52 protein-coding genes (1 of these 52 cut by a window edge) are annotated in these 57,466 nt (G+C 60.3%); 21 read left to right on the top strand and 31 right to left on the bottom strand.

Annotation, left to right across the window (positions count from 1 at the left end; translation table 11 throughout):
- On the bottom strand, positions 1 to 867 hold the 5' portion of the coding sequence (rluD, locus tag CAF63_RS24630) for a 23S rRNA pseudouridine(1911/1915/1917) synthase RluD (RefSeq protein ID WP_011335991.1). 96 nt of this gene lie to the left of the window's left edge; 867 of the gene's 963 nt are visible here — the first part of the coding sequence; it begins with the start codon at positions 865 to 867; the stop codon falls past the left edge of the window.
- Positions 868 to 1,019: 152 nt separating this feature from the next.
- Between rluD and CAF63_RS24625 the strand changes: the two genes are divergently transcribed.
- The 4 genes from CAF63_RS24625 (at position 1,020) to CAF63_RS24610 (ending at position 5,316) form a co-directional block, all read left to right on the top strand.
- Positions 1,020 to 2,036 carry an outer membrane protein assembly factor BamD gene (locus CAF63_RS24625; protein ID WP_039771681.1) on the top strand — a complete coding sequence of 339 codons (1,017 nt, stop codon included), beginning with the start codon at positions 1,020 to 1,022 and terminating at the stop codon, positions 2,034 to 2,036.
- A 124-nt stretch (positions 2,037 to 2,160) separates the two neighbouring features.
- A complete protein-coding gene (locus CAF63_RS24620; protein ID WP_085689755.1) occupies positions 2,161 to 2,394 on the top strand; it encodes a PP0621 family protein in 234 nt (77 codons plus the stop codon).
- Positions 2,384 to 3,973, top strand: coding sequence for a PAS domain-containing sensor histidine kinase (locus CAF63_RS24615; RefSeq protein WP_085689753.1), 1,590 nt, complete (start codon positions 2,384 to 2,386; stop codon positions 3,971 to 3,973). Before CAF63_RS24620 ends, CAF63_RS24615 begins: the two co-directional genes overlap by 11 nt.
- Positions 3,970 to 5,316, top strand: coding sequence for a sigma-54 dependent transcriptional regulator (locus tag CAF63_RS24610; RefSeq protein WP_085689751.1), 1,347 nt, complete (start codon positions 3,970 to 3,972; stop codon positions 5,314 to 5,316). Before CAF63_RS24615 ends, CAF63_RS24610 begins: the two co-directional genes overlap by 4 nt.
- A 157-nt stretch (positions 5,317 to 5,473) precedes the next feature.
- Here the strand turns inward: CAF63_RS24610 and thiO are convergent, their stop codons facing one another.
- The 7 genes from thiO to CAF63_RS24575 are packed head-to-tail and all read right to left on the bottom strand — an operon-like array spanning position 5,474 to position 12,246.
- On the bottom strand, positions 5,474 to 6,574 hold the full coding sequence (gene thiO, locus CAF63_RS24605; RefSeq protein WP_085689749.1) for a glycine oxidase ThiO: 1,101 nt from the start codon (positions 6,572 to 6,574) through the stop codon (positions 5,474 to 5,476).
- Positions 6,575 to 6,631: 57 nt separating this feature from the next.
- The gene (locus CAF63_RS24600; RefSeq protein WP_085612620.1) at positions 6,632 to 7,033 is read right to left on the bottom strand and encodes a type IV pilin protein; all 402 of its coding nucleotides are present in this window, start codon (positions 7,031 to 7,033) and stop codon (positions 6,632 to 6,634) included.
- Positions 7,034 to 7,048: 15 nt separating this feature from the next.
- On the bottom strand, positions 7,049 to 10,141 hold the full coding sequence (locus CAF63_RS24595; protein ID WP_085689747.1) for a pilus assembly protein: 3,093 nt from the start codon (positions 10,139 to 10,141) through the stop codon (positions 7,049 to 7,051).
- Complete coding sequence (locus CAF63_RS24590; protein ID WP_085689745.1) at positions 10,128 to 10,607, bottom strand: PilX N-terminal domain-containing pilus assembly protein; 480 nt, start codon at positions 10,605 to 10,607, stop codon at positions 10,128 to 10,130. Before CAF63_RS24590 ends, CAF63_RS24595 begins: the two co-directional genes overlap by 14 nt.
- Positions 10,608 to 10,616: 9 nt before the next feature.
- Entirely contained in the window at positions 10,617 to 11,330 is a 714-nt protein-coding gene (locus CAF63_RS24585) for a PilW family protein (protein WP_085689743.1), read from the bottom strand.
- Entirely contained in the window at positions 11,327 to 11,776 is a 450-nt protein-coding gene (gene pilV, locus CAF63_RS24580; protein WP_085689741.1) for a type IV pilus modification protein PilV, read from the bottom strand. The genes CAF63_RS24585 and pilV overlap by 4 nt, the downstream gene beginning before the upstream one ends.
- Positions 11,773 to 12,246, bottom strand: a complete 474-nt coding sequence (locus CAF63_RS24575) for a GspH/FimT family pseudopilin (protein ID WP_085689738.1) — start codon at positions 12,244 to 12,246, stop codon at positions 11,773 to 11,775. The genes pilV and CAF63_RS24575 overlap by 4 nt, the downstream gene beginning before the upstream one ends.
- 127 nt (positions 12,247 to 12,373) lie before the next feature.
- On the opposite strand from CAF63_RS24575, the gene CAF63_RS24570 reads away from it, so the two are divergent.
- Positions 12,374 to 12,928, top strand: coding sequence for a GspH/FimT family protein (locus CAF63_RS24570; protein ID WP_085689736.1), 555 nt, complete (start codon positions 12,374 to 12,376; stop codon positions 12,926 to 12,928).
- Here the strand turns inward: CAF63_RS24570 and ispH are convergent.
- The 6 genes from ispH to murJ all read right to left on the bottom strand — a co-directional run bounded on the left by ispH (position 12,900) and on the right by murJ (position 20,401).
- Positions 12,900 to 13,844, bottom strand: a complete 945-nt coding sequence (ispH, locus tag CAF63_RS24565; protein ID WP_038361699.1) for a 4-hydroxy-3-methylbut-2-enyl diphosphate reductase — start codon at positions 13,842 to 13,844, stop codon at positions 12,900 to 12,902. The genes CAF63_RS24570 and ispH overlap by 29 nt on opposite strands.
- Positions 13,845 to 13,999: 155 nt before the next feature.
- Positions 14,000 to 14,437 carry an FKBP-type peptidyl-prolyl cis-trans isomerase gene (gene fkpB / locus CAF63_RS24560; RefSeq protein ID WP_173861359.1) on the bottom strand — a complete coding sequence of 146 codons (438 nt, stop codon included), beginning with the start codon at positions 14,435 to 14,437 and terminating at the stop codon, positions 14,000 to 14,002.
- A 7-nt stretch (positions 14,438 to 14,444) separates the two neighbouring features.
- Positions 14,445 to 14,957, bottom strand: a complete 513-nt coding sequence (gene lspA, locus CAF63_RS24555; protein ID WP_007959539.1) for a signal peptidase II — start codon at positions 14,955 to 14,957, stop codon at positions 14,445 to 14,447.
- The gene (gene ileS / locus CAF63_RS24550) at positions 14,950 to 17,781 is read right to left on the bottom strand and encodes an isoleucine--tRNA ligase (protein WP_085689732.1); all 2,832 of its coding nucleotides are present in this window, start codon (positions 17,779 to 17,781) and stop codon (positions 14,950 to 14,952) included. The genes lspA and ileS overlap by 8 nt, the downstream gene beginning before the upstream one ends.
- Positions 17,782 to 17,794: 13 nt before the next feature.
- Positions 17,795 to 18,733: a bifunctional riboflavin kinase/FAD synthetase gene (gene ribF, locus CAF63_RS24545; protein WP_003228347.1), complete on the bottom strand. Its 939-nt coding sequence runs from the start codon at positions 18,731 to 18,733 to the stop codon at positions 17,795 to 17,797.
- Positions 18,734 to 18,862: 129 nt separating this feature from the next.
- Positions 18,863 to 20,401, bottom strand: a complete 1,539-nt coding sequence (gene murJ / locus CAF63_RS24540) for a murein biosynthesis integral membrane protein MurJ (protein ID WP_085689730.1) — start codon at positions 20,399 to 20,401, stop codon at positions 18,863 to 18,865.
- Positions 20,402 to 20,653: 252 nt separating this feature from the next.
- Here murJ and rpsT point away from each other — a divergent pair, with 252 nt between their 5' ends.
- Complete coding sequence (gene rpsT, locus CAF63_RS24530) at positions 20,654 to 20,926, top strand: 30S ribosomal protein S20 (RefSeq protein WP_011336008.1); 273 nt, start codon at positions 20,654 to 20,656, stop codon at positions 20,924 to 20,926.
- 116 nt (positions 20,927 to 21,042) lie between these two features.
- Here rpsT and CAF63_RS24525 read toward each other — a convergent pair whose 3' ends face one another.
- The 5 genes from CAF63_RS24525 to rplU all read right to left on the bottom strand — a co-directional run bounded on the left by CAF63_RS24525 (position 21,043) and on the right by rplU (position 24,796).
- Positions 21,043 to 21,507 carry a CreA family protein gene (locus CAF63_RS24525; protein WP_085689728.1) on the bottom strand — a complete coding sequence of 155 codons (465 nt, stop codon included), beginning with the start codon at positions 21,505 to 21,507 and terminating at the stop codon, positions 21,043 to 21,045.
- An 11-nt stretch (positions 21,508 to 21,518) separates the two neighbouring features.
- Positions 21,519 to 22,637 (bottom strand): glutamate 5-kinase, encoded by a 1,119-nt coding sequence (proB, locus tag CAF63_RS24520; RefSeq protein WP_085689726.1) that lies wholly within the window; start codon positions 22,635 to 22,637, stop codon positions 21,519 to 21,521.
- A 137-nt stretch (positions 22,638 to 22,774) separates the two neighbouring features.
- Positions 22,775 to 23,998: an Obg family GTPase CgtA gene (gene cgtA / locus CAF63_RS24515; RefSeq protein ID WP_011336011.1), complete on the bottom strand. Its 1,224-nt coding sequence runs from the start codon at positions 23,996 to 23,998 to the stop codon at positions 22,775 to 22,777.
- A gap of 193 nt (positions 23,999 to 24,191) precedes the next feature.
- Positions 24,192 to 24,449 (bottom strand): 50S ribosomal protein L27, encoded by a 258-nt coding sequence (rpmA, locus tag CAF63_RS24510; RefSeq protein WP_003228360.1) that lies wholly within the window; start codon positions 24,447 to 24,449, stop codon positions 24,192 to 24,194.
- A gap of 35 nt (positions 24,450 to 24,484) precedes the next feature.
- On the bottom strand, positions 24,485 to 24,796 hold the full coding sequence (gene rplU, locus CAF63_RS24505; RefSeq protein ID WP_003228361.1) for a 50S ribosomal protein L21: 312 nt from the start codon (positions 24,794 to 24,796) through the stop codon (positions 24,485 to 24,487).
- 241 nt (positions 24,797 to 25,037) lie between these two features.
- Between rplU and CAF63_RS24500 the strand changes: the two genes are divergently transcribed.
- The 3 genes from CAF63_RS24500 to CAF63_RS24490 all read left to right on the top strand — a co-directional run bounded on the left by CAF63_RS24500 (position 25,038) and on the right by CAF63_RS24490 (position 26,938).
- Positions 25,038 to 26,006, top strand: a complete 969-nt coding sequence (locus CAF63_RS24500) for a polyprenyl synthetase family protein (protein WP_007950962.1) — start codon at positions 25,038 to 25,040, stop codon at positions 26,004 to 26,006.
- Between the two features lie 125 nt (positions 26,007 to 26,131).
- Positions 26,132 to 26,473 carry a zinc ribbon domain-containing protein YjdM gene (locus CAF63_RS24495; protein WP_007950963.1) on the top strand — a complete coding sequence of 114 codons (342 nt, stop codon included), beginning with the start codon at positions 26,132 to 26,134 and terminating at the stop codon, positions 26,471 to 26,473.
- Positions 26,474 to 26,680: 207 nt separating this feature from the next.
- Positions 26,681 to 26,938, top strand: a complete 258-nt coding sequence (locus tag CAF63_RS24490) for a hypothetical protein (RefSeq protein WP_007950964.1) — start codon at positions 26,681 to 26,683, stop codon at positions 26,936 to 26,938.
- Positions 26,939 to 26,987: 49 nt separating this feature from the next.
- On the opposite strand, the gene CAF63_RS24485 is transcribed toward CAF63_RS24490, so the two are convergent.
- The 3 genes from CAF63_RS24485 to CAF63_RS24475 form a co-directional block, all read right to left on the bottom strand.
- A complete protein-coding gene (locus tag CAF63_RS24485) occupies positions 26,988 to 27,605 on the bottom strand; it encodes an FKBP-type peptidyl-prolyl cis-trans isomerase (protein WP_085689724.1) in 618 nt (205 codons plus the stop codon).
- A gap of 126 nt (positions 27,606 to 27,731) precedes the next feature.
- Positions 27,732 to 28,037, bottom strand: a complete 306-nt coding sequence (locus CAF63_RS24480) for a DUF6482 family protein (RefSeq protein WP_085689722.1) — start codon at positions 28,035 to 28,037, stop codon at positions 27,732 to 27,734.
- A gap of 135 nt (positions 28,038 to 28,172) precedes the next feature.
- Positions 28,173 to 28,661 (bottom strand): TIGR00645 family protein, encoded by a 489-nt coding sequence (locus CAF63_RS24475; RefSeq protein ID WP_085689720.1) that lies wholly within the window; start codon positions 28,659 to 28,661, stop codon positions 28,173 to 28,175.
- Between the two features lie 162 nt (positions 28,662 to 28,823).
- On the opposite strand from CAF63_RS24475, the gene CAF63_RS24470 reads away from it, so the two are divergent.
- Positions 28,824 to 30,653 (top strand): hypothetical protein, encoded by a 1,830-nt coding sequence (locus CAF63_RS24470; protein ID WP_085689718.1) that lies wholly within the window; start codon positions 28,824 to 28,826, stop codon positions 30,651 to 30,653.
- Between the two features lie 25 nt (positions 30,654 to 30,678).
- On the opposite strand, the gene CAF63_RS24465 is transcribed toward CAF63_RS24470, so the two are convergent.
- Both CAF63_RS24465 and CAF63_RS24460 read right to left on the bottom strand, forming a co-directional pair.
- Complete coding sequence (locus CAF63_RS24465) at positions 30,679 to 31,008, bottom strand: hypothetical protein (protein WP_007950969.1); 330 nt, start codon at positions 31,006 to 31,008, stop codon at positions 30,679 to 30,681.
- Between the two features lie 311 nt (positions 31,009 to 31,319).
- The gene (locus CAF63_RS24460; RefSeq protein ID WP_085689716.1) at positions 31,320 to 33,758 is read right to left on the bottom strand and encodes a Lon protease family protein; all 2,439 of its coding nucleotides are present in this window, start codon (positions 33,756 to 33,758) and stop codon (positions 31,320 to 31,322) included.
- A gap of 300 nt (positions 33,759 to 34,058) precedes the next feature.
- On the opposite strand from CAF63_RS24460, the gene CAF63_RS24455 reads away from it, so the two are divergent.
- The 4 genes from CAF63_RS24455 to CAF63_RS24440 all read left to right on the top strand — a co-directional run bounded on the left by CAF63_RS24455 (position 34,059) and on the right by CAF63_RS24440 (position 37,631).
- Complete coding sequence (locus CAF63_RS24455) at positions 34,059 to 34,547, top strand: DUF3015 domain-containing protein (protein WP_007950971.1); 489 nt, start codon at positions 34,059 to 34,061, stop codon at positions 34,545 to 34,547.
- Positions 34,548 to 34,639: 92 nt separating this feature from the next.
- Positions 34,640 to 36,493 carry a DUF4105 domain-containing protein gene (locus CAF63_RS24450; protein WP_085689714.1) on the top strand — a complete coding sequence of 618 codons (1,854 nt, stop codon included), beginning with the start codon at positions 34,640 to 34,642 and terminating at the stop codon, positions 36,491 to 36,493.
- A 216-nt stretch (positions 36,494 to 36,709) separates the two neighbouring features.
- Entirely contained in the window at positions 36,710 to 37,066 is a 357-nt protein-coding gene (locus CAF63_RS24445) for a hypothetical protein (protein ID WP_085689712.1), read from the top strand.
- A gap of 70 nt (positions 37,067 to 37,136) precedes the next feature.
- Entirely contained in the window at positions 37,137 to 37,631 is a 495-nt protein-coding gene (locus CAF63_RS24440; protein WP_085689710.1) for a GreA/GreB family elongation factor, read from the top strand.
- A 10-nt stretch (positions 37,632 to 37,641) separates the two neighbouring features.
- Here the strand turns inward: CAF63_RS24440 and gdhA are convergent, their stop codons facing one another.
- Both gdhA and ettA read right to left on the bottom strand, forming a co-directional pair.
- Positions 37,642 to 38,979, bottom strand: a complete 1,338-nt coding sequence (gene gdhA, locus CAF63_RS24435; RefSeq protein WP_085689708.1) for an NADP-specific glutamate dehydrogenase — start codon at positions 38,977 to 38,979, stop codon at positions 37,642 to 37,644.
- A 193-nt stretch (positions 38,980 to 39,172) separates the two neighbouring features.
- Complete coding sequence (ettA, locus tag CAF63_RS24430; protein ID WP_085689706.1) at positions 39,173 to 40,837, bottom strand: energy-dependent translational throttle protein EttA; 1,665 nt, start codon at positions 40,835 to 40,837, stop codon at positions 39,173 to 39,175.
- A gap of 276 nt (positions 40,838 to 41,113) precedes the next feature.
- Between ettA and CAF63_RS24425 the strand changes: the two genes are divergently transcribed.
- The 5 genes from CAF63_RS24425 to CAF63_RS24405 all read left to right on the top strand — a co-directional run bounded on the left by CAF63_RS24425 (position 41,114) and on the right by CAF63_RS24405 (position 49,534).
- Positions 41,114 to 44,962 carry a bifunctional diguanylate cyclase/phosphodiesterase gene (locus tag CAF63_RS24425; protein WP_085689704.1) on the top strand — a complete coding sequence of 1,283 codons (3,849 nt, stop codon included), beginning with the start codon at positions 41,114 to 41,116 and terminating at the stop codon, positions 44,960 to 44,962.
- A 238-nt stretch (positions 44,963 to 45,200) separates the two neighbouring features.
- A complete protein-coding gene (gene glyA / locus CAF63_RS24420) occupies positions 45,201 to 46,454 on the top strand; it encodes a serine hydroxymethyltransferase (RefSeq protein WP_007950978.1) in 1,254 nt (417 codons plus the stop codon).
- A 276-nt stretch (positions 46,455 to 46,730) separates the two neighbouring features.
- The gene (locus tag CAF63_RS24415; protein WP_085608708.1) at positions 46,731 to 48,044 is read left to right on the top strand and encodes a C4-dicarboxylate transporter DctA; all 1,314 of its coding nucleotides are present in this window, start codon (positions 46,731 to 46,733) and stop codon (positions 48,042 to 48,044) included.
- Between the two features lie 49 nt (positions 48,045 to 48,093).
- Positions 48,094 to 48,798, top strand: coding sequence for a FadR/GntR family transcriptional regulator (locus CAF63_RS24410; RefSeq protein WP_007950980.1), 705 nt, complete (start codon positions 48,094 to 48,096; stop codon positions 48,796 to 48,798).
- Positions 48,799 to 48,823: 25 nt separating this feature from the next.
- Positions 48,824 to 49,534, top strand: a complete 711-nt coding sequence (locus CAF63_RS24405) for a GntR family transcriptional regulator (RefSeq protein ID WP_085689702.1) — start codon at positions 48,824 to 48,826, stop codon at positions 49,532 to 49,534.
- A 113-nt stretch (positions 49,535 to 49,647) separates the two neighbouring features.
- Here CAF63_RS24405 and yjiA read toward each other — a convergent pair whose 3' ends face one another.
- From yjiA to CAF63_RS24390, 3 genes are all read right to left on the bottom strand, one after another.
- A complete protein-coding gene (gene yjiA, locus CAF63_RS24400; protein ID WP_178081322.1) occupies positions 49,648 to 50,628 on the bottom strand; it encodes a GTPase in 981 nt (326 codons plus the stop codon).
- Positions 50,629 to 50,789: 161 nt separating this feature from the next.
- Positions 50,790 to 50,987 (bottom strand): YbdD/YjiX family protein, encoded by a 198-nt coding sequence (locus tag CAF63_RS24395; protein WP_003228401.1) that lies wholly within the window; start codon positions 50,985 to 50,987, stop codon positions 50,790 to 50,792.
- 15 nt (positions 50,988 to 51,002) lie between these two features.
- The gene (locus CAF63_RS24390; RefSeq protein ID WP_085689700.1) at positions 51,003 to 53,069 is read right to left on the bottom strand and encodes a carbon starvation CstA family protein; all 2,067 of its coding nucleotides are present in this window, start codon (positions 53,067 to 53,069) and stop codon (positions 51,003 to 51,005) included.
- A gap of 159 nt (positions 53,070 to 53,228) precedes the next feature.
- Between CAF63_RS24390 and CAF63_RS24385 the strand changes: the two genes are divergently transcribed.
- Entirely contained in the window at positions 53,229 to 53,597 is a 369-nt protein-coding gene (locus tag CAF63_RS24385; protein WP_085689698.1) for a PilZ domain-containing protein, read from the top strand.
- On the opposite strand, the gene radA is transcribed toward CAF63_RS24385, so the two are convergent.
- Positions 53,598 to 54,965 (bottom strand): DNA repair protein RadA, encoded by a 1,368-nt coding sequence (gene radA, locus CAF63_RS24380; RefSeq protein ID WP_085689697.1) that lies wholly within the window; start codon positions 54,963 to 54,965, stop codon positions 53,598 to 53,600.
- 142 nt (positions 54,966 to 55,107) lie between these two features.
- Positions 55,108 to 56,649 (bottom strand): catalase KatB, encoded by a 1,542-nt coding sequence (gene katB / locus CAF63_RS24375; RefSeq protein WP_085689695.1) that lies wholly within the window; start codon positions 56,647 to 56,649, stop codon positions 55,108 to 55,110.
- A gap of 284 nt (positions 56,650 to 56,933) precedes the next feature.
- Between katB and mscL the strand changes: the two genes are divergently transcribed.
- A complete protein-coding gene (gene mscL, locus CAF63_RS24370) occupies positions 56,934 to 57,347 on the top strand; it encodes a large-conductance mechanosensitive channel protein MscL (protein ID WP_085689693.1) in 414 nt (137 codons plus the stop codon).
- Positions 57,348 to 57,466: the final 119 nt, after the last annotated feature.

The raw sequence follows: 57,466 nt of genomic DNA, 5'->3' as shown, positions 1-57,466 counted from the left end.
GGTCGGATGATCCAGCTCGAGGAACCGCGCGTGCAGGGCCTGACGCGGGAAGTGCTTGAGGGATTCGACCATGGTCTGGCTCGCGGCCGGCGGAATGCGGAAACGACCGCCGTATGCCGGGTCGCCGACCAACGGGAAGTTGATGTGCGCCATGTGTACGCGGATCTGGTGAGTACGACCGGTTTCCAGCTTCACCCGTACATGGGTGTGGGAACGGAAGCGCTCCAGCACGCGATAGTGGCTGACAGCCGGCTTGCCGCCTTCCATCACCGCCATGCGCTGGCGCTGCTGGCCGTGACGGCCGATCGGGGCGTTGATCTTGCCGCCGGCGGTCACCACGCCGATCACGATGCACTCGTAGATCCGGCTGACGCTGCGGCTTTGCAGCTGCGCGACCAGCTTGGTCTGCGCCTGAATGGTCTTGGCCACCACCATCAGACCGGTGGTGTCCTTGTCCAGACGATGCACGATACCAGCGCGCGGGACATTGATGATGTCCGGCACGTGGTGCAGCAAGGCGTTGAGCAAGGTGCCATCAGCGTGACCGGCAGCCGGGTGCACCACCAGGCCCGCAGGCTTGTTGATCACCAGAATGTCGTCGTCTTCATAGACGATGTCGAGTTCGATGTCCTGAGCGACCCATTCACCCTGGGCCTCTTGCTCGGCAGTGAGTTCAAGGATGGCACCGCCATGAACGATGTCGCGCGGGCGGATGACCGCCCCGTCCACAGTCAGGCGACCTTCTTTGATCCAGGCGGAAAGGCGCGAGCGCGAGTGCTCGGCGAAGAGTTGGGCGGCGACTTGATCGAGGCGTTGGCCGCCCAATTCGGACGGCACCTCTGCGCGAAGTTCAATTTTATCGGACATGCTCGGACTGGGCGTCGGCTACAGCCTTTGGTTTCGGCTGCGCGCTTGTGGTTAAATACGGCGTCTTTTGCCCCGGGGCTTTTCAACGGGGCGCTCATCATAACAGGACGGCCCCGCCCAAGACAGCGGCCGTCATAGGGACGCAAGCCGCCATGCAAGTGAAACACCTGCTGCTGATCGCCATCCTCGCATTGACCGCTGCTTGCTCATCGAAGGAAGTCGTAGACGAAAACCTGAGTGAAGCCGAGCTGTACCAGCAGGCTCAACAGGACCTGGACAACAACAGCTACACCAGCGCCACAGCCAAGCTGAAGGCTCTGGAGTCGCGTTATCCGTTCGGTCGCTATGCCGATCAGGCGCAGTTGGAGCTGATCTACGCCAACTACAAGAACGCCGAGCCGGAAGCTGCAAAGTCCGCCGCCGAGCGTTTCATTCGCCTGCATCCGCAGCACCCGAACGTGGATTACGCCTACTACCTCAAGGGCCTGACCTCGTTCGACCAGGACGTCGGCCTGCTGGCGCGCTTCCTGCCGCTGGACATGACCAAGCGTGACCCGGGTGCCGCTCGCGACTCCTACAATGAGTTCGCCCAGCTGACCAGCCGCTACCCGAACAGCCGCTACGCGCCGGACGCCAAGCAGCGCATGATCTACCTGCGCAACCTGCTGGCCGCGTACGAAATCCACGTGGCCGACTACTACCTGACCCGTCAGGCCTATGTTGCTGCCGCCAACCGTGGTCGTTACGTAGTTGAAAACTTCCAGGAAACCCCATCGGTCGGCGACGGCCTGGCGGTGATGACCGAAGCCTACCAGCGCCTGCATCTGGACGACCTCGCAGCCACCAGCCTGGAAACCCTGAAACTCAACTACCCGAATCACCCGAGCCTGCAAGACGGCCAGTTCGTGCCACGGGTCGCCGAAGCCGACAACCGTTCGTTCCTGAGCAAGGCCACTCTGGGCCTGATCGAATCCCGTCCGCCGCTGCCGCCGGGAGAGACCCGCGCCAACCAGGACGTGCAGAAGCAGTTCCAGGACGCAAAAGACGCGATCCCGAACGAACTCAAGCCAAAAGACGAAAACGGCGACGTGATCGAAGAGCCGGAACCGGAGTCGAGCGACAGCGACCGTTCCATCTTCAGTTACATGACCTTCGGTCTGTTCGACTGATCACTGCGGTGATGCCAAAAAGGGAGATCTTCGGATCTCCCTTTTTTTGCGGCGTGTGATTGGGCTGTGCGCTTGTCGGGTCCTTGGCTAAACTGCCGAATCATTAGCCGAAAAGCCGCCCATCATGCTTCGTTTACTGTTCTGGATTGCCTTGATCGCCGCTGCTGTCTGGTTGTGGCGCAAATTCAAGGCCCCCGCCTCGTCCGTCCAATCGCCCCGCGAACAGGATGCTGCGCCGATGGTGCGCTGCGCCCACTGCGGCGTGCACTTGCCCCGCGACCGTGCGCTGAACCTTCAACAACAGTGGTATTGCAGCCAGGCTCACCTTGAGCAAGGCCCAGGTTCCAGTGATCGCTGAGGCCGACAACGCCGACAGCAAACAGGCCCAGCGACTGCTGCGCCTCTATCATCTGTACCGTTTGAGTGTCGGCATCACCCTGGTGTTGCTGATCTCCAGCAACATGGACAACCGGCTGCTCACCTCCACCAACGACGAACTGCTGCGCAATGGCAGCTGGTTGTACCTGGTGCTGAACATCCTGCTGGTGGTGTTCCTCGAGAACATCCGCCGCCCCGCCCAGTTGTTCGGCCTGGCACTGGTCGACATCCTGCTGCTGTGTGGCGTGTTCTATGCGGCGGGCGGCGTGGCCAGCGCGATCGGTAACTTGCTGATTGTCTCGGTGGCGATCAGCAATACCTTACTGCGACGACGCATCGGTTTGCTGATCGCCGCCATCGCCACCCTCGGCATCGTCGGGCTCAGCTTTCTGCTGAGTTTCAGCCATCCCCTGAGCGCCAACGATTATCTCCAGGCCGGCACACTCGGCGCCCTCTGCTTCGCGGCGTCATTGCTGGTGCAAGGATTGATGCGCCGTCTGGAGGTCAGCGAGAACCTGGCCGAGCAGCGCGCCAGCGAAGTCGTGGGGCTCGAAACCCTCAACACGCTGATCCTGCAACGCATGCGCACCGGCATTCTGGTGCTCGACGAACAGCGCCGGGTGCAACTGGCCAACCACAGCGCCAAGACCCTGCTGGGCCAGGCACACCTTGAAGGCGAGTTGATCGACGAGTACTCGAGCGCATTGGTCGAGCGCCTGCAACTGTGGCTGAACAACCCGACGCTGCGCCCGCAAAGCCTGAAGATCGGCGGCAACGGCGTGGAGCTGCAACCGAGCTTCATTGCGCTGGAACAGAGTCCGAACCGCCAGACCCTGGTATTTCTCGAAGACCTCGCACAGATCGCCCAGCAGGCCCAGCAATTGAAACTCGCCGCGCTGGGCCGGCTGACCGCCGGTATCGCCCATGAAATCCGCAATCCGCTGGGGGCCATCAGTCATGCCGCGCAGCTGTTGCAGGAATCGGAGGAACTCGACGGCGCGGATCGGCGTCTGACGCAGATCATTCAAGACCACTCCCAACGCATGAACCGAGTCATCGAAAACGTCCTGCAACTGTCCCGCCGCCAGCAGAGCGCACCGCAACGGCTGGATCTCAAGCCGTGGCTGGAGCAGTTCGTCAACGAGAGCCGCGAACAGGCCGGCGAGCGCCAGCACATTCACCTGCACATCGGTCCGGGGGATTTTCGCACGCTGATGGATCCTGGCCAGCTCACGCAGATTCTCGACAATCTGTTACGCAACGGCTGGCGCCACAGCGCCCTTTTGCACGATCCGGCCGAGGTCTGGCTGACGCTGCTGATCGACCCCGAAAGCACGCTGGCCGTGCTCGAGGTGCAGGACAATGGCCCTGGCGTACCGCTGGATCAGCAGGCCCACCTGTTCGAACCGTTCTTTACCACCAGCAGCCAGGGCACCGGCCTTGGGCTTTATCTGTCCCGTGAGCTGTGCGAAAGCAATCAAGCGCGCCTAGACTTCAAATCACGCCAAGGCGGCGGCTGCTTTCGCATCACCTTTGCTCACGGACGGAAACAAAGTTGAACACGAGCCCACGGCAAAAAATCCTCATCGTCGACGACGAGCCGGATATCCGCGAACTCCTGGAAATCACCCTGGGACGGATGAAACTCGACACCTTCAGCGCACGTAATCTCAATGAAGCCCAAGCGCTGCTGCATCGTGAGGCCTTCGATCTGTGCCTGACCGACATGCGCCTGCCAGACGGCACCGGACTGGATCTGGTGCAGCATATTCAGCAGCGCTATCCACAACTGCCGGTGGCGATGATCACCGCGTATGGCAGCCTGGAAACGGCGATAAACGCCTTGAAGGCCGGGGCTTTCGACTTCCTCACCAAACCGGTGGACCTGACGCGCCTGCGCGAGCTGGTCGGCTCCGCGTTGCGCATGCCAGCGGCGGGCAAGGTCTGCACCTCGATCGACCGGCGGTTATTCGGCGACTCCCCACCGATGCGCAACCTGCGCAAGCAGATCGACAAACTGGCCCGCAGCCAGGCACCGGTCTATATCAGCGGCGAGTCCGGCAGCGGCAAGGAGCTGGTGGCCCGTCTGATTCATGAACAGGGTCCGCGCGCCAGCCAGCCGTTTGTGCCGGTGAACTGTGGGGCGATTCCTTCAGAGTTGATGGAAAGCGAATTTTTCGGCCATCGCAAAGGCAGTTTCAGCGGTGCGGTGGAGGATAAACCTGGGCTGTTCCAGGCGGCCCATGGCGGCACGCTGTTTCTCGATGAGGTGGCGGATCTGCCGCTGCCGATGCAGGTCAAGCTGCTGCGGGCGATCCAGGAAAAAGCCGTGCGCAGCGTCGGTGGCCAGCAGGAAACCGTGGTCGATGTGCGCATCCTTTGTGCGACGCACAAGGACCTCGACGCGGAAGTGGCTGCCGAGCGTTTCCGTCAGGACCTGTATTACCGGCTGAACGTGATCGAGTTGCGTGTACCCTCTCTGCGCGAGCGTCGCGAGGACATCGAAGCGCTGGCCGACCATATGCTCAAGCGCCTGGCCAATGGCACCGGGCAACCGGCGGCACGTCTTCATCCTCATGCCCTGGAGGCGCTGAAAAACTACCGGTTTCCGGGCAATGTGCGGGAGTTGGAGAACGTGCTCGAGCGGGCGCACACCCTGTGTGAAAACCGCACGATCGAGGCCGAGGATTTACGCCTGAGTGAAGGCAACGGCACCGCCGAGGGCGGCATTGCCGACCTCACACAGATCGACAACCTCGAAGACTATCTGGAAAGCGTCGAGCGCAAACTGATTCTGCAGGCGCTGGAAGAGACTCGCTGGAATCGCACGGCGGCGGCGCAGCGGTTGAGCCTGTCGTTTCGGTCGATGCGCTACAGGCTCAAGAAACTGGGGCTGGATTGAGGGCCCCTTCGCGGGCAAGTCGAATCGTCGCACCGCCGCTCCCAAAGTTTTGTGCCGTGCTCAACTTTTGAGTAAAGCGCCGTACCCTGTGGGAGCGGCGGTGCGACGATTCGACTTGCCCGCGAAAGCGATTTATCAGGCACCGCTAAAAAACTGACTAGATGCGTCCGACTGGCGCATACGGCGCCGGATCAATGATCGGCGCACGCCCCAGCATCACGTCGGCAAACAACTGACAGGACGCCGGCGCCAGCACCAGCCCGTTGCGGTAGTGCCCGCAGTTCAGCCACAGACCATCAAAACCCGGAACCTGGCCTATGTAAGGAATGCCTTCCGGTGAACCCGGGCGCAGCCCTGCCCAATGCCCCACCACTTCGGCATCGGCCAGCGCCGGCAACAACTCGACCGCCGATGCCTTGAGGCTTTCCAGCGCGTTGTCCGTCGGGGTCTTGTCGAAGCCTTCGTGCTCCAGCGTGCTGCCGATCAAAATGTGACCGTCACGGCGCGGAATCGCGTAGCGCCCCTTGGCCAGCACCATGCTCGGCAGGAAGTCCGCCGCGCACTTGTAGAGAATCATCTGGCCCTTGACCGGCTCCACCGGCAGGGAAAGGTTCAGGGTCTTGAGCAATTCTCCGCTCCATGCGCCCGCCGTCAGCACGATCTGATCGCCAGCGATCACACCGGTTGAAGTCTGCACGCCCACCACCCGTTCGTCTTCACGGACGAACCCACTGACTTCGCACTGCTCGTGAATCGTCACGTTCGGCAGCGCCTGCAACGCTGCTTTCAAAGACTTCACCAGCCGCGGATTGCGCACGTTGGCCACGTCAGCCATGTAAATCGCCCGGGAAAAACCGCCACCGAGCACCGGCACCGCATCATGCGCCGCGGAGATATCCACAGCCCGCAGCGGACGGTTTTCCCGCGCGGCCCAGGCCAGCGCTTCGGCTTCGTCATCCAGGTCCAGCCAATACAGGCCGGTGGTGTGCACTTCGGGGTCGACCCCGGTATCGGCAAACAGGCGCTCGCCCAGCTGTGGATAAAAATCCTGCGACCAGTGCGCCAGCGCGGTGACGGCCGGGCTATAGCGCCACGGGTACAGCGGAGAGACGATACCGCCGCCAGCCCAGGACGATTCCTGGCCGACGTTCGAACGATCCAGCAGCACCACGCTGCCGACCTCGGAGGCGAGGTTGTACGCAGTGAGCAGGCCAATCACCCCGCCACCGACAATCACCACTTGCTGTTGCCTGGTCATGTTTGATCCAACCGTAAAAAAGACAGTGGGCGCAAAAGGCGCCCGAAATAAAGCGGCTCAGCGGCCCCAGCAATCCTTGGTGGTCAGCCCGGTGGTCGCGTTGTTCATGCTTCTGACACCAGTGTTGGTGAGGGTGAAATCCCCGCACTTGTCAGTGGCCATGGCCGTGCCGGTCTTGCGGGTCGCGGTCAGCAGGAAGGTTTGATCGGTGATCGTCGGCGTGATGGTGTAGAAATCGTTGCCGGTGCTCAACCCGGTGACACCGGTGTAGACGTTGTTCTTCGAATAGAAGCGTTCGAGGATCTGTGCCTGTTCCGACAAAGTGCTGACCACGTCGGCACGGCGGCCCTTTTTCACGTATTCGTTGTAACTTGGGAGGCCAATTGTGAGCATGATCCCAATGATCGCAATCACGATCATGATTTCGATCAGGGTGAAACCTCGGTTGGATCTGCGCATGCCTCGAACTCTCGCTTACTGAATTTGCCGCCACATGATACGACGGCTGCCGCCGCCGGATTTTTCCACCAGGGTGGTGATACCGCCACTGGAATCGTTCACGACCTTGCGTGATGCACCGTTGACGATGGCGTTCAGGGTCGGGATACCGCCGGTGAACACCACGCCGCTGGAAATCGTGTCGTTGCTGTCGACCACGCCATCGGCGTTGGTGTCGAGCACCGCGTAGTTGAGCATCTTACCGCTGAACGCATCGAGTTCGATCAGTTTGCCGGTACCGAAACTGGAACACGGGTCGGTGGTATCGACACTGGCCGTGGTGAACACGATGCGTCCCAGCACCAGACTGGCCTGATTGATCACCCGTTCGCCAGTCAAGGCGTTGTTGTACACCAGCGGCAGATACCAGCCCTTCTCCGCCGGATAAGTCGTGTCGTTCTGGCTGGTGGTGACGAACTGCCCGGTACTGCCGGAGAACACCCCGGTAATCGCCTGCGCCTGCAAACTGCTGACCGTGATCTGACCCGACCCGCCATCGGCATCCCACACCGAATAGAACGCCTGCAAATCCTTGTTGGTCTTGTCGGCGGTTTCGTTGAACTTGCCGGTGCCGACGAAAATCTGTTTGCCGCCCAGAGCATTGTCCGCCAGCAACGGTTGCGCGGTGATCGGCTGAGTTGCCCCGCCAGCCGTGGTGAACAACGGCTTGCCGGAAAACGCTACGCCCCAGCTGTCGGAGGACGTGGCGCTCAGGTCGAACTTCCACAACCGCCCTTTCAAGTCACCGCCATACGCGGCCTGCACCACGTTCTGCGAATTGACTCGCAGCTTCACCGAGGACAAACCGTTGGTGGTTTCCGTACCGTCGATGACAATTTTTCTGATCAGCGAACCATCGCGCACATCCAGCACATACAGCGCCGCCACGCCGGAGTTGCTGCCGTAACCATTGGCAATGAACGCCGCCCAGCGACCATCGGCCAAGCGTGCCACTTCCGGACGGGCATAGGCGTAACCCAGATCATTGAAAGCGTTGGAAGTACTGGCGGTTGTCGGCGCGCTGACTTCCCACAAGGCACGGATGACGTTGCCCGCCGAGGCGTCGAACAGCTGAAGCCCGTAGAAACTCTTGCCGCCGGCGCCCGTGCCGCCGATGGCCAGGGTTTTCCACGCCGTACCGAATTGCGCGTCGAATACACCGAGCTGACCATCCACCAGAAACTTGTGGCTGACGCCGTTGACGTAGTTCGGATCGGCAATCAGGCGCAGCGAGGGCAATACGCTGGACGGCATGTAGGCATACCGGCGGGTACCGTTGGCCGAGTTGATGACGCTGACAAAGCCGTCGTTGGCATTCACCACCAGGCTGGCATTCATGTTCGAAGCCTTGGTGGTCAGGTAAGTGCTGTAGGTCGTGTCACCGGCCAGATCGGAAGCGGTTTTTTCCGTGGGCGAAGCCAGCACCAGCGGCGAGTTGATGATGTCTCCGAGCAACACGCTGCGCACTTTAAGGCCGGCCTTGTTGGTGCCCTTGCTCCATTCGACCAGGTCAATGCCGCTGATGCCGGTGGGCAAACCCTGGCTGAGAACGGTCTGCTGGGCCGGGGAGAAGTTGCCGTAGGCCAGCGTTACCGCCGCGTTGTTCAGGGAGTTCCACGACTGGTAGGTCGGCGCAGTGGCACCGGGCACGATGGCCGTATCGGTGGTCCACAGCACCGCCGACGTATTGACCGCCCCGGCCGAGGTAAAACCAAAGGACTTGATCGTGCCGCGCCAGTCCTTGGGGTCATAACTGGTCTGGAAATAACTGGTGCCGCTCGCCAGCGTGGTGCCACTGGCCACACCGCTGCCGCCGGAACCAGCCTTGGAAGTGATATCGCTCAACGCCGAAGACAACGCGGCATTCAGACCGGCGCTGTCGGTCGCCTGGTAGTAGCGGCCCTGTCCGTAATCGGCGGCATCCGAGAGCATGTCGTTGGAAGCGGTGAAACCTACGGTGTAGGTGTTCATGTTCTGCCTGGGGAAATCCACCGCGTTCCAGCTCTTGCCCGCTGCATCGGTGCCGGTGGAACGCATGTCGATGTCGAAGGCGAACTTGGCGATATCGTCCAGGTACAGCGTATCGCCCTCCCCGTCCCCGTTCAGGTTGTTCCCGTCATTGTTGATGCCGTCCCAGTTCGGCAGGCGGCTGCCACCCAGCGGGTCGTTGCTGGGAAAGGTGCGGTCATAGGTCGGCAAACCATCAGTGATCACCACCCCGTAGTTTTTCTGGCAGCGGTACTGGATCGGGCTGGTGTAAGTGCTCGGCGTGCTGTTGTAGTACGGCGCCATCCCGCGCATGTAGCGAGTGATTTCGTAATAGGTCTCGGCCAGTGGTGTATTGGCCACCGCGCTCAGGCCGTTGATCGAGGAAATCAGCGCGTTGTAATTGGTATCGGCCTGGGCCTGGGTCACGCTGCCGCTGACCGGTGACAGGTCGCTGATGGAGCGGGCAATGAAACCGCCGTTGCCGGGATTGTTGCTGGTGGCCGGGTTGAAGGTGGCCAGACCCATGCGCAGGTTGCGGTTGCTGGTGACCAGTGCGGTGGAAACGTTGCGCGCCACGTTGATCCGGTAATCGTTGGGAATGGCTCCAGTGGTGAAGTCGCGCGTTCCGTTGCTGATCGCCAGACTCACCACGTAGGAAATGTAATCCGCCGAATAGCGGGTGTTGCCGCTGCCCACCGGATCCGGCAGCTTCAGGCAGAGCGGCGTCAGGCTGTTGTTGTAGAACGCATAGGCGCCGCCGGAGCAGCCGGAGGTTGGCAGGCTTGAGAGAAAGATCGTATCGCCGGTAATGGCGGTCGAGCTCAGGCACAGGCCAATGACTGCGTTGCACTGGCGGGCCGGCGTGCGATCCACGGTCGGATCGAACCCTGTCGCATAGATGATGCTGTTCATGCTGCCCGAGTCGTCGATCATCAACATGACGTTCGGCGGCACGGCGGCCGCGCTCAACAGCGGCGAATCGGACGGCGTGAAAGCATACGCCGGTGCCGCCAGATAGAGCCCGGTCAGCATGCCAAGCAGCAGCGACAGCCACTTGAAGCGTCGCTCAATACTTCGCATAGACACTCTCCACCACACTGCGCGAAGTACCGGCGATGCCGACGGCCGTGACCCGGTACAAGGTCGCCGAGGTGTTGCTCGGTACGTTCACCGCCGTCAGGGTCGTGCCGATATTCTGCACCCCGTAGAACCCGCTGCCGGCAGCGACCCAGGTGACGCCCGAGGTGGAATTGAACCCGGCCGCGCTGACCACCGAGGACTCCGCCGGCGGCGCGCATTGGGTAGGGCTGGCGCACACCGCCAGCGCGTAGCCATCCAGTTGCACCGCACTTTCGCCGATGCGCAGCGCCGCCTCGGCAGTCTGGAAAGACTGATTGCGCAAGCTGACGCTGCCGGCCATTTTTTCCTGCAGGTTGGCGCTTTGCATCGATGACAGGCCGATCACCGTGAGGAGCAACAGAAACACCAGTGTCACCAGTAACACCATGCCTCGTTGAGTCCGATGTTTCGTTAAAGAAAGGCTCATTCCCGGCCCTCACTGCAACCGGTTGCGCAAAGCGGCAACCACGTTGAAGGTTTGATTGCGGACCCGATTATTCGGATCAGTGAGGGTCAGGCTCAGGCGTACGCTGCGAATCCGCGCCGGATCACCGGGGTTGGCGCTGTAGGTGGACGCCGCAACATCGGTCGCGGAACTCGCCAGACCAAACATCACGGTGAACGCACTGACATTGTTCACCAGCACCTGCTGGGCGGGGTTGCCGCTGCCGGTGCCCATCAGAATCTGGTTGTTGCTGAAACTGTAGACCAGCCGACGGATCGGGAACGCGATCTGTCCCGTCGCCGCAGCCCGCAAGCCGGTATAAGCGGTGGCGCTGTTGCGGCAATCGGAGACCACGGTCCAGGTCGGAGTACCGCCCGCGCTGCCGACATCGGCGGTGACCAGGGTCAGTTTGAGATTGGCGTTGTCCCAACTGATCGGCGTGATCTGGGCCGCATTGAAATCTCCCGCCGAGCTGGAATCGGTAATCGTGCCCAGGCAGCCGAACATGCCCACCATGCGCAGTTCCTGAATCATCTTGCTCAACACGAACCGCGCGTCCTCCTGCATGGCGGCCGCACTGTTCTGGCTGACGTAAGTGTTCTTCGCCGCCAGGAAGATCTGCACCACGCCGAGCACCACGATCAGCCCCAGCGCCAGAGCGACCAGCATTTCGATCAGGCCGAAACCCAGGTTATGGCGCTTCATGGCGTGGCCACCGGATCGACCGCGGCGCGGCTGGTCAGGACAAAGCTGCGGGTTGCACCGGTCGTATTGGCGGCGCGCGCGTCACTCCAGGTGATGGTGATGGTGTACACGCGTTGATTGAGGGTGATGCTGCCGGTGGCGGTCGGGCCGCCGAAATTGACGATGTTGGTGGTGAAGTCGTAGAGATCCTGATCCCGGGCGACACTCAGGTTACCCGTGGTCGGCGGTGTGACGGTGTAGTCGGCGCCGGAATTGGCGCGAATCCGGTCCATCATGTCGTAGGCGATGAAACTCGCCTGGCTGGTCATCCGCGAGCTGTCGGTGTACTTCAGCGCATTGAGCTGAACCGCCGCCGCGCCCAGCAACCCGACCGTCAGAATCAACAACGCGACCAGCACTTCGATCAGCGTCATGCCCTCCTGTGCGTACTTGCTCCCTGCCTTCATCCGCAACTTCCACCCAATTGAATTCGTCCGTTCAGACACACGTTCAGCGTCCTGCTTTGCGTGCCCAGCGTGTAACTGATGACCACCGCCGTGGATGGCGCCGCCAGCCCGCCCAGATTGTTGAAATCCAGCGCGGTCACTCCAGAGGGTAGCGTCAGAGTCGCGCCGCTGCTCATTGCTGGAACAACCCGCAATACATTGGCCGGAGTGCCAGTACTGTCGTAGACCGATAACTCGCCGGTCCAGACACTGCCGCCGGCGCTCGGCCGCAGGCGGGTTGTGATACCCCGGTTGATCGCCTCGAGCCTGGCGTAATTGAGGGCCCGTTGCAGGTCGCCGACCTCGGTGTCGGCCTTGCTGCCCTGCACCGAACGGGTGAATGCCGGCACCGCCATCGTGATCAGGATCACAAACACCGCGACCGCCACCAACAGCTCGATCAGCGTGAAACCTTTTGTACGATGATCCATCGATGCCCTCCGTTGCCGTCGGCTATACCTGTACAAACCTAGAACATTCGACCGGCATGCGCCGGTTGATTTACCGCGTGCGGCGCACGGATTGCGCCGCCGTGCACAATCCAGGGAGGAGGCGCACATGCCGCAACAGGGTTTCAGTCTGGTCGAACTGCTAATGGGACTGGCGATCGGCGTAATTGTTCTGTCGCTGGTCAGTCCGGCACTGGCGGACTTCACCGAATCAAACCGACGGCAACAGGCTGCGCAGTCTTTGCTCGACGGGATTCGTAATGCCCGCACCATGGCCATCACGCGCAACCAGAGCGTGGTGATTCATGGCATCAACGGTGATTGGAGCCAGGGCTGGCGGATCATTCTGGATATCAGCGGAAAAGGATCGGAGGACACCGATAATCCATTGCTGATCGAGCAGGCGAGTGATGGACGGATACCGATTGTCGGCAACTGGTTGGTGAGCCGGTACATACGCTTCAGCAGCCTGGGCCAGCCACTGGTGCCGGACCGCAAGTTTCAGGCAGGGACGTTACATCTATGCTCGGCTCGCGAGCCGGTCAGCCAGCTCCAGGTGGTGCTGGCGGCGACCGGTCGCATACGCCTGGCCAGACAAAAGACTGAACAGGCGCTTTGCCGAAAGGATAAAGCGATCAGATCGAGCGAACGCGCAGCTCTTTAGGCATCGAGAACGTGATGTTCTCCTCACGCCCGGCCAGTTCGTCGGCGCCAGTGGCGCCCCAGGCCTGCAACTGCTGGATCACGCCACGCACCAGCACTTCCGGAGCGGAGGCACCGGCCGTGATGCCGATACGCTCGACACCGTCGAACCAGCTCTTCTGCAGGTCTTCGGCGCCATCGATCAGGTAGGCCGGCGTGGCCATGCGCTCGGCCAGCTCACGCAGGCGGTTGGAGTTGGAGCTGTTCGGGCTGCCCACTACCAACACCACGTCGCATTCGTCGGCCAGTTGCTTGACTGCGTCCTGACGGTTTTGGGTGGCGTAGCAGATATCGTCCTTGCGCGGTCCGCCAATGGCCGGGAAACGCGTACGCAGCGCATCGATGACACGGCTGGTGTCATCCATGGACAACGTGGTCTGGGTGACGAAGGCGAGTTTTTCAGGGTTGTGCACCTGCAACTCGGCGACATCCTTCTCGTCTTCGACGAGGTAGATCGCGCCGCCATTGCTGGCGTCGTACTGGCCCATGGTGCCTTCGACTTCCGGGTGACCGGCGTGGCCGATCAGGATGCACTCGCGACCGTCACGGCTGTATTTCGCGACTTCGATGTGCACCTTGGTCACCAGCGGGCAGGTGGCGTCGAATACTTTCAGGCCACGGCCGGCGGCTTCGGTACGCACGGCTTGCGAAACGCCGTGGGCACTGAAGATCACGATCACGTCGTCCGGTACCTGATCCAGTTCTTCGACGAAGATCGCGCCACGACTGCGCAGGTCTTCAACCACGAACTTGTTGTGCACCACTTCGTGACGCACATAGATCGGCGGCCCGAAAACCTCCAGGGCGCGGTTGACGATTTCGATCGCCCGGTCCACGCCGGCGCAGAAGCCACGGGGGTTGGCGAGTTTGATTTGCATGCTGTGCCTCGTGTCTTGCGCGCAAGAAAATGGATCATTGCAATCCCTGTGGGAGCGAGCTTGCTCGCGAAAGCGGTGTGTCAGACAACTTTTATGTTGAATGTCAGTCAGCATTCGCGAGCGAGCCCGCCCCCACAGGGGTTCTGCTGTGTTACTCAGAGCGCTTTGACGGAGAAGATTTCCACGTCAAAGGTCAGCGTCTTGCCAGCCAGCGGGTGGTTGAAGTCGACGGTCACTTGCGCGTCGTCGAACTCTTTCACCACACCCGGCAGCTCAGTATTGGCCGCATCGTTGAAGATCACCAGCAGACCCGGCGAAAGCTCCATGTCCGCAAACTGCGAACGCGGAATAACCTGTACGTTTTGCGGGTTCGGCTGGCCGAAGGCGTTTTCCGGCTCGACGGTCAGCGTACGCTTGTCGCCCGCCTTGAAACCGAACAGTGCCGCCTCGAAGCCCGGCAGCAGGTTGCCGTCGCCGACCTTGAAGGTCGCGGGGGCTTTGTCGAAAGTGCTGTCGACCGTGTCGCCGTTCTCCAGGCGCAATGCAAAGTGCAAGGTGACTTCCGTGTTCTGGCCGATACGTTGCTCAGCCAATACCTGTTCAGTCATGAACGGTTTCTCCGGTTTTCTTACTTTTGAACATGTCCAGTGCCAGCATCACCGCGCCAACGGTGATGGCGCTGTCGGCGAAGTTGAACGCCGGGAAGTACCAGCGGTTCTGCCAGTGCACCAGAATGAAGTCGATTACATGGCCCAGGGCAATGCGGTCATAAAGGTTGCCCAGTGCGCCACCCAGAACCAGCGCCAGCGCGATGGCCAGCCAGGTTTCATTGCGACCCAGGCGCTTGAGCCAGACCACCAGCACCGCACTGACCGCAATCGCGATCAGCGCGAACAGCCAGCGCTGCCAGCCTGAGCTGTCCGCGAGGAAGCTGAACGCAGCGCCGGTGTTGTAGGCCAGTGTCCAGCTGAAGTAATCAGGGATGATCACGATCTGCTGGAACATCTCGAGCTTGCCTTCGAAGTAGAACTTGCTGGCCTGGTCGATAACCAGAACCAGCAAGCTCAACCAGAGCCAGCTCAGCCGTCCGAAACGGCCAACGGCATTAGGCATAGTGACGAACCTCGCCGGCGCCATCGATGTTGTCCACGCAACGGCCGCAGATTTCCGGATGCTCCGGATTCACGCCGACGTCTTCGCGGCAGTGCCAGCAACGGGCACATTTCGGGAAGGCGGACTTGACGATCTTCAGCTTCAGGCCGCTGACTTCGGTGGCCACAGCATCAGCCGGAGCCTGCACGAACGGCGCAACAGTGGCCGTCGAGGTGATCAGGACAAAGCGCAGCTCGTTGCTCAGTTTGGCCAGGTCGGCGGTCAGCGCGTCTTCTGCGAACAGCGTCACTTCGGCTTGCAGGTTGCCACCGACGGCCTTGGCCGCGCGCTGGATTTCCATCTCTTTGTTGACCGCGACCTTCACTTCCATGATGCGATCCCAGTACTCGCGACCCAGCTCGAAGCCTTCCGGCAACTCGGTCAGGCCTTCGTACCAAGTGTTGAGCATCACCGATTCGTTGCGCTCGCCCGGCAGGTATTGCCACAGTTCGTCGGCGGTGAAGGCCAGGATCGGTGCGATCCAGCGCACCAGCGCTTCGGAGATGTGGAACAGCGCGGTCTGGCACGAACGACGGGCCTTGCTGTCGGCGCCAGTGGTGTACTGGCGATCCTTGATGATGTCGAGGTAGAAACCACCCAGCTCCTGCACGCAGAAGTTGTGGATTTTCGAGTAGACGTTCCAGAAACGGTATTCGCCGTAGCTCTCTTTCAGCTCGTTCTGCAGCAGCAGGGTGCGATCCACGGCCCAGCGATCGAGCGCCAGCATTTCTTCAGCTGGCAGCAGGTCGGTGGCCGGGTTGAAACCGGTCAGGTTGGAAAGCAGGAAACGCGCGGTGTTACGGATACGGCGATAAGCGTCCGCACTACGTTGCAGGATCTGATCGGAAACAGCCATTTCGCCGGAGTAGTCGGTCGAGGCGACCCACAGACGCATGATGTCGGCGCCCAGGGTGTCGTTGACTTTCTGCGGCGCGATCACGTTGCCCAGGGACTTGGACATCTTGCGACCGGACTCGTCCACGGTGAAGCCGTGGGTTAGCAGCTCGCGATATGGCGCGTGGTTGTCGATGGCGCAACCGGTCAGCAGGGACGAGTGGAACCAGCCACGGTGCTGGTCGGAACCTTCCAGGTACAGGTCGGCACGCGGGCCGGTCTCGTGGCCCATCGGGTGTGAACCGCGCAGGACGTGCCAGTGCGTGGTGCCCGAGTCGAACCAGACGTCGAGGGTGTCGCTGATCTTGTCGTACTGCGGCGCTTCATCGCCCAGCAGCTCGGCAGCGTCGAGTTTGAACCAGGCTTCGATGCCTTCGACTTCGACGCGTTTGGCGACTTCTTCCATCAGCTCGACCGTGCGTGGGTGCAGTTCGCCGCTTTCCTTGTTCAGGAAGAACGGGATCGGCACGCCCCAGTTACGCTGACGGGAGATGCACCAGTCCGGACGGTTGGCGATCATCGAGTGCAGGCGCGCCTGGCCCCAGGCCGGCACGAACTTGGTGTCTTCGATGGCTTTGAGCGAGCGCTGGCGCAGGGTGTCGCCGGACACCGGCTCCTTGTCCATGCCGATGAACCATTGCGCAGTGGCGCGGTAGATCAGCGGGGTCTTGTGACGCCAGCAGTGCATGTAGCTGTGTTCGATGACGGTGGTGTGCATCAGCGCACCGACTTCGGTGAGTTTTTCGACGATGGCCGGGTTGGCCTTCCAGATGAACTGGCCGCCGAAGAACTCCAGCGACGGCACGTAAACGCCGTTGCTCTGTACCGGGTTGAGGATGTCGTCGTTGACCATGCCGTATTTCTTGCAGGTCACGAAGTCGTCCACACCGTAGGCCGGGGCGGAGTGAACCACGCCGGTGCCGGCGCCCAGTTCCACGTAGTCGGCCAGGTACACCGGCGACAGACGGTCGTAGAACGGATGACGGAAGTTGATCAGCTCCAGCGCCGACCCCGGCGCGGTGGCCAACACGGTGCCTTCAACGCCGTAACGGGTCAGGCAGGACTCGACCAGCTCTTCAGCCAGCACCAGCAGCTTGTCGCCGATGTCGACCAGCGCATAGGTGAATTCCGGGTGAACGTTGAGTGCCTGGTTGGCCGGGATGGTCCACGGGGTGGTGGTCCAGATCACGATCGAGGCAGGTTTGCTCAGCGATGGCAGACCGAACGCGGCGGCCAGTTTGGCCTCGTCAGCGATCGGAAAAGCCACGTCGATGGTCGAGGACTTCTTGTTCTCGTACTCGACTTCCGCTTCGGCCAGGGCCGAACCGCAATCGAAGCACCAATTCACAGGCTTCAAGCCCTTGAACACGAAACCGCCCTTGACGATTTCGGCGAGGGCGCGGATTTCACCGGCCTCGTTCTTGAAGTCCATGGTCTTGTACGGGTTGGCGAAGTCGCCCAGCACGCCGAGACGGATGAACTCGGACTTCTGCCCTTCGATCTGCTCGGTGGCGTAGGCACGGCACAGCTCGCGGGTCTTGTCCGCGCCCAGGTTCTTGCCGTGGGTCACTTCAACCTTGTGCTCGATCGGCAGGCCGTGGCAGTCCCAACCCGGAACGTACGGCGCGTCGAAGCCCGACAGGGTCTTCGAGCGGATGATCATGTCCTTGAGAATCTTGTTCAGTGCGTGACCGATGTGAATCGTACCGTTGGCGTACGGAGGGCCGTCGTGCAGGACGAACTTCGGACGATCCTTGCCAATCTCGCGCAACTTTCCGTACAGGCCAATACTGTCCCAGCGCTGCAGGATTTGCGGTTCGCGCTGTGGCAGGCCGGCCTTCATTGGGAAGGCGGTGTCCGGAAGGTTTAGCGTGGCTTTATAGTCGGTCATTTAAGGCTCTTCATTAGCGATGGGCGCTAGGTGCGGCTAGTGCACGGGCGGCGGCGACATCCGCATTGATCGCCGTTTTCAGTGCCTCCAGGGAGGCGAAACGCTGCTCTTCACGCAGCTTCTGGTGGAAAACCACCGTCAAACGCCGGTCATACAGATCGCCGGCAAAATCTAAAAGATGAACTTCAAGGTGGGCCTTGCCATCACCTTGCACCGTGGGCCGCACGCCGATATTGGCGACGCCGGGCCAGGTCTTGCCGTCGATATCGACGTCGACCAGGTAAACCCCGGTGAACGGCACGCGACGGCGTTTCAGTTGAATATTCGCCGTGGGCGTACCCAACTGGCGGGCCAGTTTCTGGCCATGCAGCACGCGACCGGCAATCCGGTACGGGCGACCGAGCAACCGCTCGGCCAAGGCAAAATCGGCGGCGGCCAACGCGTTGCGTACCTGGGTGCTGCTGACGCGAATGCCATCCAGCTCGACGGTTTGCGCAGCTTCCACGGTGAAACCGTGGACCTGGCCGGCCTGCAACAGGAAATCGAAATCGCCGAGACGGTCGCAACCGAAGCGGAAATCGTCACCGACCTCCAGATGCTGCACGCCGAGGCCATCGACCAGGATGGTATCGACGAACTCGCTGGCGCTGAGTTTGCTCAGGCGCTGGTTGAAGGCCAGGCACAAGACCCGGTCGACGCCTTCGGCCGCCAGCAGTTGCAGCTTGTCGCGCAACCGGGCCAGGCGCGCGGGCGCGGTCTCCGGGGCAAAGAACTCCCGTGGCTGCGGTTCAAAAATCACCACGCAGCTGGGTACACCCAACTCGAGCGCACGCTCACGCAGTCGGGCCAGAATGGCCTGGTGACCACGGTGAACACCGTCAAAGTTGCCAATAGTGGCGACGCAGCCCCGATGCTGGGGGCGCAGATTGTGGAGGCCTCGAACCAGCTGCATAACGCGCTTCTTGCTCATAAAGTGGCCGATTATAACCACACCCGACGGCCGACGACAGGCAACACCGTAACCCAAAGTGTTCGAGCCGACAAAACTGCCGGCTCGCGTCCGTTTTTCAAGGGTAAAACCTCAGCTCAACGCCTTGCGATTGAAGTCACGCAGGCGGAAACCGAGCAACAGCAACATGCCGAAATAAGCGACCACGCCAGCAACCACTAGCACGCCCAGGCGCAGGAAACGCTCAAGCATGTGGCCCTGATCCCACGCGGGCATGAAATGCATGCCGATCAGCAGCACTCCCGACATCACCGCCACAGCGACCAACAGCTTGAAACCGAACTTCAGCCAGCCTGGCTGCGGCTGATACATCTGTTGCTTGCGCAGTTGATAGAACAGCAGGCCGGCGTTCAGGCAGGCACCGGCACTGATCGCCAACGCCAGACCGGCGTGCGCCAGCGGGCCGATCAATACCAGGTTGAACAGCTGAGTAACCACCAAGGTGAAGATTGCGATTTTTACCGGTGTACGGATGTTTTGTTGCGCATAGAAGCCTGGCGCCAACACTTTGATCACGATAATACCGAGCAGACCGACAGAATAGGCAATCAACGCCCGCTGGGTCATGGCCGCGTCAAATCCGCTGAACTGGCCATACTGGAACAGTGAAACGGTCAACGGCTCGGCCAGAATCCCCAGCGCCAGCGCACACGGAAGCACCAGCACGAAGCACAGGCGCAGACCCCAGTCGAGAATCCGCGAATATTCGTGGCGATCCTTGCTGGCGTAGGTCTTGGCCAGTGTCGGCAGCAGGATAGTGCCCAACGCCACACCCAGCACGCCGGACGGCAATTCCATCAGACGATCGGCGTAGTACATCCACGACACCGAACCTGCTACCAGAAACGAGGCGAAGATGGTGTTGATGATCAGGGAAATCTGACTGACCGAGACACCAATGATCGCCGGCAACATCTGCTTCATCACCCGCCAGACACCGGTATCACGCAGATTAAGGCGCGGCAGCACCAGCATGCCGATCTTTTTCAGGTGCGGCAGTTGATAGAGCAACTGCGCCAGGCCGCCGACCAGCACCGCCCAGCCGAGGGCCATGACCGGTGGATCGAAGTACGGCGTCAGGAACAGCGAAAACACGATCATGCTGACGTTGAGTAGAGTCGGCACGAATGCCGGCACCGAGAAACGGTTCCAGGTATTGAGGATCGCACCCGCCAGCGAAGACAGGGAGATCAGCAATATATAGGGGAAGGTCACTCGCAGCAGGTCGGAGGTCAGCTGGAATTTTTCCGGCGTATCGGTGAAACCCGGCGCCGTGGCCCAGATCACCCAGGGCGCGGCGATCATGCCCAGCGCAGTGACCAGCGCCAGTACCAGCGTCAGCAGGCCGGAAACGTACGCAATAAAGGTGCGGGTCGCCTCTTCGCCCTTCTGGCTTTTATATTCGGCCAGGATCGGCACAAAAGCCTGGGAAAATGCCCCCTCGGCGAAGATCCTGCGCAGCAGATTGGGCAGTTTGAAGGCGATGAAGAAGGCGTCGGTCGCCATTCCGGCGCCGAAAGTGCGGGCGATGAGTGTGTCGCGAACGAACCCGAGAATCCGGGAAAGCATCGTGATAGAGCTGACGGCGGCCAACGATTTGAGCAGATTCATTGAAGGAATGTGTGCCTGTCGATAAACAGCAGGCGAATAACGCGCCCACTTGTGCGATACTCCGCGCCGCAACAGCACAGAGCCAAAGCTCGCGAGTTTACAGGTCAAGCGCCGGAAATAAATATCCCGCCTCTTTATACCTACCACTTAGCGGAACGTCTCAAGCGCCCTTGACAAGACATCTCTTCATCGGCATGATTCGCGGCCTATTTTGTTTGCTATTTCCTAAAAAGTCTTTCGAGGAGCTCGACGGTGGCCAACTCACCTTCCGCCAAAAAACGTGCAAAACAGGCTGAGAAGCGTCGCAGCCACAACGCCAGCCTGCGTTCCATGGTTCGTACCTACATCAAGAATGTAGTTAAAGCCATCGACGCAAAAGACGCTGAAAAAGCTCAAGCTGCATACGTTCTGGCTGTGCCTGTTATCGACCGTATGGCCGATAAAGGCATCATCCACAAGAACAAGGCTGCTCGTCATAAGAGCCGTCTGAATGGTCACGTCAAGGCACTGAAAGCTGCTGCCTAAGCGACGTAATCATTAAAAAACCGACCCAAGGGTCGGTTTTTTATTGCCTGCGATTTGCCAAAAGCAACGCAAAAAAAAGAGGAGCCAACCGACTCCTCTATTTATTTACATCCAAATCAATGAACTGGCGCCCACGGCAGAATCGGTATCGCCGTCACCGCATTTTGCGGGCTACCCTCGATCAGACGATCGCTATAGACCAGATACACCAGCGTATTGCGCTTCTTGTCGAGGAAACGCACCACCTGCATCGTCTTGAACACCAGCGAAGTGCGCTCCTTGAACACCTCTTCGCCATCCTTCAATTCACCCTTGAAGTTGATTGGCCCGACCTGACGGCAAGCTATGGACGCCTCGGCACGATCCTCGGCCAGACCCAACCCACCCTTTACACCGCCCGTCTTGGCGCGGGACAGATAGCAGGTCACACCCTCAACCTTCGGATCATCGAATGCCTCGACCACAATCCGGTCGTTCGGCCCGACAAATTTGAACACCGTCGACACTTGGCCGATTTCCTCGGCCGAGGCCAGCAACGGCAACGCCATCAGCAAGCCCAAAAATCCTTTTGCCATACGCATCGCGTTTTTCCTTACACCAGAATCAGGTTGTCACGGTGAACCAGTTCCGGCTCAGCCATGTAACCCAGCAAACCGACAATCGCATCCGACGACTGACCGATGATTTTTTGTGCTTCCAGCGCGCTGTAGTTAGCCAGACCACGGGCAATCTCACGACCGTCCGGCGCCACGCAAACCACCATTTCGCCGCGACGGAAACTACCCTGAACCAGTTTGACGCCAACCGGCAGCAGACTTTTATTGCCTTGGGACAACGCGGAAACCGCACCGTCATCCAGCACCAGCGTGCCACGGGTCTGCAGGTGACCGGCCAGCCACTGCTTGCGCGCCGCCAGCATGCCGCGCTCGGGCGACAGCAACGTACCAATGCGCTCACCCGCTTTCAGACGATCGAGCACGCGCTCCAGACGCCCGCCAACAATGATGGTGTGCGCCCCGGAGCGCGCCGCCAGACGCGCCGCGCGCAATTTGGTCTGCATGCCGCCTCGACCCAGCGCACCACCAGTGCCGCCGGCCACCGCATCCAGGCTCGGATCATCGGCGCGCGCTTCGTAAATAAGCTGTGCATCAGGATTGTTGCGCGGATCAGCGTCGAACATACCGTCGCGATCCGTCAGGATCACCAGCAGATCAGCCTCGACCAGATTCGCCACCAGCGCTGCGAGCGTGTCGTTGTCGCCGAAACGGATTTCGTCGGTGACCACGGTGTCGTTTTCGTTAATTACCGGGATGACCTTCAGCTCGACCAGCGCACGCAAGGTGCTGCGGGCGTTCAGGTAGCGCTTGCGGTCGGACAGGTCGTCATGGGTCAGGAGAATCTGCGCGGTGTGTCGGCCATGCTCGGCAAAGCTCGATTCCCAGGCCTGCACCAAGCCCATCTGACCGATTGCTGCAGCGGCCTGAAGCTCGTGCATCGCACTGGGTCGAGCGGTCCAGCCCAGGCGACTCATGCCCGCCGCCACTGCCCCTGAGGACACCAGCACCAGCTCGACGCCGGCCTCATGCAAAGCCACCATCTGCTCGACCCAGACACCCATTGCCGCGCGATCCAGCCCTTTGCCATCCGCTGTCAGCAAAGCGCTGCCGATCTTCACGACCCAACGCTGCGCACCTGTCACCTTGCTCCGCATCATCTTCAACCTTAGCTTGAGGGCAGCGCGACCTGGCACTGCCCGTGACGTTATTCGTGATTCTTCGTGACCAACAATCGATTTCCAGATACTAAAACGCCGCTCGATTGAGCGGCGCTTAAGTTTACTGCAACGAATCAGTCACGCACGTAAATGATTTCCGGACCGTCTTCATCATCCACATCTTCTTCGTCCCAATCATCGTCACCGATGTCGTGGACCGACTTCACGCCACTGCGACGCAGGGCACGCTTGTCATCCAGCGCCTGCAACTGCGCACGGGCTTCGTCTTCGATGCGCTGATCGAGGTCGGCGAGCTCTTCCTTGTAGGCCGGGTCATTGGCCAGTCGATCGGCACGATCTTCCAGATAACGCATGATGTCGCGCGTCAGGCGCTCGGTGCCTTCTTTGGCGATGGCCGAGATCACGTAGACCGGACCGGTCCACTCCAGACGATCGACGATTTCCTTGACCCGCGCTTCGTGCTCTTCTTCGAGGATCTGGTCGCACTTGTTCAGCACCAGCCAGCGATCACGCTCGGCCAGCGACGGACTGAACTTGATCAGCTCGTTGACGATCACTTCAGCGGCGTCCGGCGCACTGCTTTCATCCAGAGGCGCCATGTCGACGAGGTGCAGCAACAGACGGGTACGCGCCAGGTGCTTGAGGAAACGGATCCCCAGACCGGCACCGTCGGAAGCGCCTTCGATCAGACCCGGAATGTCGGCGATGACGAAGCTCTTCCAGCGATCGACGCTGACCACACCCAGATTTGGCACGAGCGTGGTGAACGGGTAATCGGCGACTTTCGGCTTGGCAGCCGACACCGAACGGATAAAGGTACTTTTACCGGCATTCGGCAGCCCCAGCAGACCGACGTCGGCCAGCACTTTCATTTCCAGCTTCAGATCGCGCTGCTCGCCCGGCTTACCCGGCGTAGTCTGGCGCGGCGCACGGTTGGTACTGGATTTGAATCGGGTGTTACCCAGACCGTGCCAACCACCCTGAACCACCATCAGTTTCTGACCGGCCTTGGTCAGGTCACCGATGACTTCCTGGGTAGCGGAGTCGATCACGGTAGTGCCGACCGGCACGCGCAGGATCAGGTCTTCACCCTTCTTGCCGGTGCAGTCGGTGCTGCCGCCGTTGGAGCCACGCTCGGCATCGAAGTGCCGGGTGTAACGGTAGTCCACCAGGGTGTTAAGGTTTTCGTCGGCCATCATGAAGATGGAACCGCCGTCACCGCCGTCACCACCGTTCGGGCCACCGTTTTCAATGAATTTTTCCCGACGAAAACTCATGCAGCCATTGCCGCCGTCGCCAGCCTTTACGCGGATCGATACTTCATCAACAAACTTCATAACCAACGCCTCTCGCCGTACGGACGAGCCGAAAAACAATCAAGACATAAGACTCTTGCAAAAATGAGCGCAGCGACCCCAATCCACGACCTGCATCGCACGCCGGCAGCCCATACAAACAGCTTTGCAAGAGACTCACCCCACAAACGAAAAAGCCCCGTCGCAAGACAGGGCTTCTCCAGCACTCTCGCAGTTAGGCTGCGACAACGCTCACGTAACGACGACCGAAGGCGCCTTTTACTTCAAACTTGATCACGCCTTCGATTTTCGCGAAGAGGGTGTGATCTTTACCCATGCCAACGCCGTAGCCAGCGTGGAATTGGGTGCCGCGCTGACGCACGATGATGTTGCCGGCCTTGATGACCTGGCCGCCATACATCTTCACGCCAAGGCGTTTGGCTTCTGAGTCGCGACCGTTACGGGTACTACCACCAGCTTTTTTGTGTGCCATGAGTTCAATTCTCCTAGTGAGGAATTAGGCTGTAATTAAGCCTGAATACCGGTGATTTTGATCTCGGTGAACCACTGGCGGTGGCCCATACGCTTCATGTGGTGCTTACGGCGACGGAACTTGATGATGCGGACTTTATCGTGACGACCTTGGGAGATCACTTCAGCCTTGACGGTTGCGCCAGCAACAACAGGTGCGCCGATGTTCACGTCGTCGCCGTTGGCGACCAACAGAACGCGGTCAAAAGTCACGGATTCGCCAGTAGCGACTTCCAGTTTTTCGATCTTCAGGTATTCACCTTCAGCGACCTTGTATTGCTTACCGCCGGTAACGATTACTGCGTACATGGTATTTCTCCGATAATCCTGCTCACCCAGCTCTTTATAAGAAGAGGTATTGGCTGGCATGGCTGCATGGGGCTGGAACGGCCCAAGTGCAATTGCGTAAGGCAGGTGCTGCCCAGGAAGTTCAGGGTGCGCGATTGTACGCAAGCCTTCGAAGTCATGCAAGGGGCCGTCCATCGCGCCTTGACAGGCCCGGACGTGGGTCCTAGCATGCCGCGCAACCCTTCTGGAGCACCTGTCGCTGATGCAACCCCAAGCTTTCTACCGCGCGGTGGCGGACGATTTTAGCGCCGTCGACGGCATCATCAAGAAGCAGCTGACTTCCCGAGTGCCGCTGGTATCGAAAATCGGCGATTACATCACGTCGGCCGGCGGCAAACGCCTGCGTCCTTTATTGGTGCTGCTGTGTGGCAAGGCCCTGGGTCGCGAAGGCGACGACATGCGCCTGCTGGCCGCCACCATCGAATTCCTGCACACCGCGACCCTGCTGCATGACGACGTGGTCGACATGTCCGGCATGCGCCGTGGCCGTTCGACCGCCAACGCCATGTGGGGCAACGCCCCGAGCGTACTGGTCGGCGACTTCCTGTACTCGCGCTCGTTCGAAATGATGGTCGAACTGGGCTCGATGCCGGTGATGAAGATCCTGTCCCAGGCCACGCGCATCATCGCCGAAGGCGAAGTGCTGCAGCTGTCCAAGGTTCGCGACGCCAGCACCACCGAAGAAACCTACATGGAAGTCATCCGCGGCAAGACCGCGATGCTCTTCGAAGCGTCGACCCACAGCGCCGCCGCGCTGGCCGGTGCCACCGCCGAGCAGAGCGAAGCCCTGCGCACCTTCGGTGACCACCTGGGCGTGGCGTTCCAGCTGGTCGACGACCTGCTCGACTACAAGGGCGACGCCGAAACCCTGGGCAAGAACGTCGGTGACGATCTGGCCGAAGGCAAGCCGACCCTGCCGCTGATCTACACCATGCGCGAAGGCACGCCAGAGCAAGCCGCACTGGTACGCCAGGCGATCCAGAAAGGCGGGATCGAAGACCTGGAAAGCATCCGTATCGCCGTGGAAGCCTCCGGTTCGCTGGAGTACACCGCGCAACTGGCCCGCGATTACGTGGCCCGCGCGATCAAGTGCCTCGACGCGCTGCCGGCCAGCGAATACCGCGATGCACTGGTTGAGCTGAGCGAGTTCGCGGTCGCCCGTACGCACTGATCAACGCCGCATCATCATAAAACCGCAGCCTCCGCCGGAGCCTGCGGTTTTTTGTTGCCTGCCATCGGCGGCTAAAACCCTATACAATGTGCGACTTTTAGTGATCCCCTCTCCAAGGAGCCTTAGTGAGCACGTTGCCACCCTGCCCGAAATGCAATTCCGAATACACCTACGAAGACGGCACCCAACTGGTGTGCCCGGAGTGCGCCCACGAGTGGTCTGCCGGCGGTGAAGCCGAAGTGGCGTCCGATGACGCCGTGAAGAAAGATTCGGTCGGTAACGTCCTGCAGGACGGCGACACCATCACCGTGATCAAGGACCTGAAGGTCAAGGGCACCTCGCTGGTGGTCAAGGTCGGCACCAAGGTCAAGAACATCCGCCTGTGCGATGGCGATCACGACATCGACTGCAAGATCGACGGCATCGGCCCGATGAAACTCAAATCCGAGTTTGTCAGAAAAGTCTGAGTCTGCTGTCTTCCATCCCGCGCCCGCCGTGGGATGGAGCTTCGCCCTCCCCCGCATCCCCCAACAAATCCTCGCAATAGCCAAACGCCAGCCGTTTTGACCTTACGCAATCTTTACCCGCAAAAAATCACAAACCGCCAATAGGCGCTTGCTATTTGACGAATAAGAATTATTCTCATTTAAACCTTTTCAATGGAGATGAGAACCATGACTTATTTGATCGACGCCTGGCTGGATCGCCCGCACCCGTACCTCAGGATCCTGCATCGGGAAACCGGTGAAGTTTGCGCCGTACTGGAAGAAGAAGCCCTGCACGAGTTGCAGGATCAAGGGGATCTGGACGTCAGCGGCCTGAGTTCCAGCGAGCCGTTGGTGCTCAAGGAGCTGGTGCGCAATCTGTTCCTGTTCTGCTATGCCCGGGCCTTGCGCCCGACCAGTGAACTGCACAACAAGATCGAAGTATGAGAACGACGGAGAAACCCTGCACAAGCCACGCTTGTGCAGGGTAACGGGATTACAGAACGTCGAGCAGCTCGACGTCGAACACCAGAACGCTGTGCGGCGGGATGCTGCCAACGCCTTGAGCGCCGTAGGCCAGCTCGCTCGGCACGTACAGACGCCATTTGCTGCCGGCATTCATCAGTTGCAGGGCTTCGGTCCAGCCAGCGATAACGCCACCCACCGGGAATTCAGCCGGCTGGCCACGCTCGTAGGAGCTGTCGAACACGGTGCCGTCGATCAGCGTGCCGTGGTAGTGAGTACGCACGGTGTCTTCGCGGGATGGCTTGGCGCCTTCACCTTGAGTCAGCACTTCGAATTGCAGACCGGAAGCCAGCGTGGTGATGCCGTCTTTCTTGGCGTTTTCAGCCAGGAACGCACGGCCTTCACCAGCGGCGGCTTCAGCCTTGGCAGCGGCTTCGGCTTGCATGATCTCGCGGATCACTTTGAAGCTGGCGGACAGCTCTTCCTGACCCACGCGGCTTGGCTTGCCGGCGAATGCGTCAGTCAGACCGGCCAGGATGGCGTCCAGGCTGACACCCGGTGGCGGGTTGTCGCGCAGCTGGTCACCCAGTTGACGGCCGATGCCGTAGCTGACGCGGGTTTCGTCGGTGGACAGATTTACTTCGGACATGACACTGCTCCGCTGTGCGGACGGCCTCAGGACATGCCGTGCGTACACAGCGCGTCCCGGCGCGCCCGGAACCAAAAGGGCGAGCAGACTAGCACAGATGCTCCGGCATTGATCAGGCCCTCGGGCCTACAGCGCGGATCGCCAGGCCAGCGGCACCTTCAGGCTTTCTTCGGCACTGGCGCCAAGACCGCACATTTCATCGTGCACCGAGGTGTGCACCAGGTTGAACGGCAGCACCGGCAAGTCATGCAGCACATCCCGGGCATGCTCGACCGAACGCAGCGTCAGCATTTTCCCCTGTGCATCGCTCAGCGGGTACGCCGCACCATGCATCCGGGCTTCGAGCAGATAGATTCCGCCTTCCATGGAGATCAGATTCAGTTCGTCGACCTTTCTGGCGACGGCAAACGCATTCAACTCTTGCAGGTTCATGAACGCACCTCACGCGGTGGCGAGCCTTGAGACCTACAGGGATATGCCTCGGCGCCACAAAGCACAAGTCACAAACGACACCGCCCGTCTGTTTCGCAACAGACGGGCGGTTTTGTTACAGCCTTCGACACCTCATCAATGCTTGGTGAGCTTGTCCAGGTAACCCATGGCAAACGCCGAAACCACGAAGGTCATGTGGATGATCACATACCACATCAGGTGCTCGGGATCGACGTTCTTGGCGTCCATGAAGATCCGCAGCAGGTGGATCGAGGAGATCGCCACGATCGACGCCGCCACTTTCATCTTCAGCGACGAGGAGTCCATGGTGCCCAGCCAGCTGAGCTTCTCTTTGCCTTCATCGATGTTCAGCTCGGACACGAAGTTCTCGTAGCCGGAAATCATCACCATCACCAGCAAGCCACCGACCAGCGCCATGTCGATCAGCGACAGCAGCACCAGAATCAGCTCGGACTCGGCCATGGAGAAGACGTTGGGAATGACATGAAACACTTCCTGGAAGAATTTCAATGCCAGCGCCAGCAGCCCCAGGGACAGCCCGATGTAGATCGGCGCCAGCAGCCAGCGCGTGGCGTACATTGCATTTTCGATAAAGCGTTCCATTGACTCTCACACAAAAAGGGTTGAAATCGGCGGCGAGTATACCAGCCGCCCATGACAGCCAGAAACCGCTCGAAAATCCGCCACCTGCACGTGTGTGTCAAAGTTTTTCTGCTAGTGTCCAAATGATTGACAGCCCAGCGACAGTGGACAGGACGACTGGAAATGGATGTGCGATTGCCGATAACGACTGCCGGAATTTGCTTCGCCCTGTTGCTGGGCGGGTGCTCGCCCGGCGATGAAAAACCCGTCGTCAGCCTCGAAGAAAAGACCGCGCAGTTCGAGCAATCGCTGGACGCCATCACCGACCCGAAACTCAAGGACGCCGTGACCGAACTCGGCGGTTCGCTACTGTTGCTCGAACGCGCACAACAGAAGCTCGACAACAAACCGCCCCGAACCGAATACGGCGAAGACGCCCTCGGCGTACTCCGGCACTACCCGACACCCCAGGCACTGGTCGACACCTTCATCAATGGCCTGTTTGTGTTGCACAAGGATTCCAGCTCCGATTACCTCACCGATCTGCAACCAGTGTTCCCCTTTGTGCTCAACATCCCCGGCGGTTTTCTGTTCCCCCATGGCGTGGAATGGCAATCGGTAACCCTGAGCAACAAACGGGTCATCGCGTATCAGCCGGAATGGTCGGAAACCGATCCGGGCATTCAGTTGAGCCCGTCCAGCTCCAACGTCACCAACCCCGATGATTTGACCGTCACCTACCCGTTCATCGAAGGGCTGAATGTCGACAAGAAGAACCTGCCGCGCCCGGTCAGCCTGCAAGGCCGGGTGGATGTCATCGCCCCGAAACGCCTGCACAGTTTCAATCTGGATAAAAAAGACGTCGGCCAGACCCGCTCTGACGGCAACCTCAGCGTGACCCTGCTGAAACTGGATACGCACTACGCCGAACTCGAGTTCAGCAACCAGCTGCCGCTCGCCCCGGAAGTCGCCAATACCCGGCTCAATCCGTTGATCGTCCAGGCCCGCGACTCGACGGGCCAGTATCTGGTGCGTGCCGGCGCCATCAACGAAAACCCCGAACAGGTGGCGTTCTATCAAAAGCAGCTGGCTTATCTGCAACAGCAAAAAGCCTGGAGCGAGGCGCTGGAAAAAAAACTGGACGATGAACAACAGGCCTTTGAGCAACAGCACCCGCGCCACTACAACAAGGTGTACTTCAACGGCCCGATCGACACCCTTGAAGTCAGCCTGCTGGATTTTTCCGAAGCGACCGTCACCCGCAAGGCGCTGGATCTGCCCGTGCGCGAGTTCGATCCGCACACCACGGAAAAAACCGTGCAGCCGCTGGACCTGCCGATCACCGTCTACGACGACCAGGCGCCCGACTGGCTCAAGGGCGCATCCCTGACAGAAGAACAGCTGAAAAGCGGCGTTCATATCCGCCAATCGGTTGAAGAACCAAGCGCCGCGCGCATCGAGTTCGACCACCGCAAAACCTTCAATGATGAAATGCTCGGCGACGACTTCAGCCCCGGCGAAAGCCCGGTGACGTTTTTCACTGAAAAACACAACGGCAAACTCGACGAGCCCATCGAACTGCCGCCCGAGGCATACCAGGTCGATCCGCTGCAGGCGACCATCACCTACGACCTGAATCTGTTCCCGGAAACCCCGGCGATTGCCGTCGGCTCGATGCCATTGTTCCTGGCCGCAGTGGACAAAAAGGCTTATGAAGCCAAGGCCCTGCCCAAAGGTCTGGAAATCAGGAACAACGCCTTGGTGGTGGATTTGAAGCGATTCCCCGCCAACGAATGGCGATTCTTCGTCAAGGACGACAGCGGTCATTACCTGAAGCAGATTCTGTCGGTCAGTCACGACGCGAGCGCGGAAGGGCCGGCGTTATTCGGCGTGCATTATTTCTACGGCCATCCGACGCACGTGGAAACCTACCAGCGAACCGACCTCGCCACCGTGCAATACGGCTTCGAGGTCAAACTCGACAAAGCGCAGACCCAGGGCGCAGCGCCCTGATCGGCACTGGTGATCGACGCTGACGCTAATGGTCGAAAGTGCCGATGCTGCGTCCGCGTCCACCATTGATCTGCCGCAACTGCGCCTGCAGATGCAACGACCAGATCTGTGGATCATTGGCCAGTTCATAGCCGTGCATCGTCAGGCTTTCAACGATGGTGTCGAGAATCGACTCGGCGGCGATAGGCCCGTGAAACGGGCCCTGAGCCTTGATGGCGGAAGGTTGTTCACCGGCCATGCCGGCGGCGAAGAGCAGCGTCCACATGCCGTTATCGCCGGCCAACGGCTTGATGGCGCATTCGATACGGGTCACAAGACCCAGGCATTGACGGGTGAGGCAGAGGTTGCGCGACATGGCGGCGACCCTCGGTAAAGCCGGTGTTCAGCCCTTGCTGAAGAGCTGTTTCGATCCAGTGATACTGTCGATGTCCTTGAGCAGAGAATAGAAGAAAAGTCCGGCGCGCAAGCCGCGCAGAACCAGAAGGCGCCGAATGGTCATTGTGTGAATATTGACGCCAGAGTGATGGCACTTTTGCTCGAAACTCATCCAAAACAAATGTGGGAGCGAGCTTGCTCGCGAAAGCGTTTTATCAGGCAACGTATTCGTAGACTGGCAGGACGCCTTCGCGAGCAAGCTCGCTCCCACAGGGAACAACAGTAACGAGATCAGGCCGGTTTTGCCTCAGCCAGCGCCTCCTGCACCAGTTCCTTCTCGGCCTCTTTCAGATCGTCTTCGCTGATCATCTCGGCAATCACTCGCAGGCGCTCCACCACCCGCGCATTGACGCTGCCTTCGGGGAATTCGCCTTCCTCGTTCGGCTCACCGGCCGGCTCGCCCACCAGCAGGCTCAACGCTTCATCGGCCTGGCGCACCGCGTAAACATGGAACTGCCCGGCACGCACCGCCGCCAACACCTTCTCGTCGAGCATCAGCGTGGCGACGTTGGCCTGCGGAATGATCGCACCCTGCTCGCCCGTCAAACCGCGTGCTTCGCAGAGACGGAAGAAGCCTTCGATCTTTTCGTTGACCCCGCCCACTGCCTGCACTTCACCGAACTGGTTGATCGAACCTGTGATCGCGAAGCACTGCTTGAGCGGGGTTTTCGACAACGCAGAAATCAACGTGCACGCCTCGCCCAGCGACGCACTGTCGCCATCGACGTAGCCGTAGGATTGCTCCAGCGCGATGCTCGCGGAAATCGCCAGCGGGAATTCCTGGGCGTAACGGCTGCCCAGATACCCGGTGAGAATCATCACGCCCTTGGAGTGGATCGGCTGACCGAGGTTGACCTCGCGCTCGATGTCGACGATGCCGCTGCCGCCCGGGTACACCGTGGCGGAAATCCGCGCCGGCACACCGAACGCCGAGTCGCCGACTTCGAGCACGGTCAGGCCGTTGCACTTGCCGACTGCGGCGCCGTCGGTGTCGATCAGAATGATCCCCGCCAGCATGTCGTCGAGAATCCGCGCCGAGACACGACCGGTGCGGGTGGCCTTGGCCTTGAGCGCACGCTCGATGTGGCCGGCGTCGGTCATTTCATCGTTGGCCAGATGCCGGATGAAATCCGCCTCGCTGACCAGCTGGAACAGATCGCCGATCCGCGCCGACAAACGCCCCTGATGCTCGGCCAGGCGCGCACTGTAGGTCGCCAGACGCGCCACCGCGTCGGCGGTCAGCGGCGCCATGCCTTCTTCCGATGTACGGGTTTTCAGCAACTGGGCGAACTGCTCAAGGCTTTCATCGACCATCGGGATGTCTTCGTCGAAGTCCACCAGAACGCGGAACATCTCCTGGAAGTCCGGATCGAGGTCTTGCAGCGTGTAATACAGCTGACGCGCACCGATGATGATCACTTTGACCTGCAACGGAATGTGTTGCGGGGTGAGCGTCACGGTGGCGAAACGGCCCATCTCGCCCAGCGGCGATTCCATCTTCAGCTTGCGCGATTGCAGGGCGCGCTTGAGCGCATCCCATACGAACGGCTCGCCGAGCATTTTTTCCGCTTCAAGGATCAGGAAACCGCCGTTGGCGCGGTGCAACGCACCCGGGCGCAACTGGCGATAAGTGGTGTAGAGCGCGCCCTGATCGGTGGTGTACTCGATGCGGCCGAACAGGTTTTCATAGGTCGGATGCGGTTCGAACACCACCGGCGCACCGCCGCTGGCCGGATGACCGACCACCAGACTCGGCGCGTATTGCTCTTCCAGCAGCTTGCGCGCGGCCGCGTCGGTCTTGCTGTCGTCGACCAGTTGCTCGACCACGGTTTTCAGCAGATACACCTGCATCGCTTGCAGGTAACCGCAGACGGCAGCGTTTTCCGCGTACTTTTCCGACAGCGGTGCGAGCAAGGGCTGCAAGGCCAGGGTGATGGTTTCTTCGTTGAGCTGACGCAGCTGGTTGTTCGACTCGCGCTTCCATTGCGGCAGGCTGGCGAGCTCTTCGTTCAGGCGCTCTTCAAGGCTGGAAATATCGTCGTGAAAGCGTTCGCGCTCGGCTTCCGGCAATTGGGCGAATTCAGCTTCATCCAGCGCCTTGCCTTCGAGCATCGGGGTGAAGGCGATGTTGCTGCTGTCGCGATACAGGGCGACGTCTTTTTCCAGGGCCAGGCGCTCGATGACGTCCAGTGCCTTGTCGTAGCGCTGGTTGAAGGCGCGATCGATGGCGCTCTTCTTCTGCTGGTAGGACGGGTGCTCGAAAACCGCAGGAAAGGTCGCCAGCAGGTTGTCGATCAGACCGTTGATATCGCCGATGAACGCAGCGGCGCTGCCCGACGGCAACTCCAGGGCGCGAGGTTCGCGCGGCTCATCGAAATTGTTGACGTAGACCCAGTCCGCCGGGGTCTGCAGGCGTTTGCCTTCGGCTTTCAGGTAGCGTTTGACGAACGAGAAACGGCCGGTGCCGGGCTCGCCCATGACGAATACGTTGTAACCGGGGCGTGGCATGGCCACACCGAACTGCAAGGCTTCGACCGCACGTTCCTGGCCAAGCACACCGCGAAAGGGCTCCAGATCATTGGTGGTAGTGAAGCTGAACTGTTCAGCGGAAAACGGACGGGTCAGCGCTTCGGGCGCTAGACGCAAGCTGGCAGCAACAGGATCAGGCATCGGGCTTCCTTAACAATCAGGCGGGGCAGATAGCGGCATTCTGGCGTTGCCCGTGCCCCACTGGCAAGGCGCGCCATACGACAAAGCATAGACAACCGGCCTGCCTGCACTCGGGCCCCGCCAAACCGGGGTTTATTCCAAATATTGTGCAAAAACTCACGGAACCCTCGGAACGTGCCTAAACTCCAAACTGCGCGGCTGGAACTAATACCGGCCCACTGGCTTCGTCTGGATCTGTTTCGTACAGAGCTTGGGGGCCAGAACCCTGTCCATTGGTATGCACATAAAGAGAACAAAGCTATGAAACGGATTCTTCTCGGTACTCTCTTCACCGCTGTATCCATCAACGCGATGGCGCAAGCTCCAGGGGGCCCGGATTGCGGTTGGGGCAACATGCTGTTCGAAGGTCAGCGTGGCACCCCGGCTCACTTCCTGGCATCCACCACCAACGGCACCTCCGGCAACGCCACCTTCGGCATGACGTCCGGCACCAACGGTTGCTCCACCAACGCTTCGCTGACTTACGGCGGCAAATCCTGGTTTGCCATGAATGGCATGATGAACGAGCTGTCCGAAGACATGGCAAAAGGCAACGGCGAAGCGCTGACGACCTATGCCGTGGTACTGGGCGTGGCGCCGGAAGACCGTGCGCACTTCGCCGCCGTCACTCACGAGCACTTCCAGCAGATCTTCAGCAAGGCTGACGTGACCGCCGAAGACGTGCATACCAACACCCTGGCCGTCCTGAAGGCAGACCCACGTCTGGCCAAGTACGCGACTCAGGCTTAAGCTCGACCCACCCGCTTCCTTCGGGAAGCGGGTTTTATTTTTTCGGCCCGCCCTCCTTGGGTCTTTGTTTCTTTCGACTTAAGTTGCCATTTATGCTCAAACGCCTTGCCTGGCTGGCGCTGTGTGTCTGCGCCCCGCTGTCCGCCGCGCCCCACATCGACCCTCAACGTTTGCAGCAACTGGCCAACGACCGTTTCTGGATTTCCCTCGGTCATTACGAAACCGCCAAGCTCGGCGGCTGGCGCAGCTACGTCAGCGACAAAAAATTCTTCCTCGCCCCCGATGGCAACGAACACCCCGACCATGAACTGGCCGCCACCGTGCAAGCGCTGTACGCCCCCGCCAGTCTCGGTGAGCAACACGCCCAGTGCGTCTACCCGGCACGCACCCGCTGGTTGAAAGATCAACTCAAGCTGACCGACCTGCCGACGCCGGACTGCGCCGAATTCAAGAAATGGTTCAAGGACGTCTCGCCCCACAGCGCGGTGATGATTTTCCCGGCGGCCTACCTCAACAGCCCGTCGTCGATGTTCGGCCACACCCTGCTGCGCATCGACCAGGCTGACGTACAAAGCGACAAGACTTCGCTGCTCAGTTACGCGATCAATTTCGGCGCCTACATCGAAGGCTCGGACAACAGCATTCTTTACGCCTGGAAAGGCCTGATGGGTGGTTATCCGGGGCTGTTCGCGCTGGTGCCGTATCAGGAAAAACTCTCGGAATACCGCAGCCTGGAAAACCGCGACCTGTGGGAATACCGGCTCAATCTGACGCAAGCCGAAACCGCGCGAATGGTCGAGCATGTGTGGGAGTTGAAGCAGGTCCAGTTCGACTATTTCTTCTTCGATGAAAACTGCTCCTATCGTCTGCTCGAACTGTTGCAGGTCGCCCGTCCGAGTCTGCGCCTGACCGAACAATTCCCGCTGACCGCGATCCCCACCGACACCGTCAAAGCGGTGAAGGAAGCCGGGCTGGTCGAGCACATCGAATATCGCCCGTCCCGCGAGCGTGAATTGCTCAGCCGCGCCGAGCCGCTGAGCGGTGAGGAACAGGACTGGGTGCTGAAAGTCAGCGCCGATCAACAGCAATTGCAGGATCCGACGTTCAAGGCACTGCCCCGGGATCGCCAAGCGCTGATCATCGACGCGGCGTATCGGCTGGAACGCTACCGCGCCAACGGCCAGGAACGTGATCCGCAGCGGGCGCAGCGCAGTTTCGAATTGCTGCGGGCGATCAACAAGAACCCGGCGCCGGAGCTGCAAATTTCGCAACCGGGCCTGCCCGAGGACGGCCACGAATCGCGCACCTGGCAGGCAGGTCTCGGCACTCGCGGTGACCGCGCGTTCGGCGAGTACGGCTTGCGCATGGCCTATCACGACCTCAACGACAACGCCGAGAGTTTCCCCCTCGGCGCACAGATCGAAATCCTGCAGATGAAGCTGCGCCAGTACGAAGGCAATCACTGGCAATTCCAGCAACTGGACCTGGCGACTATCCGCTCGCTGACGCCGCGCAACGCGCTGCTGCAGCCGCTGTCTTGGCAAGTCACCGGGGGTCTTGAACGTGTGCCGGGCAAGCATGACGACGAAACCCTGGTCAGCCACGTCAACGGTGGTGGTGGCGGCACCTGGGCGCTGGGTGACGATGTGCTGGGTTTTGCCCTCGGCACGGTGCGCGTTGAACACAACAATGATTTCGCCGAGTTCGTTTCCCCTGCAGGCGGTTTCAATACCGGCGTATTGTGGAAAAACCCGCTGGGCAATCTCAGCCTGGAGGCCAAAGGCGATTACTTCTTCAATGGTGAAGTGCGCCGCAGCCTGAGTCTGAACCAGCAGTGGGAATTGTCGCGCAACCTCGGCCTGCGCCTGAGCGCCCAACGTGAGTTCAGCCATCTGGCAACACCGGAGACCGAGGTGATGCTGGAAGTGAAGTGGTATCACTACTGATCCCGAACATTTCCTTGAACCTGTGGGAGCGGGCTTGCCCGCGATGAGGCCATCAGACTCAACATCTCTGTTGACTGATCATTCGCTATCGCGGGCAAGCCCGCTCCCACAGGGATCTCCACTGGTTAACGAATTACTGACAGGCCTTTCACCAAAGCCCGACGAATCACCTTCTACACTTTCCCTATCAGCCGTATGACGGCTCGGGAGAGTGTGATGTGGCGGTGTGCGGTTTTTGCGGGCGTGTTGCTGTTGCTGGGTGGCTGTCAGAGCACCCACGAAGATCTGATCGCCAAGGGTTATCCACCGGCGTTTGCCGACGGTTTCGATGACGGTTGCATCAGCGGTCGTCAGGCGGCCGGCTCGATCAGCGGCGAGTTTCGCAAGAACGTGCCGCGCTATCTCAAGGACAAGCAATACGCCGAGGGCTGGAGCGACGGCTTCCGCCAATGTCAGGCTATGCTGGAAAACAAGGATCGCGAAGAGTATCGCAACGAACACTGGGATGAGCGCGAGCGCGCCTGGCAGCAAGAGAAGGATCAGGGCGCCGCGCGGGCTTATCGTTCGCAGTAGGTCGTTTCCAGACATCCAGCGAAACCTTTTGCCTGCGACCATGGCCCAACGGTTGTAACAGGAGCCCATCATGAGTCGCGCCTTCGTCAACGAAGACAACGCCGCTGCGCAAGCCGACCAGCCGGTCGAACGGCAGGTCAGCACACAGCCCAATTACGTTACGCCGCAAGGCCTTGCCCAGTTGCAGGCGAAAGTCGCCGAACTGCAAACCCTGCACGCCGAACAGTCCGCCAAGGGCGAACAGGCCGACAAGCAGCGGCTGGCCGATCTCGAACGGGATTTGCGTTATTTCAATCAACGGGTCGGCAGCGCCCAGGTCGCGCCGGCCCCGACATCTACCGACAAAGTGCAGATCGGCAGCTGGGTGACCTACGCCGACGAACACGACACGGAACGCCGGGTGCAACTGGTCGGCGAAGATCAGGCCGATGCCGCCAACGGCCTGATCAACTGGGCCTCACCGCTGGGCCGCGCACTGCTTGGCGCGCGGCTCAACGATGAAGTGCTGTGGCAGCGCCCGGCCGGAGATCAACTGATTGAAGTGATCCGCATCGAGCGCTCTTGAACCCCGTTGCTTAAACCACGCCTTGGGCGAGCATCGCGTCGGCCACTTTGACGAAGCCCGCGATGTTCGCGCCTTTGACGTAATTGATGCGGCCGTTTTCCTCTCCGTAATGCACGCAGGCGTGGTGGATCGACTGCATGATCCCGTGCAACTTGCTGTCCACCTCGCCGCCCGTCCACAGCAGGCGCATGGCGTTCTGCGACATTTCCAGACCGCTCACCGCCACGCCGCCGGCATTCGAGGCCTTGCCCGGCGCAAACAGAATGCCGGCTTCGATAAAGAGATCCACAGCCTCGAGGGTGGTCGGCATGTTCGCGCCTTCGGCCACACACACGCAGCCATTGCGCAGCAAGGTGCGGGCGGATTCGGCGTCGAGTTCGTTCTGGGTCGCGCATGGCAGCGCGATATCGCACGGCAACGACCATGGCAACTGACCGGCGCGGAACTCCAGGCCGAATGCCGCCGCCAATTCGCTGATCCGCCCGCGCTTGACGTTCTTCAGTTCCAGCAGCGCCAGCCACTGCTCTTCGCTCAGGCCGGCCTCGCAATACAACGTGCCTTCGGAGTCGGACAGGGAAATCACCTTGCCGCCCAGGTCCATCACCTTGCGAGCCGCGTACTGCGCAACGTTGCCGGAACCGGAGATCGCCACGCGCTTGCCTTCGACGGTCTGCTCGCGGCGCTTGAGCATTTCCTCGGCGAAATACACACAACCGAAACCGGTGGCTTCCGGACGGATCAGGCTGCCGCCGTAGGTCATGCCCTTACCGGTCAGCACGCTGGTGAACTGGTTGCTCAGGCGTTTGTATTGGCCGAACAGGAATCCGATCTCCCGTGCGCCGACACCGATATCTCCTGCCGGCACGTCCACGTCGGCACCAATGTGGCGGTACAGCTCGCTCATGAACGCCTGGCAGAAACGCATGACTTCAGCGTCGCTCTTGCCCTTCGGATCGAAGTCCGAGCCACCCTTGCCGCCGCCCATGGGCAATGAGGTCAGGGAGTTCTTGAAGGTCTGTTCGAAGGCGAGGAATTTCAGCACGCCCATGTTCACCGAAGGATGGAAGCGCAAACCGCCCTTGTACGGGCCGATGGCGCTGTTCATCTGGATGCGGAAACCGCGATTGACCTGGACCTTGCCCTGATCGTCGACCCACGACACCCGGAAAACCACCGCCCGCTCCGGCTCGCAGATGCGCTCCAGAATCCCCGAGGTCAGATAGTGCGGATTGGCTTCGAGAAACGGCCACAGGCTGCGCAGGACTTCTTCGACGGCCTGGTGGAATTCGGGTTGATCCGGATCGCGCTTTTTCAGACGGGCGAGGAAGGATTCGACGGATTCGATCATAGGAAAAGTCTCAGCAAATTTGTTGTCGTTGGAGGAGATTGAGCCGGACTGTAACAAACGACATGTACACAGCAACAGACAAAAATGTCGCATTTATGAAAACAAATAGTACACACGTTATAAAACAGTCTGCATCGCAGGCAAAAAAAAGCGGAGTCCGAAGACTCCGCTTTTTCATGCAACCAACCTGTAATCAGGCCAGTTTCTTGTGGCGTACCCGGTGTGGCTGGGCCGCTGCTTCGCCGAGGCGTTTTTTGCGATCGGCTTCGTACTCGGTGTAGTTGCCTTCGAAGAACACCGCTTGCGAGTCGTCTTCGTACGCCAGGATGTGAGTCGCGACGCGGTCAAGGAACCACCGATCGTGAGAGATCACAATGGCGGCGCCCGGGAAGTCCAGCAGGGCTTCTTCAAGGGAACGCAGGGTTTCAACGTCGAGGTCGTTGGACGGTTCGTCGAGCAGCAGGACGTTACCGCCCTCCTTCAGGGTCAGCGCCAGGTGCAGACGACCGCGCTCACCACCGGACAGGTCCTTGACGAACTTCTGCTGATCGCCACCCTTGAAGTTGAAGCGACCGACGTAGGTACGCGACGGGATCTCGTAGTTGCCGATGCGGATCTGGTCGGAACCGTCGGAGATCTGCTGGAACACGGTCTTGCTGCCGTCCAGGTCTTCGCGGCTCTGGTCCACGCAGGCCAGCTGCACGGTTTCGCCGATCTCGATGCTGCCGGAGTCCGGAGTTTCCTTACCCATCAGCATGCGGAACAGGGTCGACTTACCGGCACCGTTACCGCCGATCACGCCGACAATGGCGCCTTTGGGCATCGAGAACGACAGGTTGTCGATCAACACGCGATCGCCGTAGCCCTTGGTGACGTTCTTGAATTCGATGACCTTGTCACCCAGGCGCGGACCGGCCGGGATGTAGATCTCGTTGGTTTCCGAACGCTTCTGGAATTCCTGCGACTGCATTTCTTCGAAGCGCTGCAGACGAGCCTTGGATTTGGACTGGCGGGCCTTGGCGCCTTTGCGCACCCACTCCAGTTCTTCCTTCATGGCTTTTTCGTGGGCCGATTGCTGCTTGGATTCCTGGGCCAGACGCTCGGACTTGGCTTCCAGCCAACCCGAGTAGTTGCCCTCGTAAGGAATGCCCGCGCCGCGGTCGAGTTCCAGAATCCAGCCGGCGACGTTGTCCAGGAAGTAACGGTCGTGCGTGATCGCTACCACGGTGCCCGGGAAGTCGTGCAGGAAGTGTTCGAGCCACGCAACGGAGTCGGCGTCCAGGTGGTTGGTCGGTTCGTCGAGCAGCAGCATGTCCGGGGCGGACAGCAGCAGACGGCACAGGGCCACACGACGCTTTTCACCACCGGACAGGTGCTCGACCTTGGCGTCCCAGGCCGGCAGACGCAGCGCATCGGCGGCGACTTCCAGCTGGCGCTCCAGGTTGTGACCGTCGCTGGCCTGCAGGATTGCTTCGAGCTTGGCCTGTTCGGCGGCCAGTTTGTCGAAGTCGGCATCAGGATCGGCGTAGGCGGCGTAGACCTCGTCCAGACGCGCTTGCGCATCCTTGATCACGCTGACCGCTTCCTCGACTACTTCACGCACGGTCTTGGTCGGATCCAGTTGCGGCTCTTGCGGCAGGTAACCGATGTTCAGCTCCGGCATCGGGCGCGCTTCGCCTTCGAACTCGGTGTCGACGCCGGCCATGATTTTCAGCAGCGTGGATTTACCCGAACCGTTGAGGCCGAGTACGCCGATCTTGGCGCCGGGGAAGAAAGACAGCGAAATGTTTTTCAGGATTTCCCGCTTCGGCGGAACAACTTTGCCCAGCCGATGCATGGTGAAGACGTATTGAGCCATGGAGAACCTTGGGTCAGTGACTGATGAATGATTGGGACACAGGCAATGCCCGGCCAGACCGTGCGCGTCGTTCACTGGAAGATATCAATGCGTGCGCGCGGAAAGTCTAGGAGCTGGAACGCTCCCGCGTAACCGGCAAAGCTACCTGAATGACGGAAGGCAGTCCAGCCGAGCGGGGCTGGCACTTCGCCACAACTCAAGGCATGCTAGCCGCCCTTTGGGCGTCCGGCTTATAGTGCACGTCGCGCCAGTCCAGCCAAACCGCAGGATTACAGCTTGTCCAATGTCACTCCGCCAGCTTCTGTGAGCAGCACCCTACCGGCGCCCGGCTCGTCCCTGCGCGGAACATTGAAAGGCGCGCTGGCGACACTGGTGCTGTTGCTGCTGGCGCTGCTGTTCTGGCAATTGCTCGATCAACTGCGCGAAACCCAGAAAAACCAGCGTCAGTACACCATCGACTACACCGCCGACCTCGCCTCGCAGGTCAGCCTGAACATGGCGCTGAACGCGCAGATCGCCCTCAATCTGCTACCGATCGTCGAACAGCCCCAGTCGGCCGACGAACAGCAGGCGCTGCTGCGCAAGCTTCAGCAATCGTTGCCCGACCTGCGCAGCCTCGCGCTGCTCACCCCGTCCGGAAAAATCCTCAGCGACAGCGCCACCGACAGCCACGACGCCGATTATCTCAGCGATCTGGTGCGCCGCAGCCGCGCTCAAGCCCATTATTTCAGTAACGCCGACGACGGTTCGGTAGTGCATCTGTTGCTGCATCAGGCCAGCGGCAGCACGCGCGGTTACTGGGCGCTGCGCCTGACGCCGACCTTCTTCGACGCGCTGACCAAACAGGGCGACAGCGGTATCCGCCCGTTGTGGCTGGTGGAAAACCGCGTCAATCATCAGATCATCAGCCGTGACAAAGCCCTGCCGTCCACCAAGACCAGCACCCTGACCCCGGACGATCTGGCCAACAGCGTGCTGACCGTGCCGCTGAGCAGCAGCGACTGGCAACTGCGTGGCCTGTTCGACCGCCAGCATGTGCTCGAACAATTGCTGCCGGCATTCATCGGCAAATGCCTGCTGGGCCTGGCGCTCTCGCTGCTGCCGTTTATCGCATTGCTCAACATGCGTCGCCGCCAGCGCCAGGTGCATGAAGGGCGTCGGCGTTATCAGGATATTTTCGAAGGCACCGGCGTGGCGTTGTGCGTGCTCGATCTTTCGGGGCTCAAGCAGGTTTTCGAAAAGGCCCAGATCCAGACCAGCGACCAGCTCAAGGCCTGGCTCGACCAGCCGGCGCAGCGCCAGCAATTGCTCCACGAACTGCGGGTGACCGAGGTCAACCAGGTCGCGCTGCAACTGCTCAACGTCAACTCCTGCGACCACGCCTGGCAACTGTTGATCGACGGTCAGCCGCACAGTCAGTGCGCGATCGGCAATCAGGTGCTCGACGCCGTACTCCAGCAGCAAAAGCAGCTGGAACTGGAGATCAAACTGCCGGACATCAATGGCCGCGACCAGCATCTGTGGCTGGTGCTGCGCCTGCCCCATGAGCAGCACGACTACAAAGCCGTGATCCTGAGCATCAACGACATCACCAGCCGCAAGCTGATCGAACTGTCGCTGCTGGAGCGCGAAGGCTTCTGGTCGGACGTGGTGCGTACCGTGCCGGATCACCTGTATGTGCAGGACGTGATCAGCCAGCGGATGATCTTCAGCAACCACCACCTCGGCCAGACCCTCGGTTACAACCGCACCGAGTTGCATCAGATGGGCGAGTACTTCTGGGAAATTCTCCTGCACCCGGAAGACGCCGACTACTACCATCGCTCGCGGCAGATGCAGCGCCACGCCGGTTACAGTCAGTTGCTGCAATGCCAGCTGCGCTTCCGTCATCGCGACGGCAAGTGGCGGCGCTTCGACATTCGCGAGCAGGCGCTGGCCCGGGACAAGCACGATCAGGTCACACGGATCATCGGTGTGGCCAAGGACATCACCGATCAGATCGAGGCCAGCGAGTCGTTGCGCGACAGCGAGCAACGTTACCGGATGCTCGCCGAAAGCATCAGCGACGTGATTTTCTCCACCGACAGCCAGCTGTCGCTGAACTACGTCAGCCCGTCGGTGCAAGCGGTGCTGGGTTATGACGCCGAATGGATTTTCCAGAACGGCTGGCAGTCGACCATCGCCAACCCACAGCAACTGAGCGGCATTTATCACTTGATGGATCGGGTCAGCAAAGCGTTGGGCAAACCCGAGCAACTGGTGATTTTGCGTAGCCAGGTGCAGACCCAGTTGTTCCTGTTCGACTGCCTGCGCGCCGATGGCCGCAAGATCCCGATCGAACTGCGTCTGGTGCTAGTGTGGGACGAGCACGGCGCCTTTGAAGGCGTGCTCGGGGTCGGTCGCGACATCAGCCAGCAGCGCCGCGCCGAAAAAGACCTGCGCATGGCGGCCACGGTATTCGAGCACTCGACCTCGGCGATTCTGATCACCGACCCGGCCGGCTATATCGTCCAGGCCAACGAGGCGTTCAGCCGGGTCAGCGGCTACGCGGTGAGCGAAGTGCTCGACCAGTTGCCGAACATGCTGACCGTCGACGAACAGCAGGACGCGCACCTGCGCTACGTGCTCAAGCAGCTGCATCAGCACAGCACCTGGGAAGGCGAAGTCTGGCTCAAGCGTCGCAACGGCGAGCACTACCCGGCGTGGGTCGGCATCACCGCCGTGCTCGACGACGAGGGCGACCTGGCCAGTTACGTGTGCTTCTTCAGCGACATCAGCGAGCGCAAGGCCAGCGAGCAGCGGATTCACCGCCTCGCCTACTACGACGCCCTGACCCATCTGCCGAACCGCACGCTGTTCCAGGATCGTCTGCACACCGCGCTGCAATCGGCCGAGCGGCAGAAGTCGTGGGTGGTGCTGATGTTCCTCGACCTCGACCGTTTCAAACCGATCAACGACTCCCTCGGCCACGCCGCCGGCGACCGCATGCTCAAGGACATGGCCACGCGGTTGCTGGCCTGCGTCGACGATGACGACACCGTGGCGCGGATGGGTGGCGACGAATTCACCCTGTTGCTGCAACACCGTTCCAGCCGTGAGATGGCGCTGAACCGTGCAATCCACGTGGCCGAGCAGATTCTCGCCAGCCTCGTACGACCGTTCGTGCTCGAAGGCCGCGAGTTCTTCGTCACCGCCAGTATCGGCATCGCCCTGAGCCCGCAGGACGGCAACGAACTCAGCCAGTTGATGAAGAACGCCGACACCGCGATGTACCACGCCAAAGAGCGCGGCAAGAACAACTTCCAGTTCTATCAGGCCGACATGAACGCCAGTGCGCTTGAACGTCTGGAACTGGAAAGCGATCTGCGCCACGCCCTCGAGCAGAACGAATTCGTGCTGTATTACCAGCCGCAGTTCAGCGGCGACGGCAAACGCCTGACCGGCGCTGAAGCCCTGCTGCGCTGGCGTCATCCGCGTCGCGGGCTGGTGCCGCCGGGGGATTTCATTCCGGTGCTCGAAGAACTCGGGCTGGTGGTGGACGTCGGCGACTGGGTGATCAGCGAGGCCTGCCGTCAGCTCAAGACCTGGCACCAGAGCCGCGTACGCGTGCCGAAGGTCTCGGTAAACATTTCCGCCCGGCAGTTCTCCGACGGCCAGCTCGGTACGCGGATCGCCACCATCCTCAAGGAAACCGGCCTGCCGCCGGCGTGTCTGGAACTGGAGCTGACCGAAAGTATCCTGATGCGCGAAGTCAGCGAGGCGATGCAGATCCTTGCCGGTCTGAAGAACCTCGGCCTGAGCATTGCGGTCGACGACTTCGGCACCGGTTACTCGTCGTTGAACTACCTCAAGCAATTCCCGATCGACGTACTGAAGATCGACCGCACCTTCGTCGACGGCCTGCCGTCCGGAGAGCAGGACGCGCAGATTGCCCGGGCGATCATCGCCATGGCCCACAGCCTGAATCTGGCGGTGATCGCCGAGGGCGTGGAAACCCATGAGCAACTGGACTTCCTGCGCGAGCATGGCTGCGACGAGGTTCAGGGTTATCTATTCGGACGGCCGATGCCGGCGGGACGGTTCGAGGCGCAGTTCAGCAATGATGCGCTGTTCATGTTCGACTGAAGATCGGCGGCGCGATCTTCGCGAGCAAGCTCGCTCTCACAGGGATTGATGTCGATCACAAAATCGCGGGCCGGCCTCGGTTATTGTGCGAACCGGCTGGTCAGCGAAGGCCGGCACGGACGCCACATATCTGGTCATGAACGCCACTTGTCTGCGACATGATGTCGTTTCATATGCCATCCAAAACCCGATGGGTTAGAATGCCCCCCTTTTCTGCCCCCGATCCTTGAGGACCGCCATGTTCAGCCGTGATTTGACTATTGCCAAGTACGACGCCGATCTTTTTGCCGCCATGGAGCAAGAAGCCCAGCGCCAGGAAGAACACATCGAGCTGATCGCTTCGGAGAACTACACCAGCCCAGCGGTGATGGAAGCTCAAGGCTCGGTACTGACCAACAAGTACGCCGAAGGCTACCCGGGCAAGCGCTACTACGGTGGTTGCGAGTACGTAGACGTCGTTGAGCAACTGGCCATCGACCGCGCCAAGGAACTGTTCGGCGCCGACTACGCCAACGTTCAGCCGCACGCCGGTTCGCAAGCCAACGCCGCTGTTTACCTGGCCCTGCTGTCGGCCGGTGACACCATCCTGGGCATGAGCCTGGCACATGGTGGTCACCTCACCCACGGCGCCAGCGTTTCCTCCTCCGGCAAGCTGTACAACGCCATCCAGTACGGCATCGACGCCAACGGCCTGATCGACTACGACGAAGTCGAGCGTCTGGCAGTTGAGCACAAGCCGAAAATGATCGTGGCCGGTTTCTCTGCGTACTCGCAGATCCTCGACTTCCCGCGCTTCCGTGCCATCGCCGACAAGGTTGGCGCCTACCTGTTCGTCGACATGGCTCACGTAGCCGGTCTGGTCGCCGCTGGCGTCTACCCGAACCCGGTTCCGTTCGCTGACGTCGTGACCACCACCACCCACAAGACCCTGCGCGGTCCACGTGGTGGCCTGATCCTGGCCAAAGCCAACGCCGACATCGAGAAGAAGCTGAACTCCGCCGTATTCCCGGGCGCCCAGGGTGGCCCGCTGGAGCACGTGATCGCCGCCAAAGCGATCTGCTTCAAGGAAGCACTGCAGCCTGAGTTCAAGGCTTACCAGCAACAAGTGGTGAAAAACGCCCAGGCCATGGCCGGCGTGTTCATCGAGCGCGGTTTCGACGTAGTTTCCGGCGGTACTGAAAACCACCTGTTCCTGCTGTCGCTGATCAAGCAGGAAATCTCCGGTAAAGACGCCGACGCCGCTCTGGGCAAAGCGTTCATCACCGTGAACAAGAACTCCGTGCCAAACGACCCACGCTCGCCGTTCGTCACTTCCGGCCTGCGCTTCGGTACTCCGGCTGTGACCACTCGCGGCTTCAAGGAAGCAGAGTGCAAAGAGCTGGCCGGCTGGATCTGCGACATCCTGGCTGACCTGAACAACGAAGCAGTGATCGACGCCGTTCGTGAGAAAGTCAAAGCCATCTGCAAGAAACTGCCGGTATACGGCGCTTAATTGCGACGCTAAATCCGCAGCATGAAAAACCGGCCAGTGATGGCCGGTTTTTTTTCGCCCGCAAAAAAGTTTCGAACTGCGAATGGCTCAAGGTCGGGGCCTGGCGCTTAACTGGTCAGACCGGTCATGCCAATCCGTCATTTTTCACTTGCGATCCGTAAAAAACAGCGCCTAGACTGCACCCGCACTGGACATACCGGTAAGACCACAATAATTAAGTCCTGAATCTGATGCGCCCCGCGCACGGCAGCCAGGACACCGACCAGGATTCCTCCCATGCTCAGATGGTGCTCGCGTTCAATCTTCCTCCAAGTGGTTCTCGGACTGGTGCTCGGCATCGTCTGCGGGCTGACCCTTCCTGAATACTCGGCCCAGCTCAAACCGCTCGGCGACGGTTTCATCAAACTGATCAAGATGCTCATCGGCCTGATCGTGTTCTGCGTGGTGGTCAGCGGCATCAGCGGCGCCGGCGACCTGAAGAAGGTCGGGCGCATCGGCCTCAAGTCGGTGATCTACTTCGAAGTGCTGACCACCATCGCCCTGGTGATCGGTCTGGTGTTCGCGTTCAGCACCGGGATCGGCAGCGGCGCCAACATCCATCTGGAGCAGTTGTCCGCCGCCGATATGGGCGACATCGCCGAACGCGGCCAGCACATGCACACTACCACCCAGTTCCTGATGGACCTGATCCCGACCTCGGTGCTCGGCGCCTTTGCCGACAACAACATTCTGCAAGTGCTGCTGTTCTCGGTGCTGTTCGGCAGCGCGTTGAATCTGGTGGGCGAAGCCGCTTCCGGGATCTCCCGGCTGATCAACGAATTGAGCCACGTGATCTTCCGGATCATGGGCATGATCGTGCGTCTGGCGCCGATCGGCGTGTTCGGTGCCATTGCCTTCACCACCAGCAAATATGGCCTGGATTCGCTGCAACACCTGGGCAGCCTGGTCGGCTTGTTCTACCTGACCTGCATCGCCTTCGTCGCGCTGATTCTCGGTCTGGTAATGCGTTTGTCTGGCCTGCGCATGTGGCCGCTGCTCAAGTACCTGCGCGAAGAACTGCTGATCGTCATGGGCACCGCCTCCTCCGACGCCGTGCTGCCGCAGATCATGCGCAAGCTTGAGCATCTGGGCATCGGCAGCTCGACCGTCGGGCTGGTGATTCCAACCGGTTACTCGTTCAACCTCGACGGTTTTTCGATCTACCTGACCCTGGCCATCGTGTTCATTGCCAATGCCACCGGCACGCCGCTGGCCATGACCGACCTGCTGACGATTTTGCTGGTGTCGCTGATTACCTCCAAAGGCGCCCACGGCATTCCCGGTTCGGCGCTGGTGATTCTCGCCGCCACCCTGACGGCCATCCCGGCGATTCCGGTGGTCGGTCTGGTGCTGGTACTGGCGGTGGACTGGTTCATGGGTATCGGCCGGGCGCTGACCAATCTGATCGGCAACTGCGTCGCCACCGTGGCCATCGCCCGCTGGGAAAAGGACATCGACGTGCAACGGGCGAACAAGGTGCTCAACGGCGAGCAGGGCTATAACTTTCAGCCGAGAAAAACCGTCGCTCAAGCGGCGGCCAAAGAATTCTGAATGAGTGCCGTGCCTGCGCAAATGCAGGCACGGCTCATGGAGCGAACACGTGATTACTACATCAACCGTCGTCAACTCAGTGGTAGAAAAACTCCGGGCCGCCCTCGCCCGCGGCCAATGGCGCTCCGGCGAAATGCTGCCGGGCCAGCGTGAACTGGCCGAACAATTGGGCATCAGTCGCCCGAGCCTGCGCGAAGCGGTGATCGTACTGGAAACCCTCGGCCTGGTGCGCTCGATGCCCGGCAAGGGCGTGGTGGTCCTCGACGCGCAGGCCAGTGACAGCCAAAGCCACGACAGCGCGGTAGCCGGCGCCAGCCTCGAAGACGTGCTGCAACTGCGTTACACCCTTGAGCCGTTCATCGTTGGCCTGGTGGCGCAGTCGATCAGCAGCAAGGAAGTCGGGCAACTGCGCCTGACCCTGATGGACATGCGCGAAGCCCTCGAAGCGGGCGACAGCGAAGCCGGGGTCAGCGCCTACATCGCGTTCCACGAAGAACTGTTCACCCTGACCTCGAACCCGATTTTCCAGAGCGTGGTGCAACAGACCAGCAACGCCCTCAAGCAAAGTGCCGAAGTACTGCGCAACTCGCCGGAGCACCTGGCCGAACGCCTTGAGGAAAACGAAGCCGTGGTGCGCGCGATCCGCAGCAAGAACAGCGCCCAGGCCAGCGCCGAAATGCGCCGGCACATCCTGCGTGAAGGACAGCGGATGGGCATCGAACTGAATATCCCGGATGACAACCTGAGCCACTGAAAACGCCTCACACTGGAGACCGGCCATGAACAGCCTTGCCACGCCGTCGCACCCTCGCCCGACTTCGGCGGCCCTGCCCTTCTCCCGCCTGCACGCGCCGGTGGAGGATCTGTATCCGCGCCTGTTCGACGCGATCCTCGAGCAACGCATCGATGCCGCCAGCCGGTTTACCGAAGAGAGCCTGAAGCAGATGTTCGGCGTCAGCCGCGCCGATGTGCGTCGGGCGCTGACACAACTGTCCCACGAACAGATCATCGTGCTGCGGGCCAACCATCGACCGCGGGTTGCCGCACCGGACGCCGAACAGACACGTCAGGCCCTGCACGCCCGGCGTCTGGCCGAGAACACGCTGGTAAGGCTGGCTTGTCAGCATGCGCAGGCTGAAGATCTGAAACGCCTGCGAGCGTTGATCGAACGTGAGCGTCAGGCTGTGGATAAAAATCGACGGGGCGCAGCGATTCGTCTGTCCGGTGAATTTCATTTGCAGTTGGCAAAAATGGCGGGGAATGCACCGTTGGCGCATTTTCTCGGCACGTTGGTGCCGCTGACCTCACTAGCGATTGCGCTATGTGGCGAGCAGACGCACAGCTGTTGCGCGTGGCAGGAGCATCTGGCGTTGGTTGAGGCGTTGGAGCGTAGAGATGTTTCCAGAGCCGGTATGTTGATGAATCGGCATTTGGAACATCTTGAGCAGACGTTGCTGGGTTCAGCTCTTGAGCCATGCGTTGTCGGTTAGATCGCCATCGCGAGCAAGCTCGCTCCCACATTGAATGGCATTCCTCCTGACAGAATGCGATCTATTGTGGGAGCGAGCTTGCTCGCGAAGAGGCCCTTCCAGTCTCCACAAATTCAGTTTTGCTGTGCAGCCACCCTGGCAAACCCCTCCCGGATCTTCTCTTCCGGCAAATCGTCGGCGATAAACACGATCACGCTTTCCCGCACCTCGCCTTCCGCCCACTCGGTGTCCCAGTCGAAGCCATACAGCTTCAATACACCCTGGAACACCAGCCGCCGATCTTCGCCTGCAATGTTCAACACGCCTTTGTAACGCAGCAGTTGCTTGCCGTGCTCTTCCAGCAGTTCATTCATGAACTCGCTGAGCTGATCGATATCCAGCGGCTGGTCGGTACGCAGCACCAGGCTGGAGATCCGGTCGATGGACGGCGCCTTGCTGACCGGCCGCAGACTCACCCCGCCACCGAGATCGGCGTTCAGGTTGAAACCGCGCACATCGAGTAGTTCGGCCAGATCGATGTTGCCATGTTCCACCACGTGGATCGGTGCCCGGCGGTTGATGCGGGTCAGGCGTTCGCTGAGCGCGGTGAACGCGGCCTCGTCCACCAGATCGGTCTTGCTGACCAGCAAGCGGTCGGCAAAACCAATCTGCGCCTGGGCGATGGTCTGGGTCAGGTGCAGCTCGGCGTGGGCCGCGTCTACCAGGGTGATGATGCCGTCGAGCAAATAGCGCTCGCGCAATTCTTCGTCGATGAAAAAGGTCTGCGCCACCGGAGCCGGGTCGGCCAAGCCGGTGCATTCGATGACCAGCCGATCGAAGGCGATTTCGCCGCTGTCCAGCCGTTCGAGCAGCAGGTACAAGGCCTTGGTCAGATCGGTGTGAATGGTGCAGCAGACGCAGCCGTTGGCCAGGGTCATGACTTGCACTGGCTCGTCGCCCAGCAGTTGGGTGTCGATACCGGCGTCGCTGAATTCGTTTTCGATCACGGCGATTTTCAGGCCGTGCTCGGCTTTCAACAGATGGCGCAGCAAGGTGGTCTTGCCGGCGCCGAGGAAACCGCTGAGTACCGTTACAGGTATTGGAGAAGACAACATCGATCCCCTTCGCAAAATTGATGAACAACACAAAACAAATGTGGGAGCGGGCTTGCTCGCGAAGGGGTCGTGTCAGTCGACATCATTGCTCAATGACACACCGCTTTCGCGAGCAAGCTCGCTCCCACAGTTGGGGACTACATCAACCGAAGGCTGTCAGTTCAACAGCACTTCGGCCCACCCTTGCCACCGTAACGAGCTTCCTGACGTTCGCGAAAGAACATCTCGTAGCTCATCACCGGTTTGTCCGGGTGTTTGGTCTGCATATGCTCGACGTAGGTGTCGTAGTCGGGCATGCCGACCATCAGGCGCGCGGCCTGACCGAGGTATTTACCGAGGCGACTCAGGTCATTGAACATGCTGCAATCCTCTGGTTACGCGTCCGGCAGGGCCTGGAATGGCGATTCTTTGTCCGTACGCTCTTTTTTGCCCCAGGCGGCGATGCCGACCTTGAGCGCATAGAACAGGATGCTGAATACCACGAACAGGAACAGCGCGGTCAATGTAGCGTTGGTGTAGGCGTTGAAGATCACGTGCTGCATCTGCTCGACGCTTTTCGCCGGCGCCAGCACCTGACCGTTGGCCAGTGCATCACTGTACTTCTTGGCCAGCGACAGGAAGCCGATCGCAGGGTTAGCGTCGAACAGCTTGATGAAGCCTGCGGTCGTGGTGCAGATCAGCAGCCAAGTGGCCGGCAGCAGGGTGACCCAGATGTAGCGCTGGCGCTTCATCTTGATCAGGACCACGGTGCCGAGCATCAGCGCGATACCGGCCAGCATCTGGTTGGAGATGCCGAACAGCGGCCACAAGGTGTTGATACCACCCAGCGGATCGATCACGCCCTGATACAGCAACCAGCCCCACATCGCCACACAACCGGCGGTGGCGATCAGGTTGGCAGTCCAGGATTCGGTACGTTTCAGTGCGGGTACGAAGGAACCGAGCAGGTCCTGCAGCATGAAGCGACCGGCACGGGTGCCGGCATCGACTGCGGTCAGGATGAACAGCGCTTCGAACAGGATCGCGAAGTGGTACCAGAACGCCATGGTGTTTTCACCCGGCAGGACACTGTGCAGGATCTGCGCGATACCGACCGCCAGGGTCGGTGCACCACCGGCACGGGCCAGGATGGTGGTTTCGCCGATGTCATGCGCCACGGCTTGCAGGGCTTCCGGGGTAATTGCAAAGCCCCAGTTGCTGACTGCGGTTGCCACGGACACCACGTCACCGCCGACCACGGCGGCCGGACTGTTCATGGCGAAGTACACGCCAGGCTCGATCACCGAGGCAGCGACCATGGCCATGATGGCCACGAACGATTCCATCAGCATGCCGCCGTAACCGATGTAACGGGCGTTGGTTTCGTTATCCAGCAGCTTCGGCGTGGTCCCGGACGAGATCAGTGCATGGAAACCCGATACCGCACCGCAAGCGATGGTGATGAACAGGAACGGAAACAGACCGCCCTTCCATACCGGGCCGGTGCCGTCGACGAACTGGGTCAGGGCCGGCATTTTCAGCTCGGGCATGGTCACCAGGATGCCGATCGCCAGGGCGACGATGGTACCGATCTTGAGGAAGGTGGAGAGGTAGTCACGCGGGGCAAGGATCAGCCACACCGGAAGAACGGCGGCGACGAAGCCATAACCGATCAGCATCCAGGTGATTTGCACGCCGGTGAAGCTGAAGGCCTTGGCCCAGACCGGATCGGCGGCAATCTGCCCGCCCAGCCAGATAGAACCGAGCAGCAGCAAAACGCCGATGACCGAAATCTCGCCGATGCGGCCCGGACGGATGTAGCGCATGTAGATGCCCATGAACATCGCGATCGGAATGGTCGCCATCACGGTAAAGATGCCCCACGGGCTTTCAGCCAGGGCTTTCACCACGATCAGCGCCAGCACCGCGAGGATGATGATCATGATCAGGAAGCAGCCGAACAGCGCGATGGTGCCGGGGATACGGCCCATTTCTTCACGCACCATGTCGCCCAGCGAACGACCGTTGCGACGGGTCGACATGAACAGGACCATGAAGTCCTGCACCGCGCCCGCCAGCACCACGCCGGCGATCAGCCACAACGTACCGGGCAGATAGCCCATCTGTGCCGCCAGTACCGGGCCGACCAGAGGCCCCGCGCCGGCGATGGCCGCGAAGTGGTGACCGAAGAGAATGTGTTTGTTGGTCGGAACGTAGTCCAGACCGTCATTGTTGAGCACGGCGGGAGTGGCCCGACGCGGATCGAGTTGCATCACATTGTTAGCGATGAACAGACTGTAGTAACGATATGCAACCAGATAGATGGCCACGGCGGCGACCACAATCCACAAGGCGTTGATCGCCTCGCCTCGGCGCAATGCCACTACGCCAAGGGCGCACGCTCCTACGATTGCCAGCAGCAGCCAGGGTAAGTGGCGTAGCAGGCTATTATTATTTTTCATTTTATTATTCCAGCCAGGGTGGACAAGAAAGACAGCCACCCCGAGTTTAGCGCTGTTGGCGGCAAAGGCCATACCCCGACATTGGTCTAGACAGTCCATTCGTTGGCATCACCCCGCTGGTCGGGTCTATAGTCAGCTGACCTTCCTGAGGATTGCGCCATGAGCGAGCCCCCGTCCGAGCGTCGCCGCTTCAAACGTATCGCGTTCGACGCCAGAACCGAATTGAGCCAGGGCGAGTACATCTGGCCGGTGAAGCTGATCGACCTGTCGCTCAAGGGCCTGTTGATCGAAAAACCGGAACCGTGGCTGGGGGATGAAACGCAGGACTTCAACGTCGACATTCATTTGAGCAAGGACATCGACATTCAGATGGATGTGCAACTGGCGCACGACGATCATGGCCAACTGGGTTTCCAGTGCCGGCACATCAGCCTGGAGTCGATTCAGCGCCTGCGGCGCCTGATCGAACTCAACCTCGGGGATGAGGCCGAGCTCGAACGGGAGCTTGGCGCGTTGATGGAGCTCTGATTACTCGAACAACGAGTCCAGCGCCTGCTCCAGACGTGTCACCGCAATGATCTGCAACCCTGCCGGCGCTTCCTTCGGCGCGTTGCCTTTGGGCACGATCGCACGCTTGAAGCCGTGCTTGGCGGCTTCCTTCAATCGCTCCTGACCGCTCGGCACCGGGCGCACTTCGCCGGACAAACCGACTTCACCGAACACCAGCAAGTCATGAGGCAGCGGACGGTTGCGCAGGCTCGACATGACGGCGGCCATCAGCGCCAGGTCGGACGCAGTTTCCAACACCTTCACCCCGCCGACCACGTTGAGGAACACGTCCTGATCGTGAGTCGGAATGCCGCCGTGACGGTGCAGCACCGCCAACAACATCGCCAGACGATTCTGGTCCAGACCCAAGGTGACTCGACGCGGGTTGGCCAGATGACTGTCATCCACCAGCGCCTGAACCTCCACCAGCATCGGCCGGGTGCCTTCCCACGTTGCCATCACCACGCTGCCCGGGACTTCTTCCTGAGCGCGTGTGAGAAAAATCGCCGAAGGGTTGGAGACTTCTTTCAGGCCCTTATCGGTCATGCCGAACACGCCGAGTTCGTTGACCGCGCCGAAACGGTTTTTCACCGCTCGCAGCAAACGCAATCGCCCGTCGGACTCGCCCTCGAAATACAGCACGGTATCGACCATGTGCTCCAGAACCCGCGGCCCTGCGAGCGCGCCTTCCTTTGTCACGTGGCCGACCAGGAAAATCGCCGTGCCGCTTTGCTTGGCATAGCGCACCAACAATGCCGCACTTTCGCGCACTTGGGACACGCCGCCCGGTGCCGATTGCAGTTGTTCGGTGAAAATCGTCTGGATCGAGTCGATCACCATCACCTTGGGTTTTTCCTGACGGGCAGTGGCGATGATGGTTTCGATGCAGGTTTCGGTCATGACCCGCAGTTGATCCTGCGGCAGACCCAGGCGGCGTGCGCGCATGGCGACCTGTTGCTGGGATTCCTCACCGGTGACGTACAGCGCCGGCATGTTCTTGGCGAGGTTGCACAGGGTCTGCAAAAGGATCGTCGATTTGCCAATGCCGGGATCACCGCCGATCAGTACCACCGAACCGTCCACCAGACCGCCGCCGAGCACTCGGTCGAGCTCGCCAGAGGCTGTGGAAAAACGCGGAATCTCTTCGATGCTGACTTCGGCCAGCGTCTTGATCTGGGCTTGCTGCCCTGCCCAACCGGTGCGCCCGCTCGGAGCGGCGGCACCGCCGCTCTCGACCATGGTTTCGGTCAGGGTGTTCCAGGCGCCGCATTCGCCGCACTGCCCGGCCCACTTGGGAAAGGTTGCGCCGCACTCGGTGCAGCCGTACATGCGCTTGGCCTTGGCCATCTGAACCCCCGGCAAAAACCGCGATGATAACGCAGCCATCGCCGATCAGCGCGGCGCACCGGGACGGATTTCTCCGCTGGCCAGACGCGCGGCGCTGCTGCCGGTCAAACCCCGACAAGTGCCGGACTTGAAAGTGTCGCGGTCAGTCGACCAGTTTGGCCGCCAGGGCCTTGACCCGATCCAGGTCACCGTTGGCCACTTTGGTCACACCGGCGCCGTATTCCGGATCCGCCTTATAGAGGAAGGACAGCATGATGTGCTTGCTCTCGTCATCGGCGCCGGCCAGCGAACCGCCGAAGCTCTCGATCAGATCCTGGCGCTCCTTCTTGCTGAACGAGCGATACAGATCACCGGCCTGCTTGAAGTTCTGCTCGCGCTGGATCTTCGCCTGTTGCGTACTGCCCTGCAGTGCGGTCTGGCTGTATCGCGCAGCTGGCGTCTCTTCACGCGGTTGCAAACGGCTTGGCTGATAGTTGACACCCGAGCTGCTCGCACCGGCATTCATCGCGCCATCCTGGTTGCCATTGTTGACGGCGGTTTTGGCGGCATTGATCGGCAATTGCAGGGCGTTGGCGCCGAGGCGATACATTTGCGTATCGGCATAGGCAAATATCCGGCCTTGCAGCAAACGGTCTTCCGAAGGCTCGATGCCCGGAACAACATTTGAAGGCGCCATGGCCACTTGTTCGGTTTCCTGGAAGACATTCGCTGGATTGCGGTTCAACACCATTTGTCCAACTTTGCGCTCAGGGATACCCGGCCAGATTTTGGTTGCATCAAGGGGATCGAAGTCAAACCTGGATAAGTCTTGCGGATTCAAGACCTGGATGTACAAGTCCCACTTGGGAAAATTCCCTTTGTTAATATTTGTTACCAAATCGTGACTCATGTGACTGTAATCCCGGCCCTGAACTTGCACCACTTGTTGCGGATCGAGATTTTTGATGCCCTGCAAACTTTTCCAGTGAAACTTCACATAGTGCACATCACCCTTGGTATTGACCAACTTGTAGGCGTGCACACTGTTGCCATCCATCTCCCGATAACTGGCCGGCGTTCCCGAGTTGGAATACAACTCGGTCAATGTGCGTGTGGCTTCCGGTACATGGGAGAAGAAATCGAAGCGACGGGAATCATCATCCAGATTGGTGCGAGGGTCTGGCTTGAAGGCGTGCACCATGTCCGGGAACTTGATCGCATCACGGATGAAGAACGTCGGAAAGTTGTTGCCCACCAGGTCCCAGTTACCGTCGGCGGTGTAGAACTTGGTCGCGAAACCCCGCGGGTCCCGTAGGGTTTCCGGGGAGTGATTACCGTGAACCACCGCCGAGAAACGCACGAACACCGGGGTGACCTGGCCGGCGGTAAACACCTTGGCCTTGCTGAGATCGCTAAGATCGTTGGTTGCGGTGAACGTGCCATGGGCACCGGTGCCTCGAGCATGCACGACGCGTTCGGGAATGCGCTCGCGGTCGAAGCGTTGCAGCTTCTGGATCAGTTGCACGTCCTGCAACAACACCGGGCCATTGGCTCCGGCGGTTTGCGAGTTCTGGTTGTCGCCAACCGCAGCACCGTTGTCACGGGTCAGCGGCGCGGCATTGACGGAAAGGGTCAACAGGCCGGCGGCCAATACGCCGACAGTACGGCGGTAGGGAATAATCCCTGAACCAAGTGTGGAATTCATTTCAGGTTCCTCTGTTTTGTGAGGCGCATCCAGGTGCGCCAGACAGAGGCTAGAAGCTCGATTCGCCAAACCTAAATAGAAAGATCACAACGCCGTGATTGAATATTTTTTCTTCGGGATCAGCGGCTTGAGGCGTATTCCGCGCGCGATTAGTGGCACTTTGCAAACTAATTGCGAAATGGTGTGTCGATAAAAACGGGCTTTGTAAGAAGGTGTTTCGCGCAGGACGCGTTATGCTGATTTACACTGCGTACACCAAACTCATCTGTAACAAGGAAATAACTATGGGCGTGCTCAGCGAGTTCAAGGCCTTCGCGGTCAAAGGCAATGTGGTCGACATGGCCGTCGGTATCATCATCGGCGCGGCCTTCGGCAAGATCGTTTCGTCGTTCGTCGGCGACGTGATCATGCCACCCATAGGTCTGCTGATCGGCGGGGTGGATTTCAGTGACCTGGCCATCACGCTGAAAGCCGCCGAGGGCAACGCCCCCGCGGTGGTGCTGGCGTACGGTAAATTCATCCAGAGCGTTCTTGACTTCGTGATCGTCGCCTTCGCGATATTCATGGGCGTCAAAGCCATCAACCGCTTGAAACGCGAAGAAGCCGTGGCGCCTACCTTGCCGCCGGTACCGACCAAGGAAGAAGAACTGCTCGGCGAGATCCGCGATCTGCTCAAGGCCCAGAACAACCGGCCTTGAAGACTGAAACGGCGCCTGAGCAGACTGTGTGAAAACACACTGACAGGCCTTAGACCAAACGCCCCGACTTATTCGGGGCGTTTGTTTTTGTGCTGAAAAAGGCTCTTCAGCCCATCAGT

The sequence above is a fragment of the Pseudomonas sp. B20(2017) genome (genome assembly GCF_002113125.1).
Taxonomy (GTDB): domain Bacteria; phylum Pseudomonadota; class Gammaproteobacteria; order Pseudomonadales; family Pseudomonadaceae; genus Aquipseudomonas.
Note: the sequence above shows the minus strand (reverse complement) of the source record. Positions and strands in the feature narration are given on the sequence as shown.

Coding starts and splice junctions, on each gene's coding strand:
- CAF63_RS24590 (WP_085689745.1), bottom strand. CDS start 10,607: ATGAGCCTTTCTTTAACGAAACATCGGACTCAACGAGGCATGGTGTTA.
- CAF63_RS24390 (WP_085689700.1), bottom strand. CDS start 53,069: ATGAAAAATAATAATAGCCTGCTACGCCACTTACCCTGGCTGCTGCTG.
- glyA (WP_007950978.1), top strand. CDS start 45,201: ATGTTCAGCCGTGATTTGACTATTGCCAAGTACGACGCCGATCTTTTT.
- CAF63_RS24500 (WP_007950962.1), top strand. CDS start 25,038: ATGCAACCCCAAGCTTTCTACCGCGCGGTGGCGGACGATTTTAGCGCC.
- CAF63_RS24575 (WP_085689738.1), bottom strand. CDS start 12,246: ATGGATCATCGTACAAAAGGTTTCACGCTGATCGAGCTGTTGGTGGCG.
- thiO (WP_085689749.1), bottom strand. CDS start 6,574: ATGACCAGGCAACAGCAAGTGGTGATTGTCGGTGGCGGGGTGATTGGC.
- CAF63_RS24415 (WP_085608708.1), top strand. CDS start 46,731: ATGCTCAGATGGTGCTCGCGTTCAATCTTCCTCCAAGTGGTTCTCGGA.
- pilV (WP_085689741.1), bottom strand. CDS start 11,776: ATGAAGGCAGGGAGCAAGTACGCACAGGAGGGCATGACGCTGATCGAA.
- CAF63_RS24570 (WP_085689736.1), top strand. CDS start 12,374: ATGCCGCAACAGGGTTTCAGTCTGGTCGAACTGCTAATGGGACTGGCG.
- mscL (WP_085689693.1), top strand. CDS start 56,934: ATGGGCGTGCTCAGCGAGTTCAAGGCCTTCGCGGTCAAAGGCAATGTG.
- CAF63_RS24445 (WP_085689712.1), top strand. CDS start 36,710: ATGTGGCGGTGTGCGGTTTTTGCGGGCGTGTTGCTGTTGCTGGGTGGC.
- radA (WP_085689697.1), bottom strand. CDS start 54,965: ATGGCCAAGGCCAAGCGCATGTACGGCTGCACCGAGTGCGGCGCAACC.
- CAF63_RS24485 (WP_085689724.1), bottom strand. CDS start 27,605: ATGTCCGAAGTAAATCTGTCCACCGACGAAACCCGCGTCAGCTACGGC.
- CAF63_RS24480 (WP_085689722.1), bottom strand. CDS start 28,037: ATGAACCTGCAAGAGTTGAATGCGTTTGCCGTCGCCAGAAAGGTCGAC.
- gdhA (WP_085689708.1), bottom strand. CDS start 38,979: ATGATCGAATCCGTCGAATCCTTCCTCGCCCGTCTGAAAAAGCGCGAT.
- CAF63_RS24470 (WP_085689718.1), top strand. CDS start 28,824: ATGGATGTGCGATTGCCGATAACGACTGCCGGAATTTGCTTCGCCCTG.
- CAF63_RS24385 (WP_085689698.1), top strand. CDS start 53,229: ATGAGCGAGCCCCCGTCCGAGCGTCGCCGCTTCAAACGTATCGCGTTC.
- ribF (WP_003228347.1), bottom strand. CDS start 18,733: ATGCAGCTGGTTCGAGGCCTCCACAATCTGCGCCCCCAGCATCGGGGC.
- rpmA (WP_003228360.1), bottom strand. CDS start 24,449: ATGGCACACAAAAAAGCTGGTGGTAGTACCCGTAACGGTCGCGACTCA.
- CAF63_RS24460 (WP_085689716.1), bottom strand. CDS start 33,758: ATGCCTGATCCTGTTGCTGCCAGCTTGCGTCTAGCGCCCGAAGCGCTG.
- rplU (WP_003228361.1), bottom strand. CDS start 24,796: ATGTACGCAGTAATCGTTACCGGCGGTAAGCAATACAAGGTCGCTGAA.
- ileS (WP_085689732.1), bottom strand. CDS start 17,781: ATGACCGACTATAAAGCCACGCTAAACCTTCCGGACACCGCCTTCCCA.
- CAF63_RS24465 (WP_007950969.1), bottom strand. CDS start 31,008: ATGTCGCGCAACCTCTGCCTCACCCGTCAATGCCTGGGTCTTGTGACC.
- CAF63_RS24455 (WP_007950971.1), top strand. CDS start 34,059: ATGAAACGGATTCTTCTCGGTACTCTCTTCACCGCTGTATCCATCAAC.
- CAF63_RS24440 (WP_085689710.1), top strand. CDS start 37,137: ATGAGTCGCGCCTTCGTCAACGAAGACAACGCCGCTGCGCAAGCCGAC.
- CAF63_RS24475 (WP_085689720.1), bottom strand. CDS start 28,661: ATGGAACGCTTTATCGAAAATGCAATGTACGCCACGCGCTGGCTGCTG.
- lspA (WP_007959539.1), bottom strand. CDS start 14,957: ATGCCTAATGCCGTTGGCCGTTTCGGACGGCTGAGCTGGCTCTGGTTG.
- CAF63_RS24620 (WP_085689755.1), top strand. CDS start 2,161: ATGCTTCGTTTACTGTTCTGGATTGCCTTGATCGCCGCTGCTGTCTGG.
- CAF63_RS24450 (WP_085689714.1), top strand. CDS start 34,640: ATGCTCAAACGCCTTGCCTGGCTGGCGCTGTGTGTCTGCGCCCCGCTG.
- ettA (WP_085689706.1), bottom strand. CDS start 40,837: ATGGCTCAATACGTCTTCACCATGCATCGGCTGGGCAAAGTTGTTCCG.
- ispH (WP_038361699.1), bottom strand. CDS start 13,844: ATGCAAATCAAACTCGCCAACCCCCGTGGCTTCTGCGCCGGCGTGGAC.
- CAF63_RS24625 (WP_039771681.1), top strand. CDS start 1,020: ATGCAAGTGAAACACCTGCTGCTGATCGCCATCCTCGCATTGACCGCT.
- murJ (WP_085689730.1), bottom strand. CDS start 20,401: ATGAATCTGCTCAAATCGTTGGCCGCCGTCAGCTCTATCACGATGCTT.
- katB (WP_085689695.1), bottom strand. CDS start 56,649: ATGAATTCCACACTTGGTTCAGGGATTATTCCCTACCGCCGTACTGTC.
- CAF63_RS24595 (WP_085689747.1), bottom strand. CDS start 10,141: ATGCGAAGTATTGAGCGACGCTTCAAGTGGCTGTCGCTGCTGCTTGGC.
- cgtA (WP_011336011.1), bottom strand. CDS start 23,998: ATGAAGTTTGTTGATGAAGTATCGATCCGCGTAAAGGCTGGCGACGGC.
- CAF63_RS24405 (WP_085689702.1), top strand. CDS start 48,824: ATGAACAGCCTTGCCACGCCGTCGCACCCTCGCCCGACTTCGGCGGCC.
- CAF63_RS24395 (WP_003228401.1), bottom strand. CDS start 50,987: ATGTTCAATGACCTGAGTCGCCTCGGTAAATACCTCGGTCAGGCCGCG.
- CAF63_RS24525 (WP_085689728.1), bottom strand. CDS start 21,507: ATGCGTATGGCAAAAGGATTTTTGGGCTTGCTGATGGCGTTGCCGTTG.
- CAF63_RS24600 (WP_085612620.1), bottom strand. CDS start 7,033: ATGCGCAGATCCAACCGAGGTTTCACCCTGATCGAAATCATGATCGTG.
- CAF63_RS24490 (WP_007950964.1), top strand. CDS start 26,681: ATGACTTATTTGATCGACGCCTGGCTGGATCGCCCGCACCCGTACCTC.
- proB (WP_085689726.1), bottom strand. CDS start 22,637: ATGCGGAGCAAGGTGACAGGTGCGCAGCGTTGGGTCGTGAAGATCGGC.
- CAF63_RS24585 (WP_085689743.1), bottom strand. CDS start 11,330: ATGAAGCGCCATAACCTGGGTTTCGGCCTGATCGAAATGCTGGTCGCT.
- yjiA (WP_178081322.1), bottom strand. CDS start 50,628: ATGTTGTCTTCTCCAATACCTGTAACGGTACTCAGCGGTTTCCTCGGC.